The organism is Pantoea sp. ACRSC, from assembly GCF_022346785.1.
Lineage (GTDB): Bacteria > Pseudomonadota > Gammaproteobacteria > Enterobacterales > Enterobacteriaceae > Pantoea > Pantoea alvi.
Genome location: NZ_JAKRNN010000001.1, coordinates 567,995 through 623,370, shown reverse-complemented (window position 1 = coordinate 623,370; position 55,376 = coordinate 567,995). Strand labels below are relative to the sequence as shown.

57 protein-coding genes (2 of these 57 running past the window's edge) are annotated in these 55,376 nt (G+C 59.2%); 19 read left to right on the top strand and 38 right to left on the bottom strand.

Going from position 1 to position 55,376, the window contains the following annotated elements; translation table 11 throughout:
• The 3 genes in view from lpoB to hinT are tightly spaced (at most 21 nt apart) and all read right to left on the bottom strand, a layout consistent with a single transcriptional unit that may run on beyond the window.
• Positions 1 to 276, bottom strand: the 5' portion of a protein-coding gene (gene lpoB / locus MHZ97_RS03030; protein WP_103795477.1) for a penicillin-binding protein activator LpoB. The gene continues 330 nt to the left of window position 1, outside the view; only the first 276 of its 606 coding nucleotides appear in the window; its start codon is at positions 274 to 276; its stop codon lies off the left edge, out of view.
• Between the two features lie 10 nt (positions 277 to 286).
• Complete coding sequence (locus MHZ97_RS03025; RefSeq protein WP_103795476.1) at positions 287 to 655, bottom strand: YcfL family protein; 369 nt, start codon at positions 653 to 655, stop codon at positions 287 to 289.
• Between the two features lie 21 nt (positions 656 to 676).
• A complete protein-coding gene (gene hinT / locus MHZ97_RS03020; RefSeq protein ID WP_103795475.1) occupies positions 677 to 1,027 on the bottom strand; it encodes a purine nucleoside phosphoramidase in 351 nt (116 codons plus the stop codon).
• Positions 1,028 to 1,381: 354 nt separating this feature from the next.
• Here hinT and MHZ97_RS03015 point away from each other — a divergent pair, with 354 nt between their 5' ends.
• Positions 1,382 to 2,974 (top strand): MFS transporter, encoded by a 1,593-nt coding sequence (locus tag MHZ97_RS03015; protein WP_239312006.1) that lies wholly within the window; start codon positions 1,382 to 1,384, stop codon positions 2,972 to 2,974.
• 9 nt (positions 2,975 to 2,983) lie between these two features.
• Entirely contained in the window at positions 2,984 to 4,123 is a 1,140-nt protein-coding gene (locus tag MHZ97_RS03010; protein ID WP_103795473.1) for a glycoside hydrolase family 105 protein, read from the top strand.
• Between the two features lie 62 nt (positions 4,124 to 4,185).
• Here the strand turns inward: MHZ97_RS03010 and ptsG are convergent, their stop codons facing one another.
• The 14 genes from ptsG to yceD form a co-directional block, all read right to left on the bottom strand.
• Complete coding sequence (ptsG, locus tag MHZ97_RS03005) at positions 4,186 to 5,619, bottom strand: PTS glucose transporter subunit IIBC (RefSeq protein WP_103795472.1); 1,434 nt, start codon at positions 5,617 to 5,619, stop codon at positions 4,186 to 4,188.
• A 285-nt stretch (positions 5,620 to 5,904) separates the two neighbouring features.
• Entirely contained in the window at positions 5,905 to 6,696 is a 792-nt protein-coding gene (locus tag MHZ97_RS03000; protein ID WP_103795471.1) for a metal-dependent hydrolase, read from the bottom strand.
• A gap of 19 nt (positions 6,697 to 6,715) precedes the next feature.
• A complete protein-coding gene (gene holB, locus MHZ97_RS02995) occupies positions 6,716 to 7,705 on the bottom strand; it encodes a DNA polymerase III subunit delta' (RefSeq protein WP_103795470.1) in 990 nt (329 codons plus the stop codon).
• The gene (gene tmk / locus MHZ97_RS02990; RefSeq protein ID WP_103795469.1) at positions 7,702 to 8,334 is read right to left on the bottom strand and encodes a dTMP kinase; all 633 of its coding nucleotides are present in this window, start codon (positions 8,332 to 8,334) and stop codon (positions 7,702 to 7,704) included. The genes holB and tmk overlap by 4 nt, the downstream gene beginning before the upstream one ends.
• Complete coding sequence (gene mltG, locus MHZ97_RS02985) at positions 8,324 to 9,343, bottom strand: endolytic transglycosylase MltG (protein ID WP_103795468.1); 1,020 nt, start codon at positions 9,341 to 9,343, stop codon at positions 8,324 to 8,326. Before mltG ends, tmk begins: the two co-directional genes overlap by 11 nt.
• Complete coding sequence (pabC, locus tag MHZ97_RS02980; RefSeq protein ID WP_239312018.1) at positions 9,340 to 10,152, bottom strand: aminodeoxychorismate lyase; 813 nt, start codon at positions 10,150 to 10,152, stop codon at positions 9,340 to 9,342. Before pabC ends, mltG begins: the two co-directional genes overlap by 4 nt.
• A 120-nt stretch (positions 10,153 to 10,272) precedes the next feature.
• Positions 10,273 to 11,514 (bottom strand): beta-ketoacyl-ACP synthase II, encoded by a 1,242-nt coding sequence (gene fabF, locus MHZ97_RS02975; RefSeq protein WP_239312032.1) that lies wholly within the window; start codon positions 11,512 to 11,514, stop codon positions 10,273 to 10,275.
• An 84-nt stretch (positions 11,515 to 11,598) separates the two neighbouring features.
• A complete protein-coding gene (acpP, locus tag MHZ97_RS02970) occupies positions 11,599 to 11,835 on the bottom strand; it encodes an acyl carrier protein (protein WP_025901771.1) in 237 nt (78 codons plus the stop codon).
• Between the two features lie 153 nt (positions 11,836 to 11,988).
• Positions 11,989 to 12,723 (bottom strand): 3-oxoacyl-ACP reductase FabG, encoded by a 735-nt coding sequence (fabG, locus tag MHZ97_RS02965; protein ID WP_103795465.1) that lies wholly within the window; start codon positions 12,721 to 12,723, stop codon positions 11,989 to 11,991.
• 10 nt (positions 12,724 to 12,733) lie between these two features.
• Entirely contained in the window at positions 12,734 to 13,666 is a 933-nt protein-coding gene (fabD, locus tag MHZ97_RS02960; RefSeq protein ID WP_103795464.1) for an ACP S-malonyltransferase, read from the bottom strand.
• A gap of 16 nt (positions 13,667 to 13,682) precedes the next feature.
• Positions 13,683 to 14,636, bottom strand: coding sequence for a beta-ketoacyl-ACP synthase III (locus tag MHZ97_RS02955; RefSeq protein ID WP_103795463.1), 954 nt, complete (start codon positions 14,634 to 14,636; stop codon positions 13,683 to 13,685).
• On the bottom strand, positions 14,637 to 15,677 hold the full coding sequence (gene plsX / locus MHZ97_RS02950) for a phosphate acyltransferase PlsX (RefSeq protein ID WP_103795462.1): 1,041 nt from the start codon (positions 15,675 to 15,677) through the stop codon (positions 14,637 to 14,639).
• A 25-nt stretch (positions 15,678 to 15,702) separates the two neighbouring features.
• Entirely contained in the window at positions 15,703 to 15,873 is a 171-nt protein-coding gene (gene rpmF / locus MHZ97_RS02945; RefSeq protein WP_017348070.1) for a 50S ribosomal protein L32, read from the bottom strand.
• Positions 15,874 to 15,887: 14 nt separating this feature from the next.
• A complete protein-coding gene (gene yceD / locus MHZ97_RS02940) occupies positions 15,888 to 16,409 on the bottom strand; it encodes a 23S rRNA accumulation protein YceD (protein WP_103795461.1) in 522 nt (173 codons plus the stop codon).
• A 140-nt stretch (positions 16,410 to 16,549) separates the two neighbouring features.
• Here yceD and MHZ97_RS02935 point away from each other — a divergent pair, with 140 nt between their 5' ends.
• Positions 16,550 to 17,134 carry a nucleoside triphosphate pyrophosphatase gene (locus MHZ97_RS02935; RefSeq protein WP_103795460.1) on the top strand — a complete coding sequence of 195 codons (585 nt, stop codon included), beginning with the start codon at positions 16,550 to 16,552 and terminating at the stop codon, positions 17,132 to 17,134.
• A gap of 13 nt (positions 17,135 to 17,147) precedes the next feature.
• Here the strand turns inward: MHZ97_RS02935 and rluC are convergent, their stop codons facing one another.
• Positions 17,148 to 18,104, bottom strand: coding sequence for a 23S rRNA pseudouridine(955/2504/2580) synthase RluC (gene rluC / locus MHZ97_RS02930; RefSeq protein WP_103795459.1), 957 nt, complete (start codon positions 18,102 to 18,104; stop codon positions 17,148 to 17,150).
• A 570-nt stretch (positions 18,105 to 18,674) separates the two neighbouring features.
• Between rluC and rne the strand changes: the two genes are divergently transcribed.
• The gene (gene rne / locus MHZ97_RS02925; RefSeq protein ID WP_239312034.1) at positions 18,675 to 22,172 is read left to right on the top strand and encodes a ribonuclease E; all 3,498 of its coding nucleotides are present in this window, start codon (positions 18,675 to 18,677) and stop codon (positions 22,170 to 22,172) included.
• A 139-nt stretch (positions 22,173 to 22,311) separates the two neighbouring features.
• Here the strand turns inward: rne and flgL are convergent, their stop codons facing one another.
• From flgL to flgB, 11 genes are all read right to left on the bottom strand, one after another.
• On the bottom strand, positions 22,312 to 23,277 hold the full coding sequence (gene flgL / locus MHZ97_RS02920; RefSeq protein WP_103795457.1) for a flagellar hook-associated protein FlgL: 966 nt from the start codon (positions 23,275 to 23,277) through the stop codon (positions 22,312 to 22,314).
• Between the two features lie 11 nt (positions 23,278 to 23,288).
• On the bottom strand, positions 23,289 to 24,929 hold the full coding sequence (gene flgK, locus MHZ97_RS02915; protein WP_103795456.1) for a flagellar hook-associated protein FlgK: 1,641 nt from the start codon (positions 24,927 to 24,929) through the stop codon (positions 23,289 to 23,291).
• Positions 24,930 to 25,050: 121 nt separating this feature from the next.
• Complete coding sequence (flgJ, locus tag MHZ97_RS02910) at positions 25,051 to 25,989, bottom strand: flagellar assembly peptidoglycan hydrolase FlgJ (RefSeq protein WP_239312042.1); 939 nt, start codon at positions 25,987 to 25,989, stop codon at positions 25,051 to 25,053.
• 2 nt (positions 25,990 to 25,991) lie between these two features.
• Positions 25,992 to 27,092, bottom strand: a complete 1,101-nt coding sequence (flgI, locus tag MHZ97_RS02905) for a flagellar basal body P-ring protein FlgI (protein WP_374044218.1) — start codon at positions 27,090 to 27,092, stop codon at positions 25,992 to 25,994.
• Positions 27,093 to 27,111: 19 nt separating this feature from the next.
• Complete coding sequence (locus MHZ97_RS02900; RefSeq protein ID WP_253296959.1) at positions 27,112 to 27,774, bottom strand: flagellar basal body L-ring protein FlgH; 663 nt, start codon at positions 27,772 to 27,774, stop codon at positions 27,112 to 27,114.
• A 111-nt stretch (positions 27,775 to 27,885) separates the two neighbouring features.
• Positions 27,886 to 28,668, bottom strand: coding sequence for a flagellar basal-body rod protein FlgG (flgG, locus tag MHZ97_RS02895; protein WP_103795452.1), 783 nt, complete (start codon positions 28,666 to 28,668; stop codon positions 27,886 to 27,888).
• A gap of 15 nt (positions 28,669 to 28,683) precedes the next feature.
• The gene (locus MHZ97_RS02890; RefSeq protein WP_103795451.1) at positions 28,684 to 29,442 is read right to left on the bottom strand and encodes a flagellar basal body rod protein FlgF; all 759 of its coding nucleotides are present in this window, start codon (positions 29,440 to 29,442) and stop codon (positions 28,684 to 28,686) included.
• 20 nt (positions 29,443 to 29,462) lie between these two features.
• Positions 29,463 to 30,680, bottom strand: coding sequence for a flagellar hook protein FlgE (gene flgE, locus MHZ97_RS02885; RefSeq protein WP_103795450.1), 1,218 nt, complete (start codon positions 30,678 to 30,680; stop codon positions 29,463 to 29,465).
• 26 nt (positions 30,681 to 30,706) lie between these two features.
• On the bottom strand, positions 30,707 to 31,378 hold the full coding sequence (gene flgD, locus MHZ97_RS02880; protein WP_239312045.1) for a flagellar hook assembly protein FlgD: 672 nt from the start codon (positions 31,376 to 31,378) through the stop codon (positions 30,707 to 30,709).
• 12 nt (positions 31,379 to 31,390) lie between these two features.
• Entirely contained in the window at positions 31,391 to 31,795 is a 405-nt protein-coding gene (flgC, locus tag MHZ97_RS02875) for a flagellar basal body rod protein FlgC (protein WP_048784492.1), read from the bottom strand.
• A gap of 2 nt (positions 31,796 to 31,797) precedes the next feature.
• Positions 31,798 to 32,211 carry a flagellar basal body rod protein FlgB gene (flgB, locus tag MHZ97_RS02870; protein WP_239312048.1) on the bottom strand — a complete coding sequence of 138 codons (414 nt, stop codon included), beginning with the start codon at positions 32,209 to 32,211 and terminating at the stop codon, positions 31,798 to 31,800.
• A 154-nt stretch (positions 32,212 to 32,365) separates the two neighbouring features.
• Here flgB and flgA point away from each other — a divergent pair, with 154 nt between their 5' ends.
• The 3 genes from flgA (at position 32,366) to flgN (ending at position 33,868) form a co-directional block, all read left to right on the top strand.
• Entirely contained in the window at positions 32,366 to 33,025 is a 660-nt protein-coding gene (flgA, locus tag MHZ97_RS02865; RefSeq protein WP_103795447.1) for a flagellar basal body P-ring formation chaperone FlgA, read from the top strand.
• A 103-nt stretch (positions 33,026 to 33,128) separates the two neighbouring features.
• On the top strand, positions 33,129 to 33,431 hold the full coding sequence (gene flgM / locus MHZ97_RS02860) for a flagellar biosynthesis anti-sigma factor FlgM (protein WP_103795446.1): 303 nt from the start codon (positions 33,129 to 33,131) through the stop codon (positions 33,429 to 33,431).
• Between the two features lie 5 nt (positions 33,432 to 33,436).
• Positions 33,437 to 33,868 (top strand): flagellar export chaperone FlgN, encoded by a 432-nt coding sequence (flgN, locus tag MHZ97_RS02855; RefSeq protein ID WP_103795445.1) that lies wholly within the window; start codon positions 33,437 to 33,439, stop codon positions 33,866 to 33,868.
• Between the two features lie 435 nt (positions 33,869 to 34,303).
• Here the strand turns inward: flgN and murJ are convergent, their stop codons facing one another.
• The 4 genes from murJ to rimJ form a co-directional block, all read right to left on the bottom strand.
• Positions 34,304 to 35,842, bottom strand: a complete 1,539-nt coding sequence (murJ, locus tag MHZ97_RS02850) for a murein biosynthesis integral membrane protein MurJ (RefSeq protein ID WP_103795443.1) — start codon at positions 35,840 to 35,842, stop codon at positions 34,304 to 34,306.
• 120 nt (positions 35,843 to 35,962) lie between these two features.
• Positions 35,963 to 36,883, bottom strand: coding sequence for a Gfo/Idh/MocA family protein (locus MHZ97_RS02845; protein ID WP_103795442.1), 921 nt, complete (start codon positions 36,881 to 36,883; stop codon positions 35,963 to 35,965).
• A 1-nt stretch (position 36,884) separates the two neighbouring features.
• Entirely contained in the window at positions 36,885 to 37,514 is a 630-nt protein-coding gene (locus MHZ97_RS02840) for a YceH family protein (protein WP_103795441.1), read from the bottom strand.
• Between the two features lie 13 nt (positions 37,515 to 37,527).
• Entirely contained in the window at positions 37,528 to 38,118 is a 591-nt protein-coding gene (gene rimJ / locus MHZ97_RS02835) for a ribosomal protein S5-alanine N-acetyltransferase (protein ID WP_033751007.1), read from the bottom strand.
• Positions 38,119 to 38,360: 242 nt separating this feature from the next.
• Here rimJ and grxB point away from each other — a divergent pair, with 242 nt between their 5' ends.
• From grxB to solA, 7 genes are all read left to right on the top strand, one after another.
• Entirely contained in the window at positions 38,361 to 39,008 is a 648-nt protein-coding gene (grxB, locus tag MHZ97_RS02830; protein WP_103795440.1) for a glutaredoxin 2, read from the top strand.
• 110 nt (positions 39,009 to 39,118) lie between these two features.
• Complete coding sequence (locus MHZ97_RS02825) at positions 39,119 to 39,682, top strand: lipoprotein (RefSeq protein ID WP_103795579.1); 564 nt, start codon at positions 39,119 to 39,121, stop codon at positions 39,680 to 39,682.
• A 277-nt stretch (positions 39,683 to 39,959) separates the two neighbouring features.
• Positions 39,960 to 41,006 carry a dihydroorotase gene (gene pyrC / locus MHZ97_RS02820; protein ID WP_239312051.1) on the top strand — a complete coding sequence of 349 codons (1,047 nt, stop codon included), beginning with the start codon at positions 39,960 to 39,962 and terminating at the stop codon, positions 41,004 to 41,006.
• 69 nt (positions 41,007 to 41,075) lie between these two features.
• Positions 41,076 to 41,321: a DNA damage-inducible protein I gene (gene dinI, locus MHZ97_RS02815; protein ID WP_033751014.1), complete on the top strand. Its 246-nt coding sequence runs from the start codon at positions 41,076 to 41,078 to the stop codon at positions 41,319 to 41,321.
• 145 nt (positions 41,322 to 41,466) lie between these two features.
• Entirely contained in the window at positions 41,467 to 41,736 is a 270-nt protein-coding gene (locus MHZ97_RS02810) for a hypothetical protein (RefSeq protein WP_103795438.1), read from the top strand.
• Positions 41,737 to 41,956: 220 nt separating this feature from the next.
• On the top strand, positions 41,957 to 42,214 hold the full coding sequence (gene bssS / locus MHZ97_RS02805; protein WP_033751022.1) for a biofilm formation regulator BssS: 258 nt from the start codon (positions 41,957 to 41,959) through the stop codon (positions 42,212 to 42,214).
• Positions 42,215 to 42,311: 97 nt separating this feature from the next.
• Positions 42,312 to 43,430: an N-methyl-L-tryptophan oxidase gene (solA, locus tag MHZ97_RS02800; protein ID WP_103795437.1), complete on the top strand. Its 1,119-nt coding sequence runs from the start codon at positions 42,312 to 42,314 to the stop codon at positions 43,428 to 43,430.
• Between the two features lie 42 nt (positions 43,431 to 43,472).
• On the opposite strand, the gene MHZ97_RS02795 is transcribed toward solA, so the two are convergent.
• Positions 43,473 to 44,522 (bottom strand): rhodanese-related sulfurtransferase, encoded by a 1,050-nt coding sequence (locus MHZ97_RS02795; RefSeq protein WP_103795436.1) that lies wholly within the window; start codon positions 44,520 to 44,522, stop codon positions 43,473 to 43,475.
• A 240-nt stretch (positions 44,523 to 44,762) separates the two neighbouring features.
• On the opposite strand from MHZ97_RS02795, the gene MHZ97_RS02790 reads away from it, so the two are divergent.
• The 3 genes from MHZ97_RS02790 (at position 44,763) to MHZ97_RS02780 (ending at position 47,024) form a co-directional block, all read left to right on the top strand.
• Positions 44,763 to 45,686, top strand: coding sequence for a Kdo(2)-lipid IV(A) acyltransferase (locus MHZ97_RS02790; RefSeq protein WP_103795435.1), 924 nt, complete (start codon positions 44,763 to 44,765; stop codon positions 45,684 to 45,686).
• A 561-nt stretch (positions 45,687 to 46,247) separates the two neighbouring features.
• Positions 46,248 to 46,514: a hypothetical protein gene (locus MHZ97_RS02785; protein ID WP_033751035.1), complete on the top strand. Its 267-nt coding sequence runs from the start codon at positions 46,248 to 46,250 to the stop codon at positions 46,512 to 46,514.
• Positions 46,515 to 46,625: 111 nt separating this feature from the next.
• Positions 46,626 to 47,024 carry a MysB family protein gene (locus tag MHZ97_RS02780; protein ID WP_103795434.1) on the top strand — a complete coding sequence of 133 codons (399 nt, stop codon included), beginning with the start codon at positions 46,626 to 46,628 and terminating at the stop codon, positions 47,022 to 47,024.
• Here MHZ97_RS02780 and MHZ97_RS02775 read toward each other — a convergent pair whose 3' ends face one another.
• The 3 genes from MHZ97_RS02775 to MHZ97_RS02765 form a co-directional block, all read right to left on the bottom strand.
• Positions 47,025 to 47,246 (bottom strand): YceK/YidQ family lipoprotein, encoded by a 222-nt coding sequence (locus MHZ97_RS02775; protein WP_103795578.1) that lies wholly within the window; start codon positions 47,244 to 47,246, stop codon positions 47,025 to 47,027. It abuts the gene before it with no gap.
• Positions 47,247 to 47,407: 161 nt separating this feature from the next.
• The gene (gene mdoH / locus MHZ97_RS02770) at positions 47,408 to 49,969 is read right to left on the bottom strand and encodes a glucans biosynthesis glucosyltransferase MdoH (protein WP_239312053.1); all 2,562 of its coding nucleotides are present in this window, start codon (positions 49,967 to 49,969) and stop codon (positions 47,408 to 47,410) included.
• The gene (locus tag MHZ97_RS02765; protein WP_239313259.1) at positions 49,962 to 51,500 is read right to left on the bottom strand and encodes a glucan biosynthesis protein G; all 1,539 of its coding nucleotides are present in this window, start codon (positions 51,498 to 51,500) and stop codon (positions 49,962 to 49,964) included. Before MHZ97_RS02765 ends, mdoH begins: the two co-directional genes overlap by 8 nt.
• Positions 51,501 to 51,769: 269 nt before the next feature.
• On the opposite strand from MHZ97_RS02765, the gene mdoC reads away from it, so the two are divergent.
• The gene (gene mdoC, locus MHZ97_RS02760) at positions 51,770 to 52,894 is read left to right on the top strand and encodes a glucans biosynthesis protein MdoC (protein WP_239312055.1); all 1,125 of its coding nucleotides are present in this window, start codon (positions 51,770 to 51,772) and stop codon (positions 52,892 to 52,894) included.
• A gap of 66 nt (positions 52,895 to 52,960) precedes the next feature.
• Here mdoC and MHZ97_RS02755 read toward each other — a convergent pair whose 3' ends face one another.
• The gene (locus tag MHZ97_RS02755) at positions 52,961 to 54,421 is read right to left on the bottom strand and encodes a phosphatidylserine/phosphatidylglycerophosphate/cardiolipin synthase family protein (RefSeq protein WP_103795431.1); all 1,461 of its coding nucleotides are present in this window, start codon (positions 54,419 to 54,421) and stop codon (positions 52,961 to 52,963) included.
• Positions 54,422 to 54,569: 148 nt separating this feature from the next.
• Between MHZ97_RS02755 and MHZ97_RS02750 the strand changes: the two genes are divergently transcribed.
• A protein-coding gene (locus MHZ97_RS02750) for a beta-glucosidase (RefSeq protein ID WP_103795430.1) crosses the window boundary here: on the top strand, positions 54,570 to 55,376 show its 5' portion. The gene runs 348 nt beyond the window's last position; the window shows 807 of its 1,155 coding nt (coding positions 1-807); it begins with the start codon at positions 54,570 to 54,572; the stop codon falls past the right edge of the window.

Below are 55,376 nucleotides of genomic sequence, written 5' to 3'. Positions count from 1 at the left end.
CAGCACGCTGCCCGGCGTGACGCCGTTGGCGGAGCGCAGCATCTGCGCCACCAGCGGCTGCACGCTGGCGTCCCAGTTAATGGTTTTCAGCTTCGGCGGCTGCGGCACCGGCTGCGTTGGCTCCGGTACAGGCTCCGGCTGCGGAACGGGCTGTGGCTGCGTCGGTTCGGCAGGCTGCGTCGGTTCAACGGGGGCGGGCTGCTGCTGCTTAATTACGCAGCCGGAAAGAATGAGCGCCATCAGAAGCGCTCCGGAACGAGGGAGTCGGCGAATCACGTAACAGTCCTCAGAGATAAAGGTAGAGACGAACCTTGCTGGCCGTCAGGTTGCCCATTTGGGAAGCGGCAACAATGCTGCCGTGTGCCGGAACGGTGACCCGCTGCGCCGGTTCGCCCGGCGTAATTTCCAGTCCTTTGTCGTCGTACCAGTAATAACGATAGTGGATCACCACCGGCGTTTCGCGCTGATTATAGAGCACGCTGCGCGCGCGCTGCTGCCCATCCTGCTCGTCGATTACCGGCTCGTCGGTAATGATGCCGGCAGAGAGCACAGAGGACTCCATTACCAGCGACTGCGACGTGTCGATCATCGGTTTATCGCTGCTGCAGCCTGCCAGAGTCAGCAGGAGCGGCAAGCCTGTCAGCCATTGACGCATAACTCGCTTCCGTATGGAAAATCAGTCGGCCAGCATTGGACCCAGCGGACGACCGCCGAGTAAATGCATATGAATGTGGTACACCTCCTGACCGCCATGACGATTGCAGTTAACGATCAGGCGGTAGCCGTCTTGATCGATGCCTTCGGCGCGCGCGACTTTGGCGGCGACGGTGAACAGGCGGCCCAGCGCCTGCTCGTGGGCGGGCAGCGCGTCGTTAGCGGTCGGGATTAATACGTTAGGGACAATCAAAATATGGGTCGGCGCTTTGGGAGAGATATCGCGAAACGCAGTGACCAGCTCATCCTGATACACCACGTCGGCGGGGATTTCGCGACGGATGATTTTACTGAAAATAGTTTCTTCAGCCATGGTGCAATTCCTTAAGCCTGATTGACAGTGAATCAGTATGCGTGAGGAATTTGTTTTCTTTCAAGCTCAGTACCACTTTTCCCCGATTAACTGCCTGCCTTTGCGCCATTTTTCACCGCTTCTTTTTCCTGTGCGCCGCTTCGCACATTCCCGCCGTGGGCGCAGTTAAAATGAAACAGTGTTTCATAAATTAGAAACACGCCGCCCTTTTCTTTGCGTTACTGCCAGCCAGAAGCGACGCCTGGCGTAATTGCGAAGGTTTGCCCCGCGCTGCGGCTCTACTTTCTATTTATTCCGAGTGTGTGGTCCGGATAACAAGGGATGTAATGACTATGGCTAAACAGGAGCATCCGTATGCGCTCACGTAAAATTGGTTTTGGCCACTATCTGGCTTACGGCTCCGGGGATTTTCTCGGCGCAGGCACCACGGCGCTTACCGCTGCCTGGCTGCTCTATTTTTATACTACCTTCTGCGGTCTGACGCCTATTGAAGCGACCTTTATCTTCGCCGCCGCGCGCGTGCTGGACGCGGTAGTCAGCCCGCTGATGGGCTTTCTCACCGATAACTTCGGCTCGACCTGGCTGGGCAAGCGCTTCGGCCGCCGCAAATTCTTTATTCTGCTCGGCATTCCCTGCGTCTTTAGCTATAGCCTGATGTGGATCGGCGATATGAGCTTCTGGTGGTATCTCGCCACCTACCTGCTGTTCGATATTGTCTACACCATGATTCTGGTGCCCTATGAAACCCTGGTGCCGGAAATGACCGACGATTTTAAACAGAAAACCCGCTTCTCCGGCGCGCGTATCGCGCTGGCGCAGCTGTCGGCGATCCTCGCCGCCTTCCTGCCGGGCATCTTGATCGGCGCGCTGGGCAAAGATAATCCGCTCTCGTTTTTCTATGCCAGCCTGGTGTTTTCCATGATCTGCGCGCTGGTGCTGACGCTGGTCTGGTTCTTTACCTGGGAGCGCGATCCCGGCGATTTCTCCGCAGAGTCGCGCCGCGCCGAAGAGGAGAAGCGGCAGCTCTCTCTGATGCAGAGCCTGAAGCGTCTCTATGTTGAGCTCGCCTCGACGCTGCGCATCCGCATTTTCCGTCAGCATCTTGGCATGTATCTGGGCGGCTATATTGCACAGGATGTCTTTAACGCCGTCTTTACCTGGTATGTGGTGTTCGTGCTGATGCAGAGCGCGCAGGTCGCCTCAAACCTGATGGGCACCATGGCGCTGCTGCAGTTTATCGCCGTGATGGGCATGATCCCGCTCTGCATCCGTATGGGGCCAGCGCCCGCCTACCGCCTGGTGGTCACGCTGTTCGGCATCGCCGCCCTCTCCTACGCCGGCCTCTGGTATGCGGGCATGAGCGACAGCTTTTCACTGCTGCTGCTGATTTCGGCGCTGGCGGGTCTGGGACGCGGCGGCATCAACTATGTACCCTGGAATATCTACACCTACATCGCTGACGTGGATGAGGTGATTACCGGCCAGCGCCGCGAGGGGATTTTTGCCGGCATTATGACTCTGACCCGCAAAGCCTCCCAGGCGGGCGCGGTGATGCTGGTCGGCATCGTGCTGCAGCTCTCCGGCTTCGTCTCGGGTCAGGCGACCCAGGCGCCGGGCGTCAGCCATACCATTCTCGGCATCCTCAGCCTCGGCACCCTGTGCGTGCTGGTCTGCGGCTTCCTGGTTTCGCTGCGCTTTAAGCTCAATCTGCAGACCCACACCGTGCTGCGCGAAGAGACGCTGAAGATACGCGAGGCTGACCGCGTCCTGCCGGAGCGCATCACGCCTGAAGCGCGCGATATCGTCGAGACCCTGGCCGGGATGCCCTATGAGAATCTGTGGGGCAACAACAACATCGGCTTCCTTAACCGTCATAAACCGGCCGCGCCGCCGCTAACCGCCGCGCGTCCGCTCGCTTCTCCCCTGACTACCACCTTGAAACGATAGGAATGAACCATGACTGTATTTCCTGTGAAACAGAGTGCGCTTTTGTGCCAACCCGAATTTCTGCTGCCGCGCCGGGAGCTGCTGCAACTGATTCACAAGCTGACGCAAAACCTGGTGAATATTACCGACGAGACGGGAGAGTTTTTGCTGCGCCTCGACGACGGACGCGTGATTGATACCAAAGGCTGGGCGGGCTGGGAGTGGACCCACGGCATCGGTCTCTACGGTATGCTGCACTATTATCAGCAAACCGGCGATCGGCAGACGCTAAGCATTATTGACGACTGGTTCGCCGCGCGCCTTGCGGAAGGCACCCCAACCAAAAACGTAAATACCGTGGCGCCCTTCCTGACGCTCGCCTGGCGCTACGAAGAGACGGGCAACCCCGCCTGGCGGCCGGTGCTGGAGCGCTGGGCGGAGTGGGTAATGTATGAGATGCCGCGCACCGAGCAGGGTGGCCTGCAGCATATCGTCTACAACAATGAAAACCACCAGCAGCTCTGGGACGATACGCTGATGATGAGCGTTATGGCGCTGGCAAAAATCGGCCAGCTGCTCAATCGTCAAGAGTTTATCGAGGAGGCGAGCTATCAGTTCCTGCTGCATACGCAATATCTGATGGATCGCCAGACCGGCCTCTGGTTTCACGGCTGGAGCTTCGAGGGGCGCCATAATTTCGCCAGTGCGCGCTGGGCGCGCGGCAACAGCTGGCTCACTATCGCGATCCCCGACTTCCTGGAGATGATGAACTGGCCGGAACAGCATGCGACGCGGCGCTTCCTGTTGCAGGTGCTGGAGAGCCAGGTGAAAGCGCTGCGCGCCTGCCAGCATCCGAGCGGCCTGTGGCACACGCTGCTGGACGATCCCGACAGCTATCTGGAGGCGTCGGCGACCGCGGGCTTCGCCTACGGCATTATCAAGGCGGTGCGCAAGCGCTACCTTAGCGCGGACTATCTGCCCACCGGGCTAAACGCGCTGCGCGGCGTAATCGCCAACATCGACGAAGAGGGCGAGCTGAAGCAGGTTTCGTTCGGCACCGCGATGGGCAGCGATCTCGACTACTACCGCAACGTGCCGCTCACCTCGATGCCTTACGGTCAGGCGATGGCGCTGCTCTGCCTGACGGAGTACCTGCGCGTCTATCTCTGAGCGCCGCGCGCAGACAGCTAAAAAAAAGCCCCGCTTATGCGGGGCTTTATCTTTATTACGCTTTACATGCTGCGGATGTAGTCATCCATATCGGTTTTCAGGTTATCGGACTTGGTGCCGAAAATCGCCTGAACCCCTGAGCCTGCCACCACTACGCCACGGGCGCCGAGGTTTTTCAGCTCGTTTTGGTCAACCTTGCTGACGTCCGCCACGCTGACGCGCAGACGGGTAATGCAGGCATCCAGGTTCGTGATGTTCTCTTTGCCGCCGAAAGCGGAAACCAGCTTGCCCGCCATCTCGCTGCCGGTTGCTGAAGAGGACTCGGTGGTGACATCTTCACGGCCAGGCGTTTTCAGGTTCAGCTTGACGATCAGCACGCGGAAAATGGTGTAGTAAACCAGACCGTAGATAATGCCTACAACCGGGAACAGCCAGATTTTGCTGCTGTTGCCGCTCAGCACGATAAAGTCGATCAGGCCGTGCGAGAAGCTGGTGCCGTCACGCATGCCGAGCAGGATACAGATCGGGAACGCCAGACCGGCCAGGATTGCGTGGATCACATAGAGGATCGGCGCAACGAACATAAATGAGAATTCGATCGGCTCGGTGATACCGGTCAGGAACGCAGTCAGCGCGGCGGAGATCATGATGCCGCCCACTTTGGCGCGGTTTTCAGGCTTCGCCGAATGCCAGATGGCGATTGCCGCCGCCGGCAGGCCGTACATTTTGAACAGGAAGCCGCCAGAGAGTTTGCCCGCGGTCGGGTCGCCCGCCATATAGCGCGGAATATCGCCGTGGAACACCTGACCCGCCGCATTGGTGAACTCACCAATCTGCATCTGGAAAGGTACGTTCCAGATATGGTGCAGGCCGAAAGGCACCAGCGCACGTTCAACGACGCCGTAGATACCGAACGCAACAACCGGGTTCTGGTAGGCCGCCCACTGTGAAAACTCCTGAATCGCCGAGCCAATTGGCGGCCAGATAAAGGAGAGCAGCACGCCCAGCACGATCGCCGCCAGGCCGGAGATGATCGGCACAAAGCGCTTACCGGCGAAGAAGCCCAGATATTCTGGCAGCTTGATACGGTAGAAGCGGTTAAACATATAGGCCGCTATCGCACCGGCAATAATGCCGCCCAGCACGCCGGTATCCGCCAGATGGTGCGCGGCAATCTCTTCAGCGGAGAGATGCAGCACCAGCGGCGCGACCACCGCCATGGTTTTCACCATGATGCCGTAGGCCACCACCGACGCCAGCGCCGAGACGCCGTCGTTGTTGGTAAAGCCGAGCGCCACGCCGATAGCGAAGATAAGCGGCATATTAGCAAACACCGAACCACCCGCTTCCGCCATGACGTGGGAAACGACGGCCGGTAGCCAGCTAAAGTTTGCCGAACCAACACCTAATAAAATGCCGGCGATCGGCAGAACCGATACCGGCAGCATGAGCGATTTACCGACCTTTTGCAGGTTCGCAAATGCGTTCTTGAACATAGCCTGAAGCTCCTGAGTATGAGTGCGATTTTGCGCTATGCGCTGGGTCGTGGGGGAGGATCCGCAACCCGTTTGACGGTGACCGCCTTTTAATTATTACGAAGGGTAAAATAAATCAGCTGGCGTTACTTTGATGACTATCACGTTTCCTGAATCGGCCGGGCCGGATATCAGTATATTCTGACTGACAGCGCGCCTTTTGACCCCATAAAAAGGTCGCCCTGCGGTAAAAAACAGGGCGATCCGTCGGTGTTACCGAATTATTACAGGCTTTGAAATAAAACCTTAACCGCCGAGACGGCTCATGGGTACCTTGAATAGCGTCGAAAAGTTTTGCGTAGTGGTCGCGGCCAGCGTCTCGATATCGACCCCCTTCAGCACCGCGAGATACTCCGCTACGTCGCGCGTATAGGCCGGCTGGTTCTCTTTGCCGCGGTACGGCACCGGTGCCAGATAGGGCGAGTCGGTCTCCACCAGCATGCGATCCAGCGGCACATAGCGCGCCGCTTCGCGCAGCTGTTCGGCATTGCGGAAGGTGACGATGCCGGAAAAAGAGATATAAAAGCCCATATCCAGCAGCTTCGCCGCCGTCGCCTGATCTTCAGTAAAGCAGTGCAGTACACCGCCGCAGCGCTCTACCTGCTCTTCGCGCAGAATCGCCAGCGTATCGTCACGCGCGTCGCGGGTATGGACGATAATCGGCTTGTTCAGCGCGATGCCGGTGCGAATATGCTCGCGGAACGACGCCTGCTGCTGCGCCATGGTTTCCTGTTGATAATAGTAGTCAAGGCCGGTTTCGCCCAGCGCCACCACGCGCGGATCGGCGGCCAGACGACGAAACTCCTCGACGTCGTACGGCTCTTCCTGGTTCAGCGGGTGTACGCCGACCGAAAGCGCGATATTTTCTCGCTCGCCCACCAGCGCCTTCAGGGTATGAAAACCGGGCAGCGTTGTGGCGATGGCCAGCATAAATTTCACGTCGCGCGCGGCGGCTTTGGCAAGCACATCGTCGAGATCGCGATGGTGCTTTTCATAGTCCAGGCCATCAAGATGGCAGTGTGAATCAACAATAAACATAAGGTGTCTCTTTAAATCGTTAAGCGACTACGCCGGGCTTGCGTTTATCCGCCCAGCTAAGAAGTCGGTCGGTTAACAGCAGTTCGCGGTTAACGGCGGCCACGTGCAGCAGCTCTTCCCGGCACTGCATCCACTCGCGTGCGCTCTCATCCAGCGCGCGAGCAGAAAAGGTCTCTGCCAGCAGCGCGACCACATCCTCACGGTCGGGGTTGCTCAGCCAGCGCGCGGCGCCCTGCTGCCACTTAATGGCATCCACCAGCAGCGCCATCAGCCAGCTGATACGCGCGGCGACATCCTCGGCATTAAGCAGCGGCAGCAGCAGTAAAATATCCTGCCGCAGCGCGGCAGGCAGCCCGTCACACAGGCTCTGGCGCGCCTGCCAGCGCGCTGGCTCCAGCAGCCTTAGCGCCGCCGCCGGGGCACCGCCGCTAAGGCGCAGCGCGGTTTGCAGCGCGGCGGGCGCGTGCGACTGCTGCTTGCCCAGCCACTGCAGGCTCTGCGCCTCGTCCGGCGGCGTCAGCGAGAGCGCCATACAGCGGCTGCGCAGCGTGGCCAGCAGCCGGGACGACTCGCGACAGCCTAAAAAGAACCAGCTGTTGGCGGGCGGCTCTTCCAGGGTTTTCAACAGCGCGTTAGCCGCCGATTCGCTGAGCTGCGCGGCATCGGGCAGCCAGACCACTTTTGCGCCCCCCTGCTGGGCGAAATGGTAGAGCTTTTCGGTCACCTGGCGCACCGCGTCGATACCCAGGGTGCTTTTGCCCTTTTCCGCCTCCAGCCGGTACCAGTCGGGATGGGTCTGCGCCTGCATCAGCTGGCAGCCGTGGCACTGGCCGCAGCTTTTTAGCCCATCCTTCTGCTGACACATCAGCCAGCGGCTGACGCCCCATACCAGCGCCTCCTCGCCCATGCCGTCAATCGCCTGGATCAGCAGCGCGTGATGCGCGCGTCCCGCCTGATGCTGGCCGATGATGTAGCGGTAAGGCTGATTCAGCCAGGGATACCAGTTCATGCCTGCTGATCCAGCCAGCGCGTCAGGGTCGCTTTGATCGCCTGGGTGACGCTCTCGAGCGGCTGCGTCGCATCCACCGTCAGGATGCTCTTGTCTTCAGCCGCCAGCGCCAGATAGCGCGCACGCGTGCGCTCGAAAAAGCGCAGCGACTCCTGCTCGATGCGATCCAGCGCGCCGCGCGCGCGGGCGCGCTGCAGGCCGATTTCCGGCGTGACGTCGAGATAGAGCTGAAGATCGGGACGGAAATCCCCCAGCACCGCATCGCGCAGGGTGCGCATCAGGGCGGCGTCCAGCCCCCGTCCGCCGCCCTGATAGGCCTGCGAAGAGAGATCGTGCCGGTCGCCAATAACCCAGGCGCCGCGCGCCAGCGCGGGCTTAATCACGGTATCCACCAGCTGAACGCGGGCGGCGTAGAGCATCAGCAGCTCGGCTTTGTCCGTGACCTGCTCGCCTTCGATCCCCTGCTTCACCAGTACGCGCAGCTGCTCGGCCAGCGGCGTGCCGCCCGGCTCGCGCGTAAAGACGATATCCTGAACGCCCCGTTCGCGCAGCGCGGCGACGACCGCCTCGCGCGCGGTGGTTTTTCCGGCGCCTTCCAGGCCTTCAATGACAATAAACTTACTTTTCATCTTTTTCCTTTAGCGTTTGCCGGTAAGCCTGTACTGCCTGGTTATGACTGGCAAGGTTGGTGGTAAAGGTATGGCCGCCCTTGCCGTCGGCGACAAAATAGAGGTAATCCGTTTTTTCCGGGTGCGCGGCCGCTTCCAGCGAGGCTTTGCTCGGCACGGCGATCGGGCCAGGCGGCAAGCCGTTTATGGTATAGGTATTGTAATCGGTCGGCGTCTCAAGGTCTTTACGGGTTAGCGTGCCGGTGTACCTGTCGCCCATGCCGTAAATCACTGTCGGATCGGTTTGCAGCTTCATACCGGTGCGCAGGCGATTGATAAATACCGACGCGACGCGCGCGCGCTCGGTGCTGACGGCGGTCTCTTTTTCAATGACCGACGCCATGGTCACCATCTCCAGCGGATTTTTATAGGGCAGATCCGCCATGCGCTTTTGCCAGATTTGGTCCACCAGCGCCGTCATGCGGAGGTGTGCGCGCTGCAGCAGCGCGATGTCGCTGGTGTTGGCGGTATAGAGATAAGTGTCCGGGTAGAAGCTGCCTTCCAGCGCCAGCGGATCGATGTTCAGCGTTTTCGCCAGCGTCGCGAACTGATCATCCTTTAGCGTGTGTTTGATATAGGGGGCGGCGCGCAGCTCGGCGAGCCAGTCGCGCAGGCGCTGCCCCTCAACCAGCCGCAGCGGGAACTGCGCCTCTTTGCCGCTGGCGAGCAGCTGCAGCAGCGCGCGCACCGTCATCCCCTTCTGTAGCCGATAGGTGCCCGCTTTAAAGCGCGCCAGATCCGGCTCCAGCTTCAGCAGCGGGCCGAACCAGACACTCTGTGGGATCAGGTGCTGGCTCTCCAGCTGCGCCTCCAGCGCCACCCGCCCGGTGCCCGCTGGCAAGGTATAGATCGTTTCCTGGTCAATGGTTAACGGCGTCGCGGCGAAGCGCTGGATTTGCCAGTAGCTAAACGCCGCCGCAAGGGCCAGAATCGCCGCGATAACGACGAAGATTTTTTTTGTTCGACTCATTTTGCTTCCATTAAATTGCAGCGCTCCTGAAACCAGCGGTAGAGCGTGCGCTCGCTGTATTCTCTGTCGTCCAGCTGCCGCACCGGCAAAACCGGCATCAGGGCATTGCAGATCACGATTTCGTCGGCCGCCAGCAGCTGAGACGCTTCGCAGCGCACCACCTCGCAATGCAGGCCGGCGGCGGCCATCTGCGCCATCAGATAACGCCGCATCACGCCGTCGACCCCAGCGTGCGTCAGATCAGGGGTAAAAACGCGTTCGCCCTGCCGCCAGAATAAATTGGCCGCACAGCATTCCACCACGTAGCCAGCAGTGTCAAGCACCAGCGCCTCGTCGGCGTCGCTCCGCTCGAGATGCGCACGGATCATCACCTGCTCCAGACGATTCAGGTGTTTGATGCCCGCCAGCAGCGGGCTCTGCGCCAGCCGCACCGGGCTGCTCTGCAGCCTGACGCCCTGCGTGTGCAGCGTCTGATAGTGATGCGGCCAGGGCGCAACCGAGACGATGCGCGTAGCGCCGCTGCCGCCTTTGCGGCTGTAGCCGCGGCCGCCAGAGCCGGCGCTAAGGATAACTTTTACCACCGCCTGCGCGTGCGGCTGCGCGGCTGCGCGCATCTCCGCTTCCAGCCTGCCCCAGTCGACGTCGGGTATCAGCAGGCGTTCGCATCCCTCACGCAGACGGCGCAGGTGCGCCTCCAGCAGCTGGATGCGGCCGTTATGCACCGCCGCCGTGGTAAAGCAGCCGTCGCCAAATTGCGTTGCGCGATCCGTGGCGGGCAAGCTGAGCTGCTCCGCTCCGTTTATCCACATAAGGCTCTCCCGTCAAGAAAAGCGCTATGGTAGCGCGTTGTGGTGTGATAATCCGTTTCAGAGCCTTTCCAGATAGAAAAAAGGCCCGCATTTGCGAGCCTTTTGCCAGAACGTGAATCGTCAGATTTTACGGAAAATCAGCGAGCCGTTAGTGCCGCCGAAGCCGAAGGAGTTACACAGGGTGTACTCCAGACCGCTAACCTGACGCGCCGTGTGGGGCACGAAGTCAAGATCGCAGCCCTCATCCGGATTATCCAGGTTGATGGTCGGCGGGATCGCCTGGTCGCGCAGCGCCAGAATCGAGTAGATAGATTCTACCGCGCCCGCCGCGCCCAGCAGGTGGCCGGTCATCGATTTGGTCGAGCTGACCATAACCGTTTTCGCTACAGCGCCGAAAATGGTTTTCACCGCCTGCGCTTCCGCTTTGTCACCCGCCGGCGTAGAGGTGCCGTGCGCGTTGACGTAGCCGATCTGCTCTGCCGACAGCTGCGCGTCGCGCAGCGCGTTTTCCATCGCCAGCGCGGCGCCAGCGCCGTTTTCCGGCGGTGACGTCATGTGGTAAGCATCGCTGCTCATGCCGAAACCGACGATTTCCGCATAGATTTTCGCGCCGCGTTTTTTCGCGTGCTCATACTCTTCCAGCACGATAATGCCCGCGCCGTCGCCCAGTACGAAGCCGTCACGATCTTTATCCCACGGACGGCTTGCCGCCTGCGGGTTGTCGTTGCGGGTAGAGAGCGCACGCGCCGCGCCGAAACCACCAACGCCCAGCGGGGTGCTGGCTTTCTCAGCGCCGCCCGCCAGCATCACGTCAGCATCGTTATAGGCGATGATACGCGCCGCATGACCGATGTTGTGCACGCCAGACGTACAGGCGGTAGCGATGGAGATGCTGGGACCTTTCATACCGTACATAATCGTCAAATGGCCGGCGATCATGTTTACGATGGTGGAAGGTACAAAGAACGGGCTGATTTTACGCGGGCCGCCATTGACCAGCGAGGTATGGTTCTCTTCGATCAGACCCAGTCCGCCGATGCCGGAACCAATTGCCGCACCGATGCGTCCAGCGTTTTCTTCGGTCACAACCAGACCCGAATCCTGCATAGCCTGCACGCCGGCAACAATGCCGTATTGGATGAAGTCATCCATCTTGCGCTGATCTTTGCGCGAGATGATTTCATCACAATTGAAATCTCTTACGATGCCAGCAAAACGGGTTGCGTAGGCACTCGTATCAAAATGGTCGATCAGGTTAATGCCGCTCTGACCGGCAAGGAGAGCACTCCAGGTAGACTCTACGGTTTTGCCGACAGGAGACAACATGCCAAGACCGGTCACAACTACACGACGCTTAGACACGTTCGTCCTCCAGGGAGGGGGAATAAAAACTCTAAGGAAATAATATAAAACTCAGGCGGTCGAGTGACCGCCTGAAGATATTCATTAGCCTTGGTGGCTATTGATGTAGTCGATCGCTGCCTGAACGGTAGTGATTTTCTCAGCTTCTTCGTCTGGAATTTCAGTATCAAACTCTTCTTCCAGAGCCATTACCAGCTCAACGGTGTCAAGAGAATCAGCACCCAGGTCTTCAACGAAAGATGCAGAGTTTGTTACTTCGTCCTCTTTCACACCCAGCTGCTCAGCAATGATTTTCTTAACGCGTTGTTCGATATCGCTCATACTATTTAATTTCCTATCAAAACTCGCTTTCGCGATGGTTTTCGTAGTGTATAAAATGTTGAAAAAGATGCAACAAAATCCCGGCTGGTCGAACCACGATTTTACGCTATTTTGCGGTTTTTACCGCAAATAATGCAAATGATTTCGTGAATATCAGACCATGTACATGCCGCCATTGACGTGCAGCGTCTCACCCGTGATGTAGGCTGCTTCGTCAGAGGCTAAGAATGCAACAGCATTGGCGATTTCCTGCGCGTCGCCTAAACGACCTGCAGGAACCTGCGTCAAAATGCCGGAACGTTGATCTTCGCTCAGTGCACGCGTCATGTCCGTCTCAATAAAGCCCGGAGCCACGACGTTTACGGTAATGCCACGTGACGCAACTTCGCGCGCCAGTGATTTGCTAAAGCCAATCAAACCCGCCTTGGCTGCTGCGTAGTTTGCCTGGCCCGCGTTGCCCATGGTGCCAACAACGGAACCGATGGTAATGATACGACCCACACGTTTTTTCATCATGGCGCGCAAAACCGCCTTCGACAGACGGAAGACCGACGTCAGGTTGGTATCAAGAATATCCGCCCATTCGTCATCTTTCATGCGCATCAACAGATTGTCACGCGTAATGCCTGCATTATTGACCAAAATGTCTACTTCGCCAAATTCTGCGCGAACCTTCTCCAGCACGCTGTCGATCGATGCGGGATCGGTCACATTCAGCAGCAGACCTTTGCCGTTATCGCCGAGGTAAGCGCTGATGGCGTCTGCGCCGCTTTCGCTTGTCGCGGTGCCGATAACTTTAGCGCCGCGCGCGACCAGCGTTTCAGCGATCGCACGGCCGATGCCACGGCTCGCGCCTGTTACCAGCGCAACTTTACCTTCAAAGCTCATGTTTATCCTCTTATTCCTGTTCAAGTGCTGCAGAAAGCGACGTCGGGTCGTTAACCGCGGCGGCCGTCAGGCTGTCCACAATGCGTTTGGTCAGACCCGTCAGCACTTTGCCCGGCCCCATCTCCAGCAGTTGGGTAACGCCCTGCGACGCCATAAACTCGACGCTCTCGGTCCAGCGAACCGGGCTATAGAGCTGGCGCACCAGCGCGTGACGGATGGCCGCCGCGTCGCTTTCGCATTTTACGTCAACGTTGTTCACCACCGGAACGGACGGCGCGTTGAACGCAATCTCTTCCAGCGCTACCGCCAGCTTGTCTGCGGCAGGCTTCATCAGCGCGCAGTGCGACGGCACGCTGACCGGCAGCGGCAGCGCGCGCTTGGCACCCGCCGCTTTGCAGGCTGCGCCCGCGCGTTCAACCGCTTCTTTATTCCCGGCGATGACCACCTGGCCCGGCGAGTTAAAGTTGACCGGCGAGACCACCTGGCCCTGCGCGCTCTCTTCACATGCTTTGCGGATCGCGGCGTCGTCCAGACCGATAATCGCCTGCATTGCGCCGGTGCCTTCCGGCACCGCTTCCTGCATCAGCTTGCCGCGCAGCTCCACCAGTTTAATGGCGTCGGCGAAATCAAGCACGCCAGCGCAAACCAGCGCGGAGTATTCGCCAAGGCTATGGCCAGCCATCAGGGTCGGCTGTTTGCCGCCCTGCTGCTGCCAGACGCGATAGATAGCGACCGACGCGGCCAGCAGCGCAGGCTGCGTCTGCCAGGTTTTGTTCAGCTCGTCGGCCGGCCCGTTACTCACCAGCTGCCACAGATCGTATCCCAGCGCGTCAGACGCTTCGCGGAAGGTAGCTTCCACCTGCGGATAGGTTGCAGCCAGCTCAGCCAGCATACCAACGGTCTGTGAGCCCTGACCGGGGAAAACAAATGCAAATTGCGTCATTTTCAGTTCCTGTGAATCAAAAGCGAACCAGCGCAGAACCCCAGGTGAAACCACCACCAAAGGCTTCCAGCAGAATCAGTTGTCCGGGTTTGATACGGCCGTCGCGCACCGCTTCATCGAGCGCGCTGGGCACCGAGGCCGCCGAGGTATTGCCGTGACGGTCCAGCGTGACCACCACTTTATCCATGCCCATACCGAGTTTTTTCGCCGTGGCGCTGATGATGCGCAGGTTAGCCTGATGCGGCACCAGCCAGTCGAGCATTTCGCGATCGAGATTATTAGCCTGCAGGGTTTCGTCAACGATGTGCGCCAGTTCGGTTACGGCGACCTTGAATACTTCGTTGCCGGCCATGGTGAGATAGGCGGGTTCATCCTGCTGGGCGCGATTCTGGTAAGGCAGCGTCAGCAGCTGGCCGTAGCGGCCGTCGGCGTGCAGATGGGTAGAAATGATGCCCTGCTCTTCGCTCGCGCCCAGTACTACTGCGCCTGCGCCATCACCAAACAGGATGATGGTGCCGCGATCGTTGGGATCGAGGGTACGCGCCAGCACGTCGGAGCCAATTACCAGCGCATGTTTGACGGCGCCATTTTTGATGTACTGGTCTGCCACGCTCAGCGCGTAGGTAAAGCCGGCGCAGGCCGCAGCGAGATCGAATGCGGCACAGTCATTAATCCCCAGCATCTGCTGGATCATGCAGGCCGAGCTGGGAAACGCATGGCTGGATGAGGTGGTGGCGACGATAATCAGGCCGATTTCGCTGGCTTCTACGCCCGCCATCTCCAGCGCGCGCTGCGCGGCGGCGAACCCCATGCTGGCCACGGTTTCATCCGGCGCAGCAATGCGGCGCTCGCGGATGCCGGTGCGGGTTACGATCCACTCGTCCGAGGTCTCCACCATTTTTTCCAGATCCGCATTTGAACGCACCTGGCTAGGCAAATAGCTGCCCGTACCGATAATTTTGGTAAACATCTAGGCTTTGTCACTCCTGGCTAATACAGCATCAAGGCGCGCGGCGATTCGTTCGGGAACCTGCCGTCGCACCGCCTGCTCTGCCTGTTCTATCGCCACGGTGAAGGCGCGTTGATTGGCCGCACCATGGCTTTTGATCACTGTTCCGCGCAATCCTAACAGACAAGCGCCATTATACTGGTCGGGGTTGAGATGCCCGAAGCGCTGCGCCAGACGTTTCTGAATCCAGCGCCCCAGCAGCTTCAGCCACCATGACCGTTTTTTCCCCTCCCCTGAAGACTTCAGCAGGGAAAGGAACATTCTCACCACGCCTTCCATAGTTTTCAGCGTGACGTTGCCGACGAATCCGTCACACACCAGCACATCTGTCTTGCCGGTAAGCAGGTCGTTGCCTTCCAGGTAACCAATATAGTTAATCTGCCCGGACGCCTTTAGCATGCTGGCGGCGGCGCGTATGCTCTCGAGCCCTTTGGTCTCTTCCTGACCAATATTGAGCAGCGCGACGCGCGGGTTGGCGATCGCTAATACCTCTTCCGCCATCACCGCGCCCATTACGGCAAACTGCACCAGCATATCGCTATCGGAGTCCACGTTAGCGCCTAAATCGAGCACTACCGTTTTACCGCGCTGCTGATGTGGCAGCACGGTCATCAACGCCGGGCGCTCAATGCCGTCCAGCGGTTTTATCATTAATTTCGCCAGCCCCATCAGGGCGCCGGTATTGCCGGCACTGATACAGGCCTGTGCGCGCCCCTCTTTCACCAGCTCCAGCGCAATGCGCATCGAGCTGCCGCGACTGGCGCGGATGGCCTGAGAGGGCCGTGCATCGCTTGCAATAACTGACTCCGCAGGAATGACCTGCAAACGTCCTGTTAAGGAGGAATCCGCTTTGGCAAGCAATGGAGTGATGTCGTCGGGAATGCCGACCAGAAGAAGATTGAGATGCGAATGAGAGGCCAGTGCCTGCAAAGCTGCAGGCACTGTCACGCAGGGACCGAAATCCCCGCCCATGGCATCAATAGCCAGGGTCAAACGTGTCAAAGTATCACCTTGCTAAGCGCAAGTCTTATTTGGTGATAACCTTGCGACCGCGGTAGTAACCATCCGCAGTGATGTGGTGACGCAGATGCGTTTCGCCAGAAACTTTATCTACAGACAGAGTTGCAGTGGTCAGCGCATCGTGCGAACGACGCATGCCACGCTTAGAACGGGTGGGTTTATTCTGTTGTACGGCCATGGACCTTACTCCTATTACTTACGCTTTAAACTGGCTAATACGGCAAATGGGTTTGGTTTTTCCGCCTCTGCAGGCAATTTGCCAAAGACCATGTCCGCCTCGGACACTTCACAGTGTTCAGAATCATGCACCGGAACGACCGGCAGCGCGAGAATGATTTCATCCTCAATCACCGCCAGCAGATCGACTTCGCCAAAATCATCGACATCGATCGGCTCGTAGGCTTCCGGCAGTGCCTCGGCCTGCTCATCGGTTGAGACAGGACTGAAGCAATAGCTTACGTGGACAGCGTGGGGGAATGTCTGGTTGCAGCGCTGGCAGCGCAATGTAACCTGCACCTCCGCTGTACCTTGCAGTACGGCGAGGCGCTGGCTGTCAACCGCAAACGACATGGTACATTCCACGTCACTGTCCACACTAACAACTGATTCGGCTACGCGCTCCACCTGTTCAGGGGTGTAAACGCCCTGATAATCCAGGCGTTTTTGAGCGGCGCGGACCGGATCCAGCGTCAGGGGTAATTTTACCTTTTGCATAGGGCGCGCATATTAACTTTGTAACGTCATAGAGTCAAAGAAAAAGGCCGTTTCACAGCATCTTTCACCAGTTATTCGCATCCAGTGCGGCGCACAGTTTAAAATGAGTGTCACCAATTCGCCATTACTATTGTGAAAAAATGCCTGTCTCTCTTCTTTTAGCCTCAACCTCGCCTTTTCGCCAGGCGCTGCTGCGTAAACTTGGCCTGCCTTTTATTACCGCTGCGCCAGACGTTGACGAAACGCCCCACGCCGGCGAAGCGGCCGATGCCCTGGTGTCGCGCCTTGCCGTTGCCAAAGCGCAGGCGCTGGCCGCTGACTATCCCGACAGCTGGATTATCGGCTCGGATCAGGTGTGCGTGCTCGACGGCGCGATTACCGGCAAGCCCCATACGCCCGAGCGCGCCTTCGCCCAGCTGCGCCAGGCGAGCGGCAACGCCATCACCTTCTATACCGGGCTGGCGCTTTACCAGCCGCGCAGCGCAACGCTGATGCAGTGCTGCGAACCCTTTGTGGTGCACTTCCGCGATCTCAGCGACCGGGAGATACGCGCCTATATAGAGAAGGAACAGCCTTTGCAGTGCGCCGGGAGTTTTAAAAGCGAGGGACTGGGCATTTGCCTGTTTGAGCGGCTGGAGGGGCGTGACCCAAATACGCTGGTTGGGCTGCCGCTGATTGCGCTCAGCGGCATGTTGCGGGCGGTCGGCATCACTCCCCTGGAGTAACGCCGACAGCGCGTCAGCCTTTTTGCTGACGCAGCGCCTGCAGGCAGCGCTTGAGTTCGTTATCGAGCGGCGCCTCTAGGCGCAGCGTTTCGCCGCTGCCGGGATGGGTAAAGGTCAGCGCGGCGGCGTGCAGGAAGAGACGACGCAGTCCGGTCGCGGCCAGCTGGCTGTCAAACTCGCGCTCGCCGTAGCGATCGTCGAAGGCGATAGGATGACCGGCATGCAGCGTATGCACGCGGATCTGATGGGTGCGCCCGGTGACCGGACTCGCCTTGACCAGGGTGGCGAAGGCGAAGCGCTCTTCTACTTTAAAGCGCGTTTCCGAGGGTTTGCCCTCGCTGCTGACGCGCACCACGCGCTCGCCGCTCTGCAGGATATTCTTCAGCAGCGGCGCCTGTACGCTCTTGAGGTGTGACGGCCAGCTGCCGCGCACCAGCGCCAGATAATCTTTCTGCATGCCCTTTTCGCGCAGCTGCTCATGCAGCGAACGCAGCGCCGACCGCTTCTTGGCAACCAGCAGCAGGCCGGAGGTGTCGCGGTCAAGGCGATGCACCAGCTCAAGGAAGCGCGCCTCGGGACGCAGCGCGCGCAGCCCTTCGATTACGCCGAAGCTCAGCCCGCTGCCGCCGTGTACCGCCGTGCCGGAAGGCTTGTTCAGCACCAGAATATGGTCATCTTCAAAGATGATCGCCTCGGCCAGCGCCGCCACCTTCTCCAGCTTCGGCGACACCGCCTGCTCTTCGCGCTCGGCGACGCGCACCGGCGGAATGCGCACTTCGTCGCCCTCTTCCAGCTTATATTCTGGCTTGATGCGTTTTTTATTCACCCGCACTTCACCTTTGCGCAGGATGCGGTAAATCATACTTTTCGGCACGCCCTTGAGCTGGGTGCGTAAAAAGTTATCGATGCGTTGTCCGGCATTTTCAGCCGAAATGGCGACAAGCTGTACGCCGGGATTCTCTGTTTTCATGGCGGCGATTCTAAATAGTGTCCTGTGATAGCGCCACCCCTTTTTCTGTGCTTAACTCTCCACTTGTCGCGCGATAAAGCGCAGCGTGCGCTGGCTTTTTCAGCAGCCTGCTCATTCGTCCGACATATTAAGGTGTTATGCATCACTAATCTTCATCTGGCGATAAAAGTCGCCTTGCTATATGAAGGTTAGCAATGGAATAATGCCTGAGTTTCTCGCCTGATGCATTTCAGGCCAGAAAAAGAGCTAATTAGTCATTTTGCCGAATGAAACGGGCACGCAGCAATGGCGTAAGACGTGATGTTAATTCAGGCGCTTAGCGGGCTGCGGGTTGCAGCCTGGACGGAAGATTGAAATGCAGGAGTTATCAATTTCTCTCAGGCATTTCAGCGCAACGGCGCTGTTTTTCCTTATGAAAAACAGGCCACCGACGTTATTTGCGCCCCTCGCGCAGTCGACAACCGGGAGGTTGACGTAAGGCACTTAGTCACGGGGCCATCGGTCAGAACTCGTCCAGGGTAACTATGCCCGCAGCTTTATCACTCATGTGAGAATAACGAGTCAGAAACGATGAAAAGAATGTTAATTAATGCAACTCAGCAGGAGGAGTTGCGCGTTGCCCTGGTTGATGGACAGCGCCTGTACGATCTGGATATTGAAAGCCCCGGACACGAACAGAAAAAAGCCAACATCTACAAAGGTAAGATCACCCGCATTGAACCCAGCCTCGAAGCTGCGTTTGTCGATTACGGCGCAGAGCGCCACGGTTTTCTCCCCCTGAAAGAAATCTCCCGCGAATACTTCCCCGCCAGCTACAACTCGCAAGGCCGTCCCAATATTAAAGAGGTGCTGCGCGAAGGTCAGGAAGTGATCGTTCAGATCGATAAAGAAGAGCGCGGCAACAAAGGCGCGGCGCTGACCACCTTTATCTCTCTGGCGGGCAGCTATCTGGTGCTGATGCCGAATAATCCACGCGCAGGCGGCATCTCCCGCCGCATCGAAGGCGACGATCGCACCGAGCTGAAAGAGGCGCTCTCTTCGCTGGAGCTGCCGGACGGTATGGGCCTGATCGTACGCACCGCGGGCGTAGGCAAATCCGCCGACGCGCTGCAGTGGGATCTGAGCTTCCGCCTCAAGCACTGGGAAGCGATTAAAAAAGCCGCTGAAAACCGCCCTGCGCCTTTCCTGATCCATCAGGAAAGCAACGTCATCGTGCGCGCCTTCCGCGACTACCTGCGCCAGGACATCGGCGAAATCCTGATCGACAATCCGAAAGTGCTTGAGCTGGCGCGCCAGCATATCGCCGCGCTCGGCCGTCCCGACTTCAGCAGCAAAATCAAGCTCTATACCGGCGAGATCCCGCTGTTCAGCCATTACCAGATCGAGTCGCAGATTGAGTCCGCCTTCCAGCGCGAAGTGCGCCTGCCGTCGGGCGGCTCTATCGTTATTGACAGCACCGAAGCACTGACCGCCATCGATATCAACTCGGCGCGCGCCACGCGCGGCGGCGATATCGAAGAGACGGCGTTCAACACCAACCTGGAAGCCGCTGATGAGATCGCACGTCAGCTGCGCCTGCGCGACCTGGGCGGTCTGATCGTTATCGACTTTATCGATATGACACCGGTGCGCCACCAGCGCGCGGTGGAGAACCGCCTGCGTGAAGCGGTGCGTCAGGATCGCGCGCGCATTCAGATTAGCCATATTTCGCGCTTCGGCCTGCTGGAGATGTCGCGTCAGCGCCTCAGCCCGTCGCTGGGCGAGTCAAGCCATCACGTCTGTCCGCGCTGTAGCGGCACCGGCACCATCCGTGACAACGAATCGCTGTCGCTGTCGATTCTGCGCCTGATTGAAGAAGAAGCGCTGAAAGACAACACCAAAGAAGTTCACGCTATCGTTCCGGTTCAGATCGCCTCTTACCTGCTGAACGAAAAACGTGAAGCGGTAAATGCGATTGAGAAACGCCAGGGCGGCGTCCGCGCGATTATCGTGCCGGACGATCGCATGGAGACGCCGCACTACTCCGTGCTGCGCGTGCGTAAGGGCGAAGAGACGCAGACCCTCAGCTATCACCTGCCGAAGCTGCATGAAGCCGAAATGGCGATGCCGTCGGAAGAGGAGCACGCCGAGCGCCGTCGTCCTGAGCAGCCTGCACTGGCCGCCTTTGTTATGCCTGACGCGCCGCCGGTGCCGACCGAAACCCCGGCCGAGCAGCCTAAAGCCGCCGAAAAGCAGCCTGACGCTAAACCGGCCGCCGCAGCGCCAGCCGCCGCCAGCGGTACCGGCTTCTTCAGCCGTCTGCTGAAAAAACTGTTCGGCAACGACCAGCCCGCTCCGGCACCAGCCGCAGAAGCGACGCCAGCACCGCAGGCCAGCAGCGAAGCAGGCGACAGCAGCGCCAAAGAAGAGCGCGGCGAGCGTCGCAACAACCGCCGCAACAACAACAACCGTCGTGAGCGTACGCCGCGCAACGGCGACAACCGCGAGCCGCGTGAAAATCGCGAACCGCGCGAAAGCCGTGAGCCGCGTGAAAGCCGTGAGCCGCGTGAAAACCGCGAACCGCGCGCCAGCCGTGAGCCGCGTGAAAACCGCGAGCCGCGCGACAATGATGCGCGTCGCAGCAAGCGCCAGGAGGCGTCACAGAACGAAGCGCGCGAAGAGCGTAGCCCTGTTCTGAGCGACGAAGCGCGCCAGCAGCGCGAAGAGCAGCAGCAGCAGCGCCGCGAACAGCGTGCCGAGCGCCAGCGCCGTCGTCAGGAAGAGAAACGCGCGCAGCAGGAAGCGAGCAAAGCCGTTGAGCCAGCCGTTGCTGATATCGCCGAGACCCCGGAAGCGCAGGATGATGAGCGCGTTCAGGTTATGCCGCGCCGCAAGCCGCGCCAGCTGACGCAGAAAGTGCGTATCGGCGGTGAGAGCGAGCAGCCGGCAGCGGAAGTCGTTGAGACGCAGCCAGAGGCTGTACGCAGCGCGCCGCAGAGCGAAGAGCCAGCACTGGTCGAACAGGATGAGGCAGAAAACCGCGACAACGGCAATATGCCACGCCGCTCGCGCCGTTCGCCGCGCCACCTGCGCGTCAGCGGTCAGCGTCGTCGTCGCTATCGTGATGAGCGTTACCCGAGCGAGTCCGCCATGCCGCTGGCCGCCGCCGCCGCGTCGCCAGAGATGGCCTCCGGCAAAGTCTGGGTACGCTATCCGGTTGCTCAGCCAGCAGAGATGCAGGAACCACAGCAGGATGCGCCGCACAACAGCCAGCAGGAGACCGCAGGCGCTATCGCGCTGCCGGCCGCCGCTGCTGAAGCTGCGCCGTCTGTCGCTGAGGCTGCGCCACAGGTGAATGTGGCTCAGGCAGAGCAGGCAGACGTTGCTAAAGCAGAGCCGGCTGAAAAGCTGCAGCAGGCAGAGGTAGCCGAAGCAGAGCCAGCTGGCGATGTGAAACAGGCTGAGGTTGCTGAAGCACAGCAGGCTGAAAACCAGCAGCAGGCAAATGTGGCTGAAGCACAGCCAGCTGACGCTGTGCAACAGGCTGAACCGCAGGCGGAAACGCCGGTCACGCTGGTGAATACCGATAACACCGCGCCGATTGAGGCGCCGGTCGATCGTCAACCAGCCGTTATCCCGGCCGCTGCCGAAGCTGTCGCGGACGCCATCGCCGGGCAGGCTGTTCCAGCCGCGCCGGTTGCTGAAGAAGCGACGCCAGCCGCCGCCACTGAGATCGCCGCTGAGTCGGCGCACGACGTGACGCCGGAAGCTGAAGCGCAGGTTGAGGAAGTGCTGAACGCGCCGGTTGCGGCGGAGAGCATACCTGAGCCGATCAGCGAGCCGCATGCGCCCGTTCCGGCACGCGACGCCGCGCCGCAGAAGAGTGCGCCGCAGCAAGAAGCCGTCCGCTTTACGCATCACGCCTCCGCGCCGATGACTAAAGCCCCGGCTCCTGCCTGGCAGCCAGAGCCAGCGCGTCACAGCGACTGGGTGCGTTCACCTTTCGCCTTTGAAGGCAAAGGCGCCGCAGGCGGTCACAGCGCGACCCATCAGGCCACCGCTCCGGCGACCCGACCTGAAAGCGCGTAATCACCTGACGCGACTGACAAAAAACCCCGGCTTGCCGGGGTTTTTTATTTCTACGGGCAAAAAAAATCCCACGATACCGGTCAGGGTCGTGGGACAAAAAAGAGCATGTCCGGTTCAGGCATGCTCGAATAGGGTCTTATCAGGCGTTGAGCTGGAACAGCGACATCTTCGACATATCGGTAAAGGTCTTATAAGAGGCCTGTAGCGCCGTCTGCTGCATGGTGTAGCTGGAGATAGCTGAGGTGTAGTCGGTGTCGACCAGGTCGCTCATTTCGCTGCTCAGGATAACGTCGCGATTGCCGCCCTGCCCATCCAGCGCGCTCAGTTCAGAGAGCTGAGTACCGATCTCGGCGCGTACGGTCAGCACGTTGTTCAGCGAGTTGCCGAGGCCGCGGTTGGTTTTATCCATCGCATCCTGGAACGTCTTTTTCGCGGCGTCGTCGGCGTTCGCCTGCGGCGTTTTCAGCGCGGCGATGGCGCTGTCGAGCATATTAAAAATATTGGTTTCGCTGGCGCTGCCGTCCGGCTCCTTAGTGGCGTTGCCGGTGATGGACATAAAGATATCGTCGCCGGTGTGCCCTACGGTCATGGTGCGGCTGGTATCAACCTTCTGCGTAATGGCGTCGCTGCCGCCCGCATAGGTAACGGCACCGCTGCCGTTGTCGACAAAAGGCGCGCTGTCGGTTTTATAACCGGCAAAGATATAGCGGCCGTTGCCGTCTTTGCTGTTCGCCAGGTTCATCAGCTGCGAGCGCAGGCCCTCCAGCTGGGTGGCGATAGAGCCGCGGTCGTCGTCGCTCAGCGTGCCGGTCGAGCCGTATACGATCAGCGTCTGTGCATCCTGAATCGTGCTGGTCACGCCGCCGAGGGCGTTCTCTTCCATCGACAGGCCCTGGTTGGCGAAGGTGCGCGCCAGCGCGTACTGGCTGCTCTGCGCCTGGCTCTGCGCCAGAACCACCGAGCGTGACGCGGCGATAGGATCGTCTGACGGATTGTTAACGCGGCGGCCGCTGGAGAGCTGCTCGCCCACTTTCAGCCAGGAGGATTGCGAATCACTGATGCCGCGCACCTGCTGGTTAAAAATCATGTTTGTACTGAGTCGCATGGTTCTTTTCCTTAGCGGATATTAAGCAGCGCGTCGAAAATCGAGCTGGCGGTTTGCAGCACCTGCGCGTTCGCCATGTAGTACTGCTGATATTTGGTCAGGTTGGCGTACTCTTCGTCCAGGTTAACGCCAGAGACCGACTGCTGGCGATCGGTCAGCTGGGTCACGACGTTTTTCTGCGTGGTGCTGGTGGTTTCCAGGGTGCTGGTTTTGTTGCCGACGGTGCTGACGATGCTGGCGTAGGCCTGCGACAGCGTAGAATTGCCGTTCACCAGCTTCGCGTCCTGCAGCGCCAGCAGCTTCTGGGCGTTGCGGTTGTCGCTCGCGCCGCCCGTTGCGCCTGCGGCAGCAATTTGCGACTCGTCGGTAATGGCAACGGACATATCGCCGATGACGTTCTGTACCGGCTTCACCAGGAAGCTGTCCTGTGCGCTCGGCGTGCCGTTTACGGTCAGCTGCAGCCCGTCAAAGCTCAGCGTGGCGTTGCCGGACGCGTCGGTGCCCGCCGTGGCGGTGATTTTTACGTTGTCAGAGGCGCGCGTAACGTTCCAGCTGCTGCCGTCGTAGCTGACGGTATAGTTAGAGGCTTTCAGGGCGCTGGTATCGGTCCAGGCCGCCGTCACGGTGGTGGCGGAGCTGTTTTTGCTGTTGCTCAGCACCGTCGGGCTGCCGATGGTGAAAAAGTCGCTGCCCTGATCGCCGTTGCTGTCGTAGCCCTGCTTGTGCACCTCGTTGAAGCTGGTGGTAAAGGCGGCCGCCAGCTGACCCAGCTGGTTCTGTGCGGCATCGAGATCCTGCGAGCGGAAAGCCAGCAGGCCCCCTAACGAGCCGGTGGTAATGTTCCTGTCGGCGATCTCGACGTTGCCTGCGCTGTTATCCACATAGCCAACCGCGGTACGCGTTGGATCGCTGGCGGAAGGCATGGTCACCAGGCTGGTGGCTTTGTTGCCGTTGACCAGCGTCAGGCTGCCCATCGAGACGATATAGTTGCCGTCCTGTTTAGAGACGCTCACCCCGACGATATTATTCAGGCTGTTCACCAGCTGGTCGCGCTGATCCAGCAGATCGTTCGGCTGCGCGCCGCTTGCGGTGCTGAGCTTGCCGATCTGCTTGTTGAGGTTGGCGATCTGGCTGGTATAGGTGTTGATCTGATCGACGTTCGAGCCGATATCGGTATTAACGCTGTTCTGCATATTGGTCAGATACTGCGCGGTGGTCTGGAACTGATTCACCAGCCCCTGGGCATTGCTCAGCATCGACTGACGCGCCGACGGATCGTTAGCGTTGCTCACCACGTTCTGCAGGTTGGTAAAGAAACCCTGAATCGACGTTGAGAGGCTGGTGGTCGAGGTAGAGAGCAGATCGTCAATATTGGAGATTTGCGAATACTGAGTGTTGGCCGCGCTGTAGGTGGCGCTGGAACCGCGCAGCTGCGCCGTAATGAACTCATCATATTCGCGCTGCACGCCGGTAACGCTGGTGCCGTTGCCGTAGTAGCTGCTGCCCTGCAGGGTGCTGTTGGCCTGCGACAGCAGAATGGTCTGACGCGAGTAGCCCGCGACCGTGTAGTTGGTGATGTTGTTGCTGGTGGTGCTCAGCGCCGCCTGTGCGGCGCTCAGCCCACTCATCGCAGAGTTTATTATGCTGGACATCTCGGTTCCTTTCTTTCCCGTTAAGCGGGCTGGCAGTAATCAATGCTCGCCCGTGCGCGAAAACGCGTCTGGCATCTGCTGATATTATCGGCAAGCCTGAGTGAAACTTGAGGCTGAGCCGCTAGAAGAGGTCGTTTAAATCTTTGCTGTACGCCTTCACTACTTTCTCGCCCATGTTTTTGAATTGCTGGATCATTCCCACCAGCTTCTGCGCATATTTCGGATCGGTGGCGTAACCGGCGGCCTGCAGCGCGTGCGCGCCCTGCTCGGCGGTCTGCGCGCTGGTAACGGCGGCGTAGCGAGGGTTGTTCGAAAGCAGTTTGACGTAGTCGGTAAGCGCCTCGAAATAGGAGTGGTAGACGCGGAAGCTGGCGCGCACCTTCTTCGCCTCGCCCTGCTCATATTCCGTGGTCATAATATCGGTGCTCTCGCCTTTCCAGTTGCCGCTCGCCTTGATGCCGAACACGTTATAGCTCGGCTTGCCGTCGCGGGTCAGGATCTGGCGCTGGCCCCAGCCCGACTCCAGCGCCGCCTGCGCCAGAATCAGGTGGTGCGGAATGCCGCTCTGGGCGCTGGCAGCCTGGGCCGGCTGCGCCAGCTGGGCGATAAACTCGCTACTGTCGGCCGGCAGGTTGGTCGGCGATACCGGCAGACGCGGCAGCGCCTTGCGTACCATCTGCTCCAGCTGGCTAGAGGGCGCCGCGCTGTAGATAAAGCTGTCGTCGAGCGGCATCGGCACGGTGCCGGCGCGCTCGTCTGGCGCCTGCGCCGGCTGCATCTGTTTTACAATCAGATCGGCCATGCCGAGGCCGCGCTTGCCGATCTCCTGCGCAATCTGCTGATCGTACATCGAAGTAAACATTTTGCTCGACTCGCTGCTGAAGATACCGTCCTGCGGCAGCGCTTCGCGCATGCTCTTCATCATCATCTGCACAAACATTCCCTCGACCTGCCTGGCCACCTGTAGCGCTTTGCCTTTCGGATCCGTGTTGGCTTCGCGCTTCAGGTCGTTTAGCGAGCGGCTGTCAAAAGCCGCCTTCGTCAGCGATTGCATATCCATCGTCAGATAATTTCCAGTTTGGCGCGCAGGCAGCCTGCGCTCTGCATCGATTGCAGAATCGACATCAGCTCGATCGGCGATGCACCCAGCGCATTGAGCGCGCGCACCACGTTGTTCAGGTTGGCGCTGGCGTTGACGCGCTGCAGTGCCCCGCCGCTCTGGCGCAGATCGATCTGCGTCTGCGGCGTCACCACCGTCTGACCGCCGCCAAACGGCGTATTCGGCTGGCTGACGTTCTGCGACTGGTTGACCGTGACCGACAGGTTGCCCTGCGCCACCGCACAGCTGTTCAGCGTCACTTCGCGGTTCATTACCACAGAGCCGGTGCGCGAGTTGATGATCACTTTGGCATCTTCAATCGGGATCGAGACGTCGATATTCAGGATCTCCGCCAGCAGGCGGACCTGCGAGCTGTTGTTGGGCGAGACGCGCACCTGTACGGTACGGGCGTCGAGCGCCGTCGCCGCGCCGTAGCCGCCGCGACCGTTGATGGAGTCGGCGATACGCTGCGCCATGGAGAAATCTTCATTGTTCAGCTGCAGGTTCAGGGTGTTCTGGCTGCCGAAGTTGCTCTGCAGTTCACGCTCGACGGTGGCGCCGCCGGTGATGCGGCCGCCGTTAAGCTGGTTGACCTGCACGCTGCTGCCGCCCGCCGACGCGCCTGCGCCGCCGACCAGGATATTGCCCTGCGCCAGCGCGTAGACCTGGTTGTCGACGCCCTTCATTGGCGTCATGACCAGGGTGCCGCCGCGCAGGCTTTTGGCGTTGCCCAGCGAGGAGACCACCACGTCGATGGTCTGTCCCTGACGGGCGAAGGCCGGCAGCTGCGCCGTCACCATGACCGCCGCAACGTTTTTCAGCTGCATGTTAGTGCCCTGCGGCACGGTAATGCCGAGCTGGGAGAGCATGTTGCTGACGGTTTGCGTGGTGAACGGCGTCTGGGTGGTCTGGTCGCCGGTGCCGTCGAGGCCCACTACCAGGCCGTAGCCGATCAGCTGGTTGTCGCGCACGCCCTGCACGCTGACCAGATCGCGGATGCGATCCGCATGGGCGTTCAGGCAGAGGCCGAGCGTCAGGCTCAGGCCGAGCAGTAAACTTTTCACACTTTTCATCATGACCTCATTACATCGGCGAGATGTTCAGGAAGAAACGCTGGAACCAGCCCATGGTCTGCGCTTCATTGATATAGCCATTGCCGACATATTCGATACGGGCATCAGCCACCGCCGTCGACAGCACCGAGTTGCTGGCGCTGATGGTGCGCGGGTTCACTACGCCAGAGAAGCGAATAAATTCGGTGCCCTGGTTGATCTCGATCTGCTTCTCACCGACCACGCGCAGGTTGCCGTTCGACAGAACCTGATTCACGGTGACGGTAATGGTGCCGGTAAAGGTGTTGTTGGCGGTTGCGCCGCCTTTGCCAGCGAAATCGTTTTTGCCGTTGGCGCCGACGTTGGCTTTCGAGCCGTCTGCGCCCACCAGGCCGTTCAGGCCGGTCGGAATAGCGTCGAGACCGAAGCTGGCGCTGCCGTCGCGCGTCGCGTTGGCTGACGAGCTCTTGCTGGCGCTGACGTTCTCCTGCAATACGATAGTGAGCGTATCGCCGATATTGCGCGGACGACGGTCCTCAAACAGCGGCTGATAGCCGTAGTTGAGCGGCGCGACGCCCTGAAAAATAGAGCCGTTGACCACCGGCGGCGCGGAAGGCAGCGGCTGCGCCGTCGTTGCCCCTTCCACCAGCGGCGTGCGCGGCACTAACGCACAACCGTTAAGAGTCAGCAGCATTGCCGCCGCCAACCAATGTCCAGGCTTTATATTCAGTTGCTTCGCCACGGAGTCACGACCTTATAGATGTGTTGACTTCAGGCCAGCCAGCGCTGGCCCTGATAACCGCAATTAAATCTGCGTTAATTTCTGCAGCATTTGATCGGAGGTGCTGATCGCTTTGCTGTTGATTTCATAAGCGCGCTGCGTCTGGATCATCGTGACCAGCTCTTCCGCCACGTTGACGTTAGAGGTTTCCACAAAGCCCTGATAGAGCAGGCCCGCGCCGTTCTGGCCTGGCGTGCTCTGGGTCGGCGCGCCTGACGCCTGAGTCTCCTGGTAGAGGTTCTCACCCATGCTGTCGAGGCCGGCGTCGTTAATAAAGGTGCTGAGGGTCAGCTGTCCCACCTGCGCCGGGTTAGTCTGTCCCTGCTGCGTCACGCTCACCACGCCGTCGCGCGAGATGGTGATGCTGGTGGCGTTGGCCGGAATGGTGATCCCCGGCTGCACCGGATAGCCGGCGTTGTTAACCAGCTGACCGTTCTGGTCCACCTGGAACGAGCCGTCGCGGGTGTAGGCAGAGGTGCCGTCCGGCAGCTGCACTTCAAAGTAGCCCTGACCGTTGATCGCCACATCTTTGGAGTTGCTGGTCTGCGACAGGTTGCCCTGGGTATGCAGGCGCTCGGTGGTGACCGGGCGCACGCCGGTGCCGATCTGCAGGCCCGACGGCAGCGTAGTCTGCTCCGAGGACTGCGTGCCCGGCTGACGCAGGGTCTGGTACATCAGGTCTTCAAACACCGCGCGCGAACGTTTAAAGCCGTTGGTGCTGACGTTCGCCAGGTTGTTGGAGATCACGTCCATATTGGTTTGCTGGGCGTCAAGACCGGTTTTGGCGATCCATAAAGAACGAATCATTTTTTTTCCTCTGCCTTAGCTGCTCATATTCAGCAGCTGATTGGCTTTTTGTTCGTTTTCGTCGACGTTGGTGATGACTTTCATCTGCATCTCAAAGCGTCGGGCGTTGGCAATCATATCGACCATGGTCTCAACCGGCTTGACGTTGCTGCCCTCCAGCACGCCCGGCATCACCTGCACCGTGGCGTCGGTGGCCAGCGTCGCGCCGCGCGTCGCCTGCGTCTGCTGGGTCGGACGGAACATGCCGTCGTCGCCGCGCTGCAGCTCTTTGCCGGTGGCTTTCACCAGCTTCAGACGGCCGATCTGCACCGTGGCGTTCGGCGCATCGCCCGCGTTGCGCGAGGTGATGGTGCCGTCGGCCGCGATCGTCAGTTCGGCGCCCTGCGGCACCGCGATAGGGCCGCCATCGCCCATGACGGGATTGCCCTGCACGGTCAGAATGCCGGTCGGGCTGATCTGCATATTGCCGTTGCGGGTATAGGCTTCGCTGCCGTCAGCGGTACGCACCGCCAGCCAGCCGTCCTGCCCCATCGCCACGTCCAGCGTACGTCCGGTATTGTCCATCGCGCCCTGGCTCATATCGGCACCGGGCGTCGAGGCGGCCACCAGCGTACGCGTCGGCAGCGACCAGCCGCTGACCGGCACCGCGCGCAGCGCATTGAGCTGCGCGCGAAAGCCTGGCGTTGAGGCGTTGGCGAGGTTGCTGGCCGTGACGGCCTGCTGATCCAGCGTCTGGCTGGCCGCGCCCATTGCGGTATATATCGCGTGATCCATAAAGCAATCCCGTTAGTGAATTAACGCAAGTTGACCAGGGTGTTAAGGATCTGGTCCTGAGTTTTGATGGTCTGGGCGTTGGCCTGATAGTTGCGCTGCGCCACAATCATGTTCACCAGCTCTTTGCTCATATCGACGTTCGACGCTTCCAGCGCGCCAGCGGTCAGTGAACCGTAGGTGCCGGTACCGGCCACACCAATGGCCGCCTGCCCTGATGAGCTGGTCGCTGCCCAGACGTTGTCGCCCTGTGACTGCAGGCCTTCCGGGTTAGAGAAGCTGGCCAGCACGATCTGACCCAGCAGCTGGGTTTTCTGGTTGGAGTAGGTACCGGTGATGGTGCCGTCATCGTTAATCGCGTAGCTGGTCAGGTCGCCTGGCGCGTAGCCATCCTGCGTCGGGTTACCAAAGGTGGTGGTGCCGGTGTTCTGCTGCAGGCTGCCCAGCATGCTCAGCGAAATGGTTTGACCCGCCGCCGCGCCGTTGGAGCCGTTGATGGTCAGGTTAACCGTTGACGCCGTGCCGCCGTTGATGCCCGTCAGGTTGCCGTTGCTGTCGAACGCCGTGGTGAAATCCCCTGCGCTGGTGCCGGTGGTGGAGTCAATCGCGTGCACCGTCCAGCTGTTGTCAGCGGTTTTGACGTAGTACATGTCGAGGGTGTGGTCGTTACCCTGCGAGTCATAGACGGTCATGGTGCTTTTAGCGTTGTAGCTGTCGACATTGCTGGCGTTGAACGGCGTCACGGTCGGGATGGCGCTGGTGGAGTTCAGGTTCGCCACCTGAGTCGCGGTAGTGGTGGCGCGCGCGCCCATCTGCGTAGTCGGAATGCTCAGCGCAACCGGGTTAGCGCCGGTCTGCACGGTCGGCGGCGTGCCGTTTACCGGATAGCCGGTCACTTTCAGCCCCTGGGTGTTGACCAGGTTGCGGTTCTCATCCAGCGTGAACTGGCCGTTGCGCGAGTAGTAGACCGCGCCGCTGGCGTCAGCCATGCGGAAGAAGCCGTTGCCGCTCAGCGCGACGTCGAGGCCGCGGCTGGTGGTGGTGGTGGAGCCGTCGTTAAAGTTCTGGATCACCGCCGCCACCTTGGTGCCGAGGCCGACGTTGGAACCGGCGAACATATCGGCGAAGGCGATGGTGCTGGATTTAAAGCCGGCCGTCGCGGAGTTGGCGATGTTGTTGCCGATAACGTCCAGGTTGCTGGAGGCAGCGCCCAGGCCGCTCACCGCTTGGGAAAATGACATGTTTATTTCTCCTGTTTAGAGATGAATCAGAGAATCTGACGTACTTCATCAAGGGTTGCGGCGCCCATGGTGCCGAGATCCAGTCTGGTGGTGCTGTCTGCCGTCGATACGCCATTGACGTAGGCGTAGTTAAGCGGCTGAGCGACCAGCTGTGTGCTGCCATTGCTGGCGGCGATTGAAACCGTATATTTGCCGTCCGGCGCGGTGGAGCTGTCCGCCAGCGTGCCGTCCCACGAGAAGGTGTGTACGCCGGCAGAGAGCGCGCCCAGATCGATGGTGCGCACCACGTTGCCGCTGGCATCTTTAATCGTGGCGCTGGTGGCGGTCGAGGCGCTGGCCAGCTCAACGCCAAACGGCGTGGTGGTGCCTTTGCCAACCAGCACCTGCGAGCCGTTGACCATTACGCCGTGGCCAATCAGCGTCGAACTCTGCAGCGACTGGCTGGTGCTGATCTGCCCAGAGATCGATCCCAGCGTGGTATTGAGTTTTTCAATGCCGCTCAGGGTGTTGATCTGCGCCAGCTGGGTGGTGAGCTGGCTGTTGTCCATCGGATTAGTGGGATCCTGATTCTGTAACTGCGTCACCAGCATGGTCAGGAACTGGTTCTGCAGATCCTGCGCGCTGTTGCTGGTGCCGGTGCTGGAAGAGCTGAGGACCGTGGGGTCCAGCTTTTCATTAACGCCTACTGCAATGCCCATCTGTTATCTCCCTCAGGAACCCATCGTCAGGGTTTTCATCATCATGGATTTCACGGTGTTCAACACCTCGACGTTGGCCTGATAGCTGCGCGACGCCGACATGGTGTTAACGGTTTCCGCCACCACGTCCACGTTCGGCATCTTCACGTAGCCCTTGTCGTCCGCCAGCGGGTTGCCTGGGTCGTACACCAGCTTCGCCGGAGAGGGATCGTCCAGCACCTGCGCCACTTTGACGCCGCCGGTCGCGGCGCCGGGCGCCGCATCGGTCTGAAATACCACCTGCTTCGCCACGTACGGCTTGCCGTCGGGGCCGGTGACGCTGTCGGCGTTCGCCAGGTTACTGGCGCTGACGTTGAGACGCTGGGATTGCGCGGTCATCGCTGACCCGGCAATGTCAAAAATATTCAGCAGTGCCATGTTTATTGCCCTTGTAACACGCTCATCATGCCTTTGATCTGGCTGCTGATGAGGGTGAGGTCGGTCTGGTACTTCAGACTGTTGTCCGCGAACTGAGTACGTTCGCGATCCATATCGACGGTGTTACCGTCGGCCGCAGGCTGATCGGGAATGCGATAGAGCAGGTTCGCCGACGCCGCCGAGTTGACCTGCGCTTCGATATGGCGCGGCGAGGTCACCTTCAGCGCCATGCTGCTGCCTTCGGTGCGGCCGTTTTTCATTACCCGACTAAGCTCGCTGGCAAAGTCGATATCCCGCGCCTGATAGCCAGGGGTATCGGCGTTGGCAATATTTGACGCCAGGATCTCCTGGCGTTGAGCACGCAGGTTGAGAGCTTCAGTGCCGAACTGCAGCGCAGCATCCAGTTTGTCGAGCATGCTTCCTCCGCGAATGAGAATTTCGAGCGGACAGCTTATGTTGGGAAAAGCAATAGCCATCGTCTGAATAAAGCCAAAAACCGGGGCTATTTTTGGTCTTGATTTTGCCGCGATGCGAGTAGACTCGTCGCCATCAGCAGCAAGGAGTCATTTGATGCGTAACATTACTGCCCTGTTGGCCGGCCTGCTGGCGCTGTTCGCCCTGCCCGCCAACGCCGCCGATCTTCCCGCCCAGCTGACGGGTTTTTTTCAGGCTCGCGATGCGCAGCATGCTGCGGGCATGACGGTAGAGATTAAGACGCCGCAGGCGCAGTGGCCGACCTGCGAGGCGCCGCAGTTCTCCCTGCCCGGCAACAGCCGCCTGTGGGGACCGATGAGCGTGGCCGCCACCTGCGGCGATACGCGACGTTTTCTGCAGGTTCAGGTGCAGGTCACCGGTCAGTATCTGGTGGCGACGCGTCTGCTGGCGCGCGGCACCACCGCCAGCGCCGCCGATTTCCGCCTGCAGAGCGGCCGTCTTGACACGCTGCCGGCGCGCACGCTGCTGGACGTCAGTTCGGTGGCGGATGCGATTGTGCTGCGCGATATTCAGCCGGGTCAGCCGGTGACGCTGTCGATGATGCGTCAGCCCTGGCGGGTTAAGGCGGGTCAGAGCGTGATGGTGATCGCCAGCGGCGAGGGCTTTAACGCCAGCGGCGAAGGCAAAGCGTTAAATAATGCGATTCTGGCGCAGTCGGTGCGCGTGCGCATGGGCAACGGTCAGGTGGTAAGCGGGAAAGTCGATGCGGATGGGAATATTCTGATATCGCTATAAGGCGCTAAAGAACACTGTTTTTCTGCCGATAGAGAAATCAATTAAGCGATTACGCTATTCTGATTCAGGTGGCAGTTTCCCCTGACCGTACAGGAGCCCGAATATGAGCATCGACAGAACGCAACCTCTGAAGCCCGTCGCCACCGTGCAGACCCGCGAAAGCAATGAGTCCGCAGCCGGTAAAACGCGCCAGGCGTCGAACGCTACCGCAACCACGCCCGCCGCCGCTCAGGTGAGTCTGAGCAACGCACAGTCGCAGTTGACCCAGCCGGGCAGCCAGGACATCAACGTGGCGCGCGTTGAACAACTGAAAACCGCCATTCGTAATGGTGAACTGAAAATGGATACCGGCAAGATCGCCGATGCGCTGATTGCCGACACTAAGGCGTATTTAGAGGGTAAATAATCCCCATGAGCAACCTGTTGACCACACTAGATAAGATGCAGGAAGTGCTTTCCTCGCTTTCGAACGTTCTCGAAGAGGAGCAGCACCAACTGGCCGCGGGCAAGATTAACAGTAATCTGCTACAGCGCATTACCGAAGATAAAGGCGCGCTGCTGGCGACGCTGAGCTATCTTGATGAGATGCGTCGCAGTACCGAGCGACAGCTCGGCACCCAGGCCCCTTATGCTGGTCACAGCGATATGACGCGCCGCTGGCAGAGTATCGGCCTGATGACGCGTCGCTTAAACGACGCCAATACCCATAATGGTCTGCTGCTTAATCAGCAGATCCGCTTTACTGAAGAGGCGCTGACCGTGCTTAAGCCGCATCAGACGCAGGCGTTTTACGGCCCGGACGGGCTGGGGAAAGGTCAGGCTACCCTCAGCCGTAAAGCATAAAAAATCCCGCCTGCCGGCGGGATTTTTTTGTCTGTAGCAGGGGAGCTGGCGTGGGGGATAGCGCTTTTACTTCCGCGCACTTTTTGCCTGTGGGCGGTGTGCCTGCGCGGATGATATGGCCCGATCGCAAAGCGCTCAGGGCATCCCTGCGCGCTCGGCCCGCGACTTCCTTGTGGCGGGACGCTTTGCTATTCGCGCTTTAACTTCCGCGCACTTTTTTTGCCTGTGGGCGGTGTGCCTGCGCGGATGATATGGCCCGATCGCAAAGTCGCTCAGGGCATCCATGCGCGCTCGGCCCGCGACTTCCTTGTCGCGGGACGCTTTGCTCTTCGGTCCATATCACCCGCTTTTCAGCTTCTGCGCTGTCTGTAAAAAACCCGCCTGAAGGCGGGTTAGTGAGTTACGCATGCGCCTGGCGCACACAAGGTTAGTTAGTTACGCGTGCGCCCGGCGCGCATAGTCGCGCAGCCGGAAGCCGAGCAGCCCCAGCGTGACGAAATAGGCGCCGCCGCCCACCGCGCAGACCGCCGCCAGGCGCAGCAGACGCCACACCATCGCGCCCTCTTCCCAGGCCGGCATCACCCTGAGAATAGCGAGCAGCGCCGCCGCCATCACCACGACCGCGATCAGCAGACGCAGCAGAAAGCTCGCCCAGCCCGGCTGCGGCTGAAAAATGTTCTTCTTACGCAGCTGCCAGTAGAGCAGCGCGGCGTTAAGACAGGCCGCCAGGCCGATAGAGAGCGACAGACCGGCATGCTTCAGCGGGCCGATAAAGGCCAGGTTCATCACCTGCGTCATCACCAGAGTAATCATGGCAATCTTCACCGGCGTCTTGATGTCCTGGCGCGAGTAGAATCCCGGCGCCAGCACTTTCACCACAATCAGCCCCATCAGCCCCACTGAATAAGCAATCAGCGCGCGCTGCGTCATCAGGGCATCAAAGGCGGTGAACTTGCCGTACTGAAACAGCGCCACGGTCAGCGGACCAGAGAGAATGCCCAGCGCCACCGCGCTCGGTAGCGCCAGCAGAAAGCAGAGGCGCAGGCCCCAGTCCATCAGGCGGGAATACTCGTCGTGGTTGCCGCTGGAGAAGCTCTTCGCCAGCGAGGGCAGCAGGATAGTGCCGAGCGCCACGCCCAGCACGCCCGACGGAAACTCCATCAGGCGATCGGCGTAATACATCCAGGAGACCGAGCCAGAGACGAGAAACGAGGCGAAAATAGTATTGATAATCAGCGAAATCTGGCTGACGGAGACGCCGAGGATCGCCGGTCCCATCTGGCGCATCACGCGCCAGACGCCCGCATCCTTCAGGTTAATGCGCGGCAGCACCAGCATGCCGATCTTTTTCAGGTGCGGCAGCTGATAGAAAAGCTGCAGCACGCCGCCCGCCACGACCGCCCACGCCAGCGCCATCACCGGCGGATGGAAGTGCGGCGCGGCGAAGAGCGCGAAGCCGATCATGCTGATATTCAGCAGCGTGGGAGCGAAGGCGGGAACGGAGAAGCGGTTCCAGGTGTTGAGGATGGCGCCCGCCAGCGAGGCGAGCGAAATCAGCAGAATATAGGGAAAGGTGACGCGCAGCAGCGCGCTGGTAAGCGCGAACTTATCGGCGGTGTCGGCAAAGCCGGGCGCGGTGACCAGAATCACCCAAGGCGCGGCGACCATCCCCGCGATCGTCACCAGCGCCAGCGCCAGCGTCAGCAGCCCGGAGACGTAGGCGACAAACAGCCGCGTCGCCTCTTCGCCCTGCTTGCTTTTATACTCGGCAAGGATCGGCACGAAGGCCTGCGAGAAGGCACCCTCGGCGAAAATACGCCGCAGCAGATTAGGCAGCTTAAAGGCAACGAAAAAGGCGTCCGTGGCCATCCCGGCGCCGAACACCCGCGCCACAATGGCGTCACGGGCAAAACCCAATACGCGGGAAAACAGGGTCATGGAACTGACCGCTGCCAGCGATTTCAACAGATTCATAATTGGCGCGCGTCCTGAAAAGAGTCGGCAAAATGAGCTACTTAGCGCGGGCGCCCAGCGGCGCCCGGCGATAGTCTACTGCCACGGCGGGAAATGACCAGCACGGAGTGTTACAAGGCGTTATTCCTTCTCCGCCTCGCGCCACATTTTTTCCACCACGCGCTGCGCCAGCAGCGCCTGTTCGCCGCTGGTTTCAGGCATCGTCTGATTTTGCACGCACTGGATAAAATGGTGCGCCGCGCCGCTAAAGCCGCGCTGCGCCAGATGGCTTTGCCATGCGGGCGGCGGATCGATGCGCACGCCGTCGCCGCGCTCCTCCTGCCAGTCGCGCATATCCAGCACGTCGATACAGCAGCCGTCGCCTACCAGGCTGGCGCGCTCGCGCTGGCTGCCAGCGCGACGATGCATGCTGGTGGCGATCTGCACCCCGTCAGCGACGAAATGGTGCTCGGCATAGCGCATTTCGCCACGCTCGTTGGTGTCGATATAGCCATGACGCTGAGCGGCGCTACCGCCCGCCAGCCACAGCGCGGTATCCACCACGTGCAGATAGTCATCGAGCAGCGTAAAGCGCAGATCGTTCGGCCCGACGCTGTCGCTGCGGTGTTTCTCCACGCGCAGACTGGCGGCCTGCGGCATCGCCAGCCGCAGCTGCTGATAGCGCGGCGCAAAGCGGCGGTTAAAGCCCACCATCAGCCGGCGTCCGCGCTTCTCCGCCAGCGCCACCAGCGCCTCGGCCTGGCTAAAATTATCGGCCAGCGGCTTATCCACCAGCACATCTTTTCCCGCCAGCAGCAGCGCTTTGACAATCTCATAGTGGGTGGCGGTGCTGGTGTGGACAAACACCGCGTCGCAGGCGTCCGCCAGCGCGCTCAGCGAGGAGAAACAGGCCATGCGGTAGCTGTCGCAGATCCCTTGCGCCTTCTGCTGATTTGGCGAGAAGGCGCCGACCAGCGTCCAGCTCTCCGCCTGCGCCAGCACCGGCAGCCAGGCTTTCTGCGCAATCGAGCCCAGCCCGACCACACCAATTCGCAATCTCATCTCAGCCTCCTTTATGCAGCAGCGTCTGCACCAGCGTCTGGAGAGCGGCGAGCGACTGCTCCAGCACCGCGACGCGCGCGCTAAGATCGCCGTTATCCTCCAGCGGCTTTTCCGCCTGGCTGGCGACCTGCTCGTCACCGAACAGATGCATATAGCGGCTTTCGCGTTTGCCCGGTTCGCGCGGCAGGCGCGCCACCATCTCGCGCTCGGCCAGTCCGGCCAGCACGCTTTCGACCTCCGCCACCTCGGCGAATTCGTGCAGCCTGCCGCTGCGCGTGCGCAGCTCGCCCGGCGTCTGGGCGCCGCGCAAAAACAGCAGCGTCAGGATCGCCACCTCAGCGCTGCTGAGCTGCAGATTGCCGAAGGTCGAATTGCAGAACCGCTGCTCATACTTCGCCACGCGCTGGCCGAAGCCGCTGTTAGCGGTGGCAAGATGCTTTTTCGTCAGCCGATCCAGCTCCTCCTGCACTTCGCTTTCGCTCAGGTTCATCACCGGCTCGCGGTTCGACTTTTGATTGCAGGCTGTCACCACCGCATTCAGCGACAGGGGGTACTGCTCCGGCGTGGTGACCTGCTTCTCCAGCAGGCAACCAAGAACACGCAACGCCAGCGGCGAAAGCGCCATTTTCATTCCACTCTCCTTATTAGCCGCGCCGATCCGGCGTCCACTCCTGACGAGTCAACGCGGTCAGCACATGATCCTGCCAGCGGCCGTCGATTAACAGATAGTCCTTCGCATAACCCTCTTTTTCAAAGCCGAGACGCGCCAGCAGCGCGCCGCTGCGCTGATTATGCGGCATATAGTTCGCCATAATACGGTGGATATTTTGCTGGCGCTGCATATAGCGGATAGCGGCCTGCAGCGCCTCGAACATCAGTCCCTGCCCTTGCCACTTTTCGCCCAGCGAATAGCCGAGGTAGCAGGCGTGGAACGAGCCGCGCAGCACGTTGCTGAAGTTCGCAACCCCGCGCACTTCAGACTCTTCGGGATCCATCAGAATGAAATAGTAGGCGGAGCCGCTTTTATGCATATCGGTGATCAGGCCCAGCCGCGCCTGCCAGCCGGAAGGATAACAGTGGCTCTCGTCGCGCACCGGCTCCCAGGGTTTTAAAAAGGCGCGGTTTTCGGCGTAGTAATCCGCCAGTCGCCAGGCGTCGCGCTCGTGAACCAGACGCACCACCAGTCGGTCGGTGGTTAATCGCACCCTGGGGGCGGCAGAACGATAGCCAAACATCATCACTCCTGAAATCGAGGGCTTTAAGAAAGCGGTGCCTGCAACATGACTTTCACTATAACCGCCGCCCCTGCCGCGGTAAAATATTCGTTAACGCCGGGCATAAAAGGTCTTGATTTTACGTTGCAAAAGCCGCTCTGCCTGCTGCGTCGGTTTGCCCTCCCCTGGAATCTCTTCCATACTTCTGGCACGCCCTCAATCAGGGTGACGCCCGTCGCCCTGACCCGACAAAGGAGACCGGGATGAAACTCTACATCTACGACCACTGCCCCTTTTGCGTCAAAGCGCGCATGATTTTCGGCCTGAAAAATCTGCCGGTAGAGCTGATCGTCATGCTTAACGACGATGAAGCGACGCCGAAAAAGCTGGTGGGCCAGAAGGTGGCACCCATCCTGCAAAAAGATGACGGCAGCGCGATGCCGGAAAGCCTCGATATTGTGCGCTTTGTCGATAAAATCGACCGTGAACCGCTGCTGAACGGCAAAATCAATCCGGCCATCGGCGACTGGCTGCGCAGCGTTAACGGCTACGTTAATAAGCTGCTGCTGCCGCGCATCGCGGAAGCCGCCTTCGCCGAATTCGCCACGCCGGAGGCGCGCAGCTATTTCCGCCAGAAGAAAGAGGCGGCCATTGGCGACTTCACCGAGCTGAAGAGCCATGCGCCCGGCCTGATCAAAAAGATCAGCGACGATCTGCGCCAGCTCGACAAGCTGATTGTGAAGCCCAACGCGGTTAACGGCGAGCTGTCGGAAGATGACATTCACCTCTTTCCGCTGCTGCGCTCGCTGACGCTGGTGGCTGGCATCGACTGGCCGAGCCGCGTCGCCGACTACCGCGACAATATGGCCAAGCAGACGCAGGTGAACCTGCTCTCCTCTATCGCCCTTTGACGCGTTCTGATGAGAGGCGCGCTGGCGTTTCTCATCGCCTTCTTAATGACACCTCATCCGCATTCAGGCACCCTATGCGCTGCATTAGCATCACTACGGATGAGGATAAAATGAGAAAGGCATTTCTGGGGCTGACGGCCCTGTTTTTCGCCGTGCTGGTTAGCGGCTGCAATCAGCTTACCCAGTACACCATCAGCGAGCAGGAAGTGAATCAGGCGCTGGCGAAACACAACAATTATGAGAAAGATATCGGCGTCGCCGGGCTGGTGAACGCCCATATCCTGCTGACCGATCTTAACAGCCAGATTGGCCGCGAGGAGCCAGACCGCGTCACGGTGACCGGTAAGGCAAAAATCAACGTCACGTCACTGTTTGGCCCGCAGCAAGCGGATATGCAGCTGAAGATGAAAGCGCAGCCGGTCTTTGACGCGCAGCAGGGCGCCATCTTTCTGCGCGATCTGGAGATCGTCGACGCGCAGGTGCAGCCGGAAAAGATGGCGGCGGTGATGAAAAGCCTGACGCCCTACCTGAATCAGTCGCTGAAAAGCTACTTTAACCAGAAGCCAGCTTACGTTTTGAGCGTCGATCGCAGCAAAGGCGAGGCGCTGGCGAAGAAATTTGCCAAAGGGCTAAAAGTCGAGCCGGGCCAGCTGGTGATCCCGTTTACGCAGTAGGTCGCCTGAAAGGCGGAACCTTGCTCTGACCGGGGGAAAATTTCCCCCGGTGACAGGAAAAAGAACGCAGAGAGCGCTGCGCCCTGGCCCGATAGCGGGCGCGCCTCAGGGATAAGGTGCTTATCGGCGTGGGCGGCACCTTATGCCAGACTCAACCACGCCCGTGGCGTTTTGCTTTTCCTGCAAGAAAAGAAGTGCAAACGGTTGCCCGACACCTTATGCTTTGTACCCGGCCAAAACGCGCCTCTACGTTTCCTGACTAGCCGGAGCTTCACTGATGACTGCACACCCTCAGCAACTTACTATCCGCCGCCCTGACGACTGGCATATTCACCTGCGCGACGACGCGATGCTGAATACGGTTTTGCCCTATACCAGCGCGGTTAACGGACGTGCCATCGTGATGCCTAACCTGGTGCCGCCGGTCACCAGCGTCGCCGCCGCGGTCGCCTACCGCGATCGTATTCTGGCCGCGCTGCCGGCAGAACATCGCTTTACCCCGCTGATGACCTGCTACCTCACCGACTCGCTCGATCCCAGTGAGATCGAGCAGGGCTTTAACGCGGGCGTCTTTACCGCCGCCAAACTCTACCCGGCGCATGCCACCACCAACTCCAGCCACGGCGTCACCAGCATCGACGCTATCAGCGGCGTACTGGAGCGTATGCAGAAGATCGGTATGCCGCTGCTGATCCACGGCGAAGTGACCCACGCCGACATCGATATCTTCGACCGCGAGGCGCGCTTTATCGACAGCGTTATGGAGCCGCTGCGCAAAGCGTACCCGGAACTGAAGGTGGTCTTTGAGCACATTACAACGCGAGAAGCTGCCCAGTACGTTGAGGCGGGCAACGACAAGCTGGGCGCCACCATCACCCCTCAGCACCTGATGTTTAACCGCAACCATATGCTGGTGGGCGGCGTGCGTCCGCACCTCTACTGCCTGCCGATCCTCAAGCGCAACGTGCATCAGGAGGCGCTGCGTAAGGTGGTCGCCAGCGGCCATCCGCGCTTCTTCCTCGGCACCGACACCGCCCCGCACCTGCGCCACCTGAAAGAGGCCAGCTGCGGCTGCGCGGGCGTCTTCAACGCGCCAACGTCGCTGCCCGCCTACGCCACCGTTTTCGAAGAGCTGAACGCCCTGCAGCATTTCGAAGCCTTCTGCTCCGAAAACGGCCCGCGCTTTTACGGCCTGCCGCTGAACGAAGGAACCGTAACGCTGGTGCGCGAGCCCTGGAAAGTTGAAGAGAGCATCAGCATGGGCGAGCACGCCCTGGTGCCCTTCCTTGCCGGCGAAACCCTGAACTGGCGCGTGGAAATCTAATCGGCGCTTTCGCTTGCCTCCGGCCGGAATATACTGTAAATATATACAGCATCTAATCCGGAGGCTGCTATGCGTGTTGAAATTACCGTTGCCAAAACGTCCCCGCTTCCGTCCGGCGCAATGGAAGCGCTGACGGCAGAACTATCCCGCCGTATCGATGAAGAATTTCCCGACGGCCAAAACCACGTCAAGGTGCGCTATGCCACCGCAAACCAGCTCAGCGTGCTGGGCGGCGGTAAAGAGACGCGCGATCGCATCAGCGATATTCTCCAGGAAACCTGGGAAAGCGCTGACGACTGGTTTATTACCGATTAACCGCCACTGCGCAGTTTTTGCCGGGTGTCGCCATCCGGCTTTTTTATCGCTTCTCCCCCTCGCCAGAACTTTTCCCTGCATCTAGACTCTGATCGATCAATCGCCTATTCTTCCGCTCGTTATGCTTAACAGGAGGTGAGATGAAATGATGACAGACAACCCGGAAGAGGCCATGACCTTCGGTGAACTGCTGGCGCTAATTGCCGATCAACAGCGTCGTCTGACGGTGCTGGAAAGCGCCTTTTCCAGCCTTACCCTCTGCCTCGACGAACGCGCCGCTCAGCTGCTGGTGCATCACCTGACGCTTGAGGCGCAAAACCAGAACCACGACGAACCTCTGCAGCAGCACTTCGCGCGTCTGGCGCTGACGCTGCAAAAGCCTCACAGCGTACAGCCGGCTGAACCGCTGGCCTGATTGCTGGCGACAGGTGGGCGCATAATAAACTGCCTGATGCGTCAGGCATTTTATTTGTTTTAAACGCTTTTTTAACGGCGAATATTTCGCTCACTTTTTGTTCGCCGCACTTTTTAGTCGGATAGACCGCTTTTTCTGTTATAATTGTCTCGCTACTGGATAAAAAAGCCGCATTGAACCTCATCATGCACTTCGTTTAACGAGTAATAAGGAGGTTATAATGGACAGTAATCATAAAGACGTTATTCAGACTCACCCGCTGGTGGGCTGGGATATCAGTACTGTAGACAGCTACGACGCTATGATGATCCGTTTGCATTCGCTCTCCTCGCAGGATCAAAAAGAAGAAGAAGCAGACGTCGGACCGACCTACTGGCTGACAACAGACGTGGCAAGGCAATTTATTTCTATCCTTGAAGCTGGCATTGCCAAGATCGAATCGGCCGAGCAGATGGAGCGCTATCAGTCCAAACATTAGTCTCCGCCAGATGAACGGGCACCCTCAGGGGTGCCTTTTTCATTTCTGATTCTGGTATGCTGCTGGCCGTGTTACGGCTTTCAGGAGTTTCCATTCAATGATTTATGATCTGATCGTGGTGGGCAGCGGGTCCGTGGGTGCCGCCGCAGGCTTTTACGCCACCCAGGCGGGCCTGTCGGTGCTGATGATCGATTCCAGCCATCCGCCGCATACCCAGGGCGCGCATCACGGCGAAACGCGCCTGATCCGTCACGCCTATGGCGAAGGCGAACGCTATGTGCCGCTGGTGCTGCGCGCGCAGAAGCTGTGGGATGAGCTGGAAGAGCTGTCCGGCGAACGCATTATGCACCGCAGCGGCATTATCAATCTTGCGCCCATTCACTCTGCATTCATCCGCAACGTTATCGACAGCGCGCAGGCCTGGAAGCTGGACGTGCAGCTGCTGCAGGCGGATGAGGTTCGCCAGCGCTGGCCGCAGATCGGCGTGCCGGACGGCTATATCGGCGTTTTTGAACCCCAGTCCGGCTATCTGAAGTGCGAGCAGGCGGTACGCAGCTGGATCGCCCTCGCCGAAAAAGCGGGCTGCGCGCAGCTGTTTAACTGCGGCGTATCGCAGATTGGCCGCGACGGCGACCTGCAGCAGGTGGTGACGGCAGACGGCACTTTCCGCGCGCGCAAGCTGCTAATCAGCGCCGGTACCTGGGTCGGTAAGCTGGTGCCGGATCTGCCGCTTAAGCCGACGCGTAAAGTGTTCGCCTGGTATCAGGCTGACGGGCGCTACAGCGAAAACAATAAGTTTCCCGGCTTTACGGTTGAGATGGAGAACGGCAGCCAATTTTACGGCTTTCCGGCGGACAACAATGCTCTGAAGGTGGGACGTCACGACGGCGGCCAGCCGATGAGCCAGCCGGAAGATCGCAAACCCTTCGGCAGCTTCGCCGAAGACGGCAGCGACGCCTTTGCGTTTCTGCGTAAATTTCTGCCTGGGGTGGGGGTCTGTCTGCACGGCGAAGCCTGCAGCTACGACATCAGTCCGGATGAAGACTTTATTATCGATACCCTGCCGGGTGAGCCGAACCGGCTGATTATCACCGGCCTGAGCGGACATGGATTTAAGTTCGCCAGCGTACTGGGGGAGCTGGCGACGGAGTTTGCGCTCGATAAACCCTTTTCGTTTGATCTCACGCCCTTCTCGCTCGCTCGCTTTACCCGCTGAAGCGATAAAAAAGCCTGACGCATCTGCGTCAGGCTCAGACCGTTACTCTTTCTCCGGCGACGGGATCGCCATTGTCAGACGGCCGCGCGACTTATTGAAAATCTTGTTGCCGTTTTCGCGACCGGCGCGGCGCGCGCGCTGCTCTTCCGGCGACAGCTGCGACTCTTCCATACAGAGCGGGCTACAGCAGTTGTGAAACTTCTCGGCGCAACTCGGGCACTGAATAAACAGCAGATGACAGCCGTCATTGACGCAGTTGGTGTGGGTATCGCACGGCGCGCCGCACTGATGGCACTGCGACAGCACATCGTCGGAGATACGCTCGCCCATCCGCTCATCAAAGACGAAGTTTTTCCCCTTAAAGCGCACCGGCAGGCCCTGCTCGCGGGCGCGGCGCGCATACTCGATAATGCCGCCTTCGATATGGTAAACATCCTCGAAACCGTTATGCCGCATCCAGGCGCTCGCCTTCTCGCAGCGAATGCCGCCGGTGCAGTACATAACGATTTTTTTATCTTTCTGCTCCTGCAGCATCTCCACCGCCATCGGCAGCTGATCGCGGAAGGTATCGGCCGGGATCTCCATCGCCTTGTCGAAACGGCCCACTTCATATTCGTAGTGGTTGCGCATATCGACGAATACCGCGTCGGGATCGTCCAGCATCGCGTTGACTTCCGCCGCTTTCAGATAGGTGCCGACGTCGCTGGCGTCAAAGCTCTCGTCCTCAATGCCGTCCGCTACGATGCGGTCACGCACCTTCAGGCGCAGCACCCAGAAAGATTTGCCGTCGTCGTCGAGCGCGATATTCATGCGCAGATTGTCCAGCGCCGGATCGAAGCCATAGAGAAAGGCTTTCATCTTTTCATAGAGGCTGGCCGGCACGCTGACCTGCGCGTTGATCCCCTCTTTCGCCACGTAGACGCGGCCAAAGACCTTAAGGTCGGTCAGGCCAAGATAGAGCGCGTCGCGAAAGGCTTTAGGATCGGCGATGTGGAAATATTTGTAGAACGAGACGGTCGTGCGCGGTTCGGTCTCCGCCAGCATGCGCGCCTTCAGCTCTTTATTGTTAACAAGGTTATGTAACACTGGCATGGTGTTCGTTCCTGTTCGGGATAAAAAATTGCGCGGCACATGATACAGCAATGCGCCGGGATGCAAAGAAAATTGATCTGGATCGCTTTTTATTGCGCCTTCCGGCGAGGCTATTTCTAAATGGCCGCCTGGGCAATCGTCCCGCATTTATTTCAGCGCAGACGAAAAGCTGGCACAATAGGGGAAAATCAACGAGATATTGACGCCCTCAGGCGCATTACGCAGGATAAGCTTTTTCATATGACTCAACTGCCGCAATTTTCCCGAGAACTCCTTCATCCCCGTTACTGGCTGACCTGGCTGGGCATCGCGTTTCTCTATCTGCTGGTGCTCCTGCCCTACCCGCTGCTCTATGTGCTGGGCTGCGGATTAGGGCGTATTGCGATGCGCTTTCTGAAACGCCGCGTCGCCATCGCCCAGCGCAATCTGGAGCTCTGCTTTCCCGATATGCCCGCCAGCGAACGTGAAGCGATGGTAAAGCATAACTTCGAGTCGGTCGGCATGGGGCTGATTGAAACCGGCATGGCGTGGTTCTGGCCCGACTGGCGCGTTAAGAAGTGGTTCGATGTTTCCGGCCTTGAGCATATACAAAAAGCCAAAGATGAGCAGCGCGGCGTGCTGCTGATTGGCATGCATTTTCTGACGCTGGAGCTGGGGGCGCGTATTTTCGGCATCTACAATCCCGGTATCGGCGTCTATCGCCCCAACGACAACAAGCTGATCGACTGGCTGCAGACCTGGGGCCGGATGCGCTCCAATAAAAGCATGCTGGATCGCAAAGACCTGAAGGGCATGATCCGCGCGCTGAAAAACGGCGATATTATCTGGTACGCGCCCGATCACGACTACGGCCCGCGCAGCAGCGTATTCGTGCCTTTCTTCGCGGTAGAGAAAGCGGCCACCACCGTAGGTACCTACCTGCTGATCCGCAGCGGCAAGCCCCACGTGGTGCCCTTTGTGCCGCGCCGCCTGCCGCACGGCCGCGGCTACCAGATGCTGATCCTGCCCGACGTCAGCGAGCAGATCCCGCTCGACAGCGACGTCGCCACCGCCGCGCAGATGAACAAAGTGGTGGAAGAAGGCGTTCTGCTGGCACCCGAGCAATATATGTGGCTGCACCGCCGCTTCAAAACTCGTCCCGAAGGCGAGCCTTCGCGCTACTAACCTGCCGCGAGCGGGTGCCTCGCCGCCCGCTCGCGTTAAGCATAACGGCCACTTACGCTTACCGCGCCAGCAATTTTGGCTCAACCTCCTGTTTTATATAGGTAAAATCATTAATGCCTGTTGGTAAGGTCCGCCCAGAACTAAAGTCGGACTTGTGCTAATTTACCGCTGATAATTATTGTTCATGCCCGCTAAATTAATTATGGGGAAAAGTGAGCCATAGCGCTTAATATCGCTAATAAGCCGCTGGAAAATTAATGTTTGCGATTTTTCTTAACTGGACCTGATTTATATTGAATCCAGGTCTTTTCTTATTTCTTCAGTGAAGATTCTTTGCTTTAGCTTATGTATCCAGTAAAATTAACTTATTTTACAAGGCATTGTCTGATTAGACCTCTGACATATACTCAATATAACAAATATTTCACTTCTTTATACTTTTATGGAATTTGAACATTTTGATACATCTCGGTAAGTTTCGGTCGTGACAGTTAATAATTTAACTGCCCTTCTAAAAATATAAAAAGATTACACACAGCAAACCTCTAGCAGGAACATAAAATGAATAAAGGCATTTATTACTACGTGACAATCAGTACCGATCAGGATAATTATCATTATTTACACCGCAAAGAGTGTAAACGTATGCCGGATAAAGAAGACATCGTATTTATCGGCACGTTATATAATTTGAATCAGGCATTATCTATTGCGCGAATTAATTTTAAAAAGGTTAAACCCTGTATTAAGTGCTGTATTCGCTATGCGGCGCCCGTTATGCGCGAAACGGTGCGGCCGGTGCTTCACTTCCCGCAAAAATCGCTCTAATCGGGTACGGCGGGACGACTTTCTCGCCCGCCGTCTCTTTTTCACGCTTTCTCCTGAAAATTTTCGTCTATCCTTCTCTGACATCCCGTTAATGAGGCAAGGAGAAGAGTAATGAGCATGTTCAGCACCTTAGAAGAAGCCATCGAGGCTGCGCGTGAAGAGTTTCTCGCCGATCATCCCGACATTGATGAAGAGGATGCCAGCATTAGTCAGTTTGGCCTGCAAAAGTATGTTATGCAGGATGGCGATATTATGTGGCAGGCAGAGTTCTTTGAAGAGGAAGGCGAGAGCGGCGAATGTCTGCCGATCCGCAGCGGCGAGGCGGCGCAGGCGATATTTGACGGCGATTTCGACGAGGTCGAGCTGCGCCAGGAGTGGTTAGCCGAAAATACGCTGCACGAATGGGACGAGGGCGAGTTTCAGCTTGAGCCGCCGCTCGACAGCGAAGAAGGCGAAGCAGCAGCGCAAGAGTGGGAAGATGACAACAGCGAGTCCGACCGTCTGCTCTGATTACTCATAGGGCCCGTGGTGGGCATCAACCGGCAGCAGCATGGTGTCCACCACCAGCGACAGCGGCAGATCGAGAATGGTCAGAACGCGCCATGGACCGTCGCGGACATCCCACTGCACGCCAGGATAGTATTGATTGCCGTGCCCCTGTCCGGGCACGGCGCGACTAATAATACTGCCGCAGCCGCTTAATATCAGCGCCATCAGCGCGACCATCACCATTTTCAGCAAACTTTTCACTCGCGATACTCATTTCAGCCAGCAGCTATTGTAGATAATGGCGCGGGTATTTTATCGCCGTGTTACGCCACCAAAGCGTAATAGTATCGTTAAATAGCGCGCATAAAAAAAGCGGCATTGCTGCCGCTTTACGTTTGTGCAGGTTAGCCCGCCTGAGGCGGCAGCGCCAGCGGATTGAGCGCCAGCTTCTGATAGCTCTCTACCCACTGATGATACTTGTCGCCGTTCTCCCACAGGCGCGAGTGAACGCGCGCCAGCACCACCGGGTCGCTGATCAGCTGCAGACGCTGTTCGCGGTTCAGCTTCTCAGGGCGATCGCTCAGCGCCTGATCGACGCGGCGGTCGCGCGCGTAATCGAGCAGCTGGCTCTGTCTGTGACGCGATGTCGCCAGCGCGGTCGCCAGCGCGTTAAACGCCGGATGGAACAGCGCGTGCATAAAGCCGTGCTTCAGGGCGCGCTCGCGGTTGATCTGCAGGTAGCGATCGGTATCCACCAGCTCTTTCGGCGGCTCGTACTCTTCCGGGATCAGGAACAGCTTCGCGCGCTTGCTCTTCAGACCGACCGTCGCGCGGCTCGACATCACCGAAACAAACGGCGACAGGATCAGCGAGAAGACGATCGGTGCCAGCCACCACAGGAAGTTAAGGTCCAGCACGCCCATGCCCACCGCCCAGACGATGCCGAGCAGCATCTGCGAGCCGTGACGACGGAAGGCTTCGCTCCACGGCGTCGCGTCATCGTCGCGCTGCGGCGAGTTCCACACCACTTCCCAGCCCAGGAAGGCGCTGACAACAAACACGGTATGGAACAGCATACGCACCGGCGCCAGCAGCACGGAGAAAAGCATCTCCAGCAGCAGCGAAATAAACAGCCGGAACGCGCCGCCGTAAGGCTTCGCCCCTTTGAACCAGATCAGCACGACGCTGAGCAGCTTCGGCAGGAACAGCAGCACCAGCGTCGTGGAGAAGAGCGCGATCGCCAGCTCAGGACGCCACTGCGGCCAGACCGGGAAAAGCTGCCTCGGCTGCAGGAAGTAGGTCGGCTCCATCAGCGTATGCACCACCTGCAGTGCGGTGGAGAGCGCCAGGAACATAAACCAGAGCGGTGCCGAGAGATAGGACATCACGCCGGTCAGGAACACCGCGCGGTGCACCGGGTGCATGCCTTTCACCAGGAACAGGCGGAAGTTCATCAGGTTACCGTGACACCAGCGGCGGTCGCGCTTCAGCTCGTCCAGCAGGTTCGGCGGCAGCTCCTCATAGGACCCCGGCAGATCGTAGGCGATCCAGACGCCCCAGCCGGCGCGACGCATCAGCGCCGCCTCGACGAAGTCGTGCGACAGGATCGATCCCGCGAAGGAGCCTTCACCCGGCAGCGGCGCCAGCGCGCAGTGCTCGATAAAGGGCTTCACGCGGATAATGGCGTTATGGCCCCAGTAGTGCGACTCGCCAAGCTGCCAGAAGTGCAAACCGGCGGTAAAGAGCGGACCGTAAACGCGCGTGGCGAACTGCTGACAGCGCGCGTAGAGCGTGTCCATGCCTGACGCCTTCGGCGACGACTGGATAATACCGGCATTGGGGTTCGCTTCCATCATGCGCACCAGGCCGGTAAGACATTCGCCGCTCATTACGCTGTCCGCGTCCAGCACCACCATGTAGCTGTAGTTGCTGCCCCAGCGACGGCAGAAGTCGTCGATGTTGCCGCTTTTACGCTTCACGCGGCGACGGCGACGGCGACGGCGGTAGAAGATTTTGCCGGCCCCGCCAACGTCGCGCACCAGCTCCATCCAGGCCTTCTGCTCCGCAATGGCGATATCGGGATCGTAGCTGTCGCTCAGCACGTAGACGTCAAAGTGCTCCGCGTTACCGGTGCGCGCGACCGATTCCCAGGTGGCGCGCAGGCCCGCGAAGACGCGTTCCACATCCTCGTTACAGATCGGCATAATCAGCGCGGTGCGATGCGCCGGATTAAGCGGCTCATCGCCCACCGTCGAGTAGGAGATGCTGTACTTGTCGCGGCCAATCAGCAGCTGCAGGAAGCCCATCAGCGCGGTCCAGAAGCCCGCCGAAACCCAGCAGAAGAGAATGGCGAACAGGAACAGAATGCCGGTCTGCAGTACATAGGGCAGGATCTGCATTACCGACTGTTGCCAGTTCTGGTTCAGCATCTCCATCGGGTCGAGCAGCGTCCAGCCCTGATAAGGCAGGATGGTTTTCATGTACCAGGTGGCGATCACCGTCTGGAACAGGGTAAGGATCAGCAGCACATAGCGGCGGATAGAGCCGACGTGACGCCACTTCTCCTCGGCGCGCTGCTCTTCCGCCGTCGCGTAGCGATGGGTCAGCTTTTCGCCGCGCAGCGAACGCCAGGCGCGCACCAGCGGGTTAGTCCGCCAGGCTTCCGGGAACATCAGCGAGCGCTTAACCTTCGGCATCGCCTTCAGCGTGGTGCGATCGAGATAATCTTTACCGAACTGCTCGCCATTAGCCAGCGAGTCAGGCCACGCCATTTTGACGCGGGCAGAGACCGACTTGAGCGGCGCATCGTCAGGACGATCGCTGGCGGCTACATCCTGGCCAAGCGTATCGTGTATGAAGTGAAACGCCTCGGCGTGTTGCAGCGAGGCGCTTAACCGGGCCTTCCCTGCCGCATCCAGCGGCAGGGCTTCCACGTAGTTTTCAGGAATAAATGTCGGATTATTCATTGGCAGGTAACTGATAGCTCCAGGTTTCCGTCAATGTCTTATCGCCGCTAACCAGCGCGGCGCGCATTTCGGTAGGCTGTTTGTTATCTTTAACGCGCAGACGCAGCACCAGACGCCAGCCTTTGGTGACCGGGTTATAGCGTACGCTCTGCTCAACCACTTCGCCGTTATCGCCCACGCTGACCTGCGGCGCGACCTGGCTGTTAGCCGGCATCTCGCTCATCGCTTTACCAACGAAATCGATGGTAAAGGCGATCGAACCATCCGGCTGACGCACCAGATTGGACTGCTTCACGTCACCCGCCGAACGCAGCGTGTTTTTCACCCAGGCGATATCGTCAGAGTGAAGCTGGCTCTCGTCGCGCGTAAAGTGCAGGCGATAGCTGAAGTTCATCGCTTTGCCCGGATCCGGCAGATTCTCCGGCGTCCAGAAGGCGACGATATTGTCGTTGGTTTCATCCGCAGTCGGGATTTCCACCAGCTCGACGCGGCCTTTGCCCCAGTCGCCCATCGGTTCAACCCAGCCGCTCGGACGCATATCGTAACGATCGTCGAGATCCTGGTAGCGGTTAAAGTCGCGGCTGCGCTGCAGCAGGCCGAAGCCTTTCGGGCTTTCGATAGTGTAGGTGCTCACCGCCAGATGGCGCGGGTTATTGAGCGGCCGCCAGATCCATTCGCCGTTGCCGTTGTGAATCGACAGACCGTCAGAGTCATGCAGCTCCGGACGGAAGTTGGTCACCGGCGAAGGCTGGTTGGCGCCGAACAGGAACATACTGGTCAGCGGCGCGACGCCAAGCTTGCCAACTTTGTCGCGCAGATAGACTTTCGACTGCACGTCAACCGTGGTCTCTTTGCCCGGATGCACGGTAAAGCGGTAGGCGCCTGTGGCACGCGGCGAGTCGAGCAGCGCATAGATCACCAGCTGCTTGTCCTGCGGCTTAGGCCGCTGGATCCAGAACTCCTTAAAGCGCGGAAACTCCTCCCCGGACGGCAGCGCCGTGTCGATAGCCAGACCGCGCGCGGAGAGGCCATAAACCTGATCTGCCCCAATAACGCGGAAATAGCTCGCTCCCAGGAAGCTGGTGATTTCATCATCTTTTTTATCGCGCGAGTTCAGCGGATAAAGCACTTTGAAACCGGCGAACCCTAAATTTTTCACCGAGTCGGCGTCGTGCTTGACGTTGCCGAAGTTGAAATAGTCAGGGCTGTATTTGATTTCGCGCACCGCGTTGGCCGCCACTTCGTTGATTTTTACCGGCGTGTCGAAATACATGCCCTGGTGGTAAAACTCAAGCCTGAACGGCGTACGCAGTTTGCCCCAGTACGCTTTATCGTGGTTAAACTGGATCTGCTGATAGTCAGCAAATTTCATTTCACGAAACTGAGAGGGTAAATTGCTCTTAGGCGCCTCAAAACTTTTCCCTGCCAGCGTTTTGGCTTCTTTTGCGACATCATCAAGGTTAAACGCCCAGCTATTATTGGCGTACATCGCCAGCAGAACTGCCGCGCCAAGCCAGCGCATCTTCATCATTCCGCCTTTTTTTTCTACATTAATCAGCACATCCCCCCCTTTCGTGTGCCAAGTACAAACCCATTTATCTTAAAGGATTATTCGCTTTTCCGACAGCATATCCAAAAGAATGTTCCACGGTTTCGTCAGGACTACGCCTGCTTTTAGGACAATTAAACGTTCCAGAATCAACTGATAGTATACGCTGTTTACAGCGGGTAAAATTTCCCTCCGGCATAAACCAGTTTCAGGGTGAAACTGGCCGCAACGTGCTAACAAACTGGAACTTTATGAGTACAGCAAAACCTGAACGTGAATATTTTCTCGATTCGATTCGGGCGTATTTAATGTTGCTGGGGGTGCCGTTTCACGTTTCCCTCATCTATTCCACACAGAAATGGGCCGTTAACAGCCAGGAAGCGTCGCTCTGGCTGACGGTGCTGAACGATTTTATTCACTCCTTCCGCATGCAGGTCTTTTTCGTTATCTCCGGCTACTTCTCCTATATGCTCTACCTGCGCTATGAAGCGAAGCGCTGGCTGAAAGTGCGTATGGAGCGCGTCGGTATTCCGCTGCTCACCGCCGTGCCGCTGATTACGCTGCCGCAGTTTTTTATGCTGCGCACGCTGTCGGACAAGATGAGCAACTGGGATGAGCTGACGCTTTACGGCAAATTTAACAACCTGATGTGGGAGTTGATTTCGCACCTCTGGTTCCTGGTGGTGCTGGTGATCCTTACCGCGCTCGGCATGCTGACCTTTAACTGGCTGCGCCGCCAGCATCGCCATATCGATTACAGCCGCATCGGCTGGGGCAAGGTAACGCTGGCGATAATGGGCTATGCGCTGCTGTGGGACATCTTCCGCCGCGCGATCTTTACCTTTTTCCCGGCGCTGCTGATGGATGGCCTGTTCAGCATTATGGTGATGCAGACGCTGCTGTTTTTGCCCTTCTTTATGCTGGGCGCGCTGGCGTGGAAGCACCCTGCCCTGAAGCAGCTGTTTGTGCGCTTCAATCCGGCGGTCTGTTTCGGCGCAATTCTGGTTTTTATCGCCTACAGCCTTAATCAGCGCTACAGCAGCGGCGAGGGCTGGCTCTATGAGCTTGACGCCTTAATTACCTCGCTAATGGGCCTCTGTATGCTGAACGTCTGCTTTAGCTTCGGCCACCGCATGCTCAACGCCCACTCGCCGCGCATTATGTATCTGGTGAACGCCTCGCTGTTTATCTACCTGGTACACCACCCGCTGACGCTGCTCTACGGCATTTTCATCACGCCGCAGATCGGCAATAACACGCTGGGCTTCTTTGTCGGGCTGGCGATGGTGTTTGGCGTCGCCTTCCTGCTCTATGAGATCCACCTGCGCATTCCGCTGCTGCGCTTTCTGTTTTCCGGCAAGCCGCAGAAAAAATAGCCGGGCACCCGCGCGGAGGTCAGGGTGACGCTAGCGTCGCGCCCTGGCGTCCGCCTCAGCCAACGCCTAGAGCAGCCATTCGATCGGCAGACGCCACACCAGCCGCACCAGCAGGCGCTGCACCCAGGTGCAGCGCGGCTCATGCTTATGCACAATCTCCTGCGCCTCTCCTGCGTACTCTACCCAGTTGACGCGCCCCCACTTATCGAGCCGCAGCGTCCATGCGCGATCGCGCATCGCCGTGTTAAAGCGCTGATGGGTCTGCTGCGCGAGCGCCTCGCTCTCAATCACCAGCCCCATTTCGGTATTCAGCACCGCCGACCGGGGATCGAAGTTAAATGAGCCGATAAACAGCGTCTCTTCATCGACGGTAAAGGTTTTGGCATGCAGGCTGGAGCCGGAGTTACCGGTCAGGCCGCGATCGTGCGGCGCGTCGGGCACGCCCGACTGCGGCTTCAGCTCATACAGCTCGATACCGCGCCGCAGCAGCTTCTTTCGCCATTTGGCGTAGCCCGCATGCACCACCGAGACGTCATTGGCGGCCAGCGAGTTGGTCAGGATAGCGATTTTCACGCCGCGCCGCTTCAGCGCCAGCAGCTGGGCGACGCCGGCGCGCGTGGGAACAAAATAGGCGGAGATAATATCGAACTGCCGCTGCGGCACGCCGATCACTTCCAGCATGCGCTGCGGCAGCATGCTGCGGCGCTTCGCCCGACCCAGCCCTTTACGCGGATCGTCGCTCAGCAGACGCGCACGCGCCCAGGTCATGCTTAGCGTTCCCTGCTCCAGATGGCTGACGAAGTGCGAGCTTTCCAGCCGCGCCAGATAGCGCTGCACCGCCTCGCTGTCGCGCCAGTCGGGCGGCAGCGCCACCTCGCCATCCTCATGCTCGCTCTCCTCCAGCACCTTTTTTAGTGGCGTCACCGGCTTGCTCTGCCAGTAGCGCTCGAAATCTTCCGAGACCTCGGCCACCACCGGGCCAATTGCCAGCACGTCGAGATCGGCGAACAGCGGTTCGCTGCCGGTGGCGAAATATTCATCGCCGACGTTACGCCCGCCGACGATGGTCGCCACGCCGTCCACGGTAAAGCTCTTATTGTGCATGCGGCGATTGAGCCGGGCGAAATCGGAGAGATAGCCCAGCGCGCGAAGGGTGCGGAACGAGAACGGATTAAACAGCTTTACCGTGATATTGGGATGGCGATCGAGGCGCGCCAGCGTATCGTCCAGGCCTGGCGTATTGTTATCGTCCAGCAGCAGTCGCACCTTAACGCCGCGCCCGGCCGCCTCCAGCAGCGCGCTGAACAGCAGACGGCCCGACATATCGTTCTGCCAGATGTAGTACTGCACGTCCAGCGTGCGCTCCGCTTTGCCCATCAACAGATAGCGCGCGGCAAAGGCGTCGAGCCCGTCCGCCAACGGATGAATGCCGCTCAGGCCGGGATGGCGGGCGCTGCGCGGGCCGATAGTCTTCTCAAGCCAGCTGACGTCAGGCAGTTCAGTCTGCAGATTTAACGCTTCGGTCATTGGGGTTCCCTGAATAATCGACACGCTCTTATTATTTAACGCTTCACCAGATATGGCTATACGCGCAGTCTGAGAGCAGCCAGACAGCGCCGTTTTTTCAGCTAGACTTAGCCAGACTATCACGACCGGCCAGTTACAGGAGCGGACCATGACGTCAGATCCCCTGCTTCAGCGCCATCATCCCCGGCTGTTTAAAAGTTTCTTTCAGGGCAGCTTCCCCTGCTCTACCGCCTGCCGCACCGCAGGCAAGCGGCTGGATATGGTGATCAGCAGCGGCCACGATATGCTGCTGGAGAAAGATTACGCCGCGCTGGCGGCGCAGCGTCTCTATACGGCGCGCGACGGTGCGCGCTGGTATCTGATTGAAAAAGAGCCGGATAGCTACGACTGGAGCAGCTTTCTGCCGATGGTGCAGGCGGCCAGAGAGCATGAGATGGAGATTATCTGGGAGCTGGCGCACTTCGGCTATCCCGACCACCTCAATATCTGGAAGGCGTCATTTATTGAACATTTCGCCCGCTTTGCCCGCGCCATGGCGCAGGTGATGCGTGACGAAGGCATCGAGCGCCCCTTTTTTACGCCCATTAATCAGATCTCATTCTGGTCATGGGCCGGGGCCGACGTCGCCTGGTTCAATCCCCACGTCGCCAACCGCGGCCGAGAGCTGAAGCGGCAGCTGGTACGCGCCTCGCTGGCGGCGATCCACGCTATCCGTGAGGTCTATCCCGAAGCGCGCTTTGTACTCACCGATCCGCTGGTGCAGATCGCCAGCGATCCCCATAACCCCGACAGCAAACCCTACGCCGACGTACAGCATCAGGCGCAGTTCGAAGCCTGGGATATGCTGGCGGGCCGCATCGACAGCGAACTTGGCGGCAGCGAAGATTGCCTCGATATTCTCGGCCTCAACTACTATCCCGATAATCACTGGTTCTTTCCCGGCGAGCCGATGTCG

What these genes read in the sequence shown, in the direction of transcription:
- MHZ97_RS03025 (WP_103795476.1), bottom strand. Translation starts at nt 655, where the DNA reads ATGCGTCAATGGCTGACAGGCTTGCCGCTCCTGCTGACTCTGGCAGGC.
- hinT (WP_103795475.1), bottom strand. Translation starts at nt 1,027, where the DNA reads ATGGCTGAAGAAACTATTTTCAGTAAAATCATCCGTCGCGAAATCCCC.
- MHZ97_RS03015 (WP_239312006.1), top strand. Translation starts at nt 1,382, where the DNA reads ATGCGCTCACGTAAAATTGGTTTTGGCCACTATCTGGCTTACGGCTCC.
- MHZ97_RS03010 (WP_103795473.1), top strand. Translation starts at nt 2,984, where the DNA reads ATGACTGTATTTCCTGTGAAACAGAGTGCGCTTTTGTGCCAACCCGAA.
- ptsG (WP_103795472.1), bottom strand. Translation starts at nt 5,619, where the DNA reads ATGTTCAAGAACGCATTTGCGAACCTGCAAAAGGTCGGTAAATCGCTC.
- MHZ97_RS03000 (WP_103795471.1), bottom strand. Translation starts at nt 6,696, where the DNA reads ATGTTTATTGTTGATTCACACTGCCATCTTGATGGCCTGGACTATGAA.
- holB (WP_103795470.1), bottom strand. Translation starts at nt 7,705, where the DNA reads ATGAACTGGTATCCCTGGCTGAATCAGCCTTACCGCTACATCATCGGC.
- tmk (WP_103795469.1), bottom strand. Translation starts at nt 8,334, where the DNA reads ATGAAAAGTAAGTTTATTGTCATTGAAGGCCTGGAAGGCGCCGGAAAA.
- mltG (WP_103795468.1), bottom strand. Translation starts at nt 9,343, where the DNA reads ATGAGTCGAACAAAAAAAATCTTCGTCGTTATCGCGGCGATTCTGGCC.
- pabC (WP_239312018.1), bottom strand. Translation starts at nt 10,152, where the DNA reads ATGTGGATAAACGGAGCGGAGCAGCTCAGCTTGCCCGCCACGGATCGC.
- acpP (WP_025901771.1), bottom strand. Translation starts at nt 11,835, where the DNA reads ATGAGCGATATCGAACAACGCGTTAAGAAAATCATTGCTGAGCAGCTG.
- fabG (WP_103795465.1), bottom strand. Translation starts at nt 12,723, where the DNA reads ATGAGCTTTGAAGGTAAAGTTGCGCTGGTAACAGGCGCGAGCCGTGGC.
- fabD (WP_103795464.1), bottom strand. Translation starts at nt 13,666, where the DNA reads ATGACGCAATTTGCATTTGTTTTCCCCGGTCAGGGCTCACAGACCGTT.
- MHZ97_RS02955 (WP_103795463.1), bottom strand. Translation starts at nt 14,636, where the DNA reads ATGTTTACCAAAATTATCGGTACGGGCAGCTATTTGCCTAGCCAGGTG.
- rpmF (WP_017348070.1), bottom strand. Translation starts at nt 15,873, where the DNA reads ATGGCCGTACAACAGAATAAACCCACCCGTTCTAAGCGTGGCATGCGT.
- yceD (WP_103795461.1), bottom strand. Translation starts at nt 16,409, where the DNA reads ATGCAAAAGGTAAAATTACCCCTGACGCTGGATCCGGTCCGCGCCGCT.
- MHZ97_RS02935 (WP_103795460.1), top strand. Translation starts at nt 16,550, where the DNA reads ATGCCTGTCTCTCTTCTTTTAGCCTCAACCTCGCCTTTTCGCCAGGCG.
- rluC (WP_103795459.1), bottom strand. Translation starts at nt 18,104, where the DNA reads ATGAAAACAGAGAATCCCGGCGTACAGCTTGTCGCCATTTCGGCTGAA.
- rne (WP_239312034.1), top strand. Translation starts at nt 18,675, where the DNA reads ATGAAAAGAATGTTAATTAATGCAACTCAGCAGGAGGAGTTGCGCGTT.
- flgL (WP_103795457.1), bottom strand. Translation starts at nt 23,277, where the DNA reads ATGCGACTCAGTACAAACATGATTTTTAACCAGCAGGTGCGCGGCATC.
- flgK (WP_103795456.1), bottom strand. Translation starts at nt 24,929, where the DNA reads ATGTCCAGCATAATAAACTCTGCGATGAGTGGGCTGAGCGCCGCACAG.
- flgJ (WP_239312042.1), bottom strand. Translation starts at nt 25,989, where the DNA reads ATGGATATGCAATCGCTGACGAAGGCGGCTTTTGACAGCCGCTCGCTA.
- MHZ97_RS02900 (WP_253296959.1), bottom strand. Translation starts at nt 27,774, where the DNA reads ATGCTGCTGACTCTTAACGGTTGTGCGTTAGTGCCGCGCACGCCGCTG.
- flgG (WP_103795452.1), bottom strand. Translation starts at nt 28,668, where the DNA reads ATGATTCGTTCTTTATGGATCGCCAAAACCGGTCTTGACGCCCAGCAA.
- MHZ97_RS02890 (WP_103795451.1), bottom strand. Translation starts at nt 29,442, where the DNA reads ATGGATCACGCGATATATACCGCAATGGGCGCGGCCAGCCAGACGCTG.
- flgE (WP_103795450.1), bottom strand. Translation starts at nt 30,680, where the DNA reads ATGTCATTTTCCCAAGCGGTGAGCGGCCTGGGCGCTGCCTCCAGCAAC.
- flgD (WP_239312045.1), bottom strand. Translation starts at nt 31,378, where the DNA reads ATGGGCATTGCAGTAGGCGTTAATGAAAAGCTGGACCCCACGGTCCTC.
- flgC (WP_048784492.1), bottom strand. Translation starts at nt 31,795, where the DNA reads ATGGCACTGCTGAATATTTTTGACATTGCCGGGTCAGCGATGACCGCG.
- flgB (WP_239312048.1), bottom strand. Translation starts at nt 32,211, where the DNA reads ATGCTCGACAAACTGGATGCTGCGCTGCAGTTCGGCACTGAAGCTCTC.
- flgA (WP_103795447.1), top strand. Translation starts at nt 32,366, where the DNA reads ATGCGTAACATTACTGCCCTGTTGGCCGGCCTGCTGGCGCTGTTCGCC.
- flgM (WP_103795446.1), top strand. Translation starts at nt 33,129, where the DNA reads ATGAGCATCGACAGAACGCAACCTCTGAAGCCCGTCGCCACCGTGCAG.
- flgN (WP_103795445.1), top strand. Translation starts at nt 33,437, where the DNA reads ATGAGCAACCTGTTGACCACACTAGATAAGATGCAGGAAGTGCTTTCC.
- murJ (WP_103795443.1), bottom strand. Translation starts at nt 35,842, where the DNA reads ATGAATCTGTTGAAATCGCTGGCAGCGGTCAGTTCCATGACCCTGTTT.
- MHZ97_RS02845 (WP_103795442.1), bottom strand. Translation starts at nt 36,883, where the DNA reads ATGAGATTGCGAATTGGTGTGGTCGGGCTGGGCTCGATTGCGCAGAAA.
- MHZ97_RS02840 (WP_103795441.1), bottom strand. Translation starts at nt 37,514, where the DNA reads ATGAAAATGGCGCTTTCGCCGCTGGCGTTGCGTGTTCTTGGTTGCCTG.
- rimJ (WP_033751007.1), bottom strand. Translation starts at nt 38,118, where the DNA reads ATGTTTGGCTATCGTTCTGCCGCCCCCAGGGTGCGATTAACCACCGAC.
- grxB (WP_103795440.1), top strand. Translation starts at nt 38,361, where the DNA reads ATGAAACTCTACATCTACGACCACTGCCCCTTTTGCGTCAAAGCGCGC.
- MHZ97_RS02825 (WP_103795579.1), top strand. Translation starts at nt 39,119, where the DNA reads ATGAGAAAGGCATTTCTGGGGCTGACGGCCCTGTTTTTCGCCGTGCTG.
- pyrC (WP_239312051.1), top strand. Translation starts at nt 39,960, where the DNA reads ATGACTGCACACCCTCAGCAACTTACTATCCGCCGCCCTGACGACTGG.
- dinI (WP_033751014.1), top strand. Translation starts at nt 41,076, where the DNA reads ATGCGTGTTGAAATTACCGTTGCCAAAACGTCCCCGCTTCCGTCCGGC.
- MHZ97_RS02810 (WP_103795438.1), top strand. Translation starts at nt 41,467, where the DNA reads ATGATGACAGACAACCCGGAAGAGGCCATGACCTTCGGTGAACTGCTG.
- bssS (WP_033751022.1), top strand. Translation starts at nt 41,957, where the DNA reads ATGGACAGTAATCATAAAGACGTTATTCAGACTCACCCGCTGGTGGGC.
- solA (WP_103795437.1), top strand. Translation starts at nt 42,312, where the DNA reads ATGATTTATGATCTGATCGTGGTGGGCAGCGGGTCCGTGGGTGCCGCC.
- MHZ97_RS02795 (WP_103795436.1), bottom strand. Translation starts at nt 44,522, where the DNA reads ATGCCAGTGTTACATAACCTTGTTAACAATAAAGAGCTGAAGGCGCGC.
- MHZ97_RS02790 (WP_103795435.1), top strand. Translation starts at nt 44,763, where the DNA reads ATGACTCAACTGCCGCAATTTTCCCGAGAACTCCTTCATCCCCGTTAC.
- MHZ97_RS02785 (WP_033751035.1), top strand. Translation starts at nt 46,248, where the DNA reads ATGAATAAAGGCATTTATTACTACGTGACAATCAGTACCGATCAGGAT.
- MHZ97_RS02780 (WP_103795434.1), top strand. Translation starts at nt 46,626, where the DNA reads ATGAGCATGTTCAGCACCTTAGAAGAAGCCATCGAGGCTGCGCGTGAA.
- MHZ97_RS02775 (WP_103795578.1), bottom strand. Translation starts at nt 47,246, where the DNA reads ATGGTGATGGTCGCGCTGATGGCGCTGATATTAAGCGGCTGCGGCAGT.
- mdoH (WP_239312053.1), bottom strand. Translation starts at nt 49,969, where the DNA reads ATGAATAATCCGACATTTATTCCTGAAAACTACGTGGAAGCCCTGCCG.
- MHZ97_RS02765 (WP_239313259.1), bottom strand. Translation starts at nt 51,500, where the DNA reads ATGATGAAGATGCGCTGGCTTGGCGCGGCAGTTCTGCTGGCGATGTAC.
- mdoC (WP_239312055.1), top strand. Translation starts at nt 51,770, where the DNA reads ATGAGTACAGCAAAACCTGAACGTGAATATTTTCTCGATTCGATTCGG.
- MHZ97_RS02755 (WP_103795431.1), bottom strand. Translation starts at nt 54,421, where the DNA reads ATGACCGAAGCGTTAAATCTGCAGACTGAACTGCCTGACGTCAGCTGG.